The sequence below is a fragment of the Agathobaculum hominis genome, from assembly GCF_014288055.1.
Lineage (GTDB): Bacteria > Bacillota > Clostridia > Oscillospirales > Butyricicoccaceae > Agathobaculum > Agathobaculum hominis.
Genome location: NZ_JACOPK010000003.1, coordinates 170,403 through 227,113 on the forward strand (window position 1 = coordinate 170,403; position 56,711 = coordinate 227,113).

At 60.1% G+C, this 56,711-nt stretch carries 55 protein-coding genes, 2 tRNA genes and 2 other RNA genes (2 of these 59 cut by a window edge); 42 read left to right on the top strand and 17 right to left on the bottom strand.

What is annotated here, in order from left to right:
- Nucleotides 1–194, bottom strand: partial view of a hypothetical protein gene (locus H8S02_RS04300; protein ID WP_186969459.1) — the 5' portion only. 49 nt of this gene lie to the left of the window's left edge; the window shows 194 of its 243 coding nt (coding positions 1–194); the start codon lies at nt 192–194; the stop codon falls past the left edge of the window.
- 34 nt (nt 195–228) lie between these two features.
- Nucleotides 229–1,263 (bottom strand): nucleoside recognition domain-containing protein, encoded by a 1,035-nt coding sequence (locus tag H8S02_RS04305; RefSeq protein ID WP_186969460.1) that lies wholly within the window; start codon nt 1,261–1,263, stop codon nt 229–231.
- Nucleotides 1,264–1,566: 303 nt separating this feature from the next.
- Between H8S02_RS04305 and H8S02_RS04310 the strand changes: the two genes are divergently transcribed.
- The 26 genes from H8S02_RS04310 (at nt 1,567) to H8S02_RS04435 (ending at nt 31,116) form a co-directional block, all read left to right on the top strand.
- Nucleotides 1,567–1,815 carry a YabP/YqfC family sporulation protein gene (locus H8S02_RS04310; RefSeq protein ID WP_186969461.1) on the top strand — a complete coding sequence of 83 codons (249 nt, stop codon included), beginning with the start codon at nt 1,567–1,569 and terminating at the stop codon, nt 1,813–1,815.
- Nucleotides 1,812–3,017 (top strand): sporulation protein YqfD, encoded by a 1,206-nt coding sequence (locus H8S02_RS04315; RefSeq protein WP_186969462.1) that lies wholly within the window; start codon nt 1,812–1,814, stop codon nt 3,015–3,017. Before H8S02_RS04310 ends, H8S02_RS04315 begins: the two co-directional genes overlap by 4 nt.
- A 775-nt stretch (nt 3,018–3,792) precedes the next feature.
- Nucleotides 3,793–4,764 (top strand): PhoH family protein, encoded by a 972-nt coding sequence (locus H8S02_RS04320; protein WP_186969572.1) that lies wholly within the window; start codon nt 3,793–3,795, stop codon nt 4,762–4,764.
- Between the two features lie 2 nt (nt 4,765–4,766).
- Nucleotides 4,767–5,300, top strand: a complete 534-nt coding sequence (gene ybeY, locus H8S02_RS04325; protein ID WP_243166410.1) for an rRNA maturation RNase YbeY — start codon at nt 4,767–4,769, stop codon at nt 5,298–5,300.
- On the top strand, nt 5,293–5,763 hold the full coding sequence (locus H8S02_RS04330) for a diacylglycerol kinase family protein (protein WP_186969463.1): 471 nt from the start codon (nt 5,293–5,295) through the stop codon (nt 5,761–5,763). Before ybeY ends, H8S02_RS04330 begins: the two co-directional genes overlap by 8 nt.
- A 660-nt stretch (nt 5,764–6,423) precedes the next feature.
- Entirely contained in the window at nt 6,424–7,317 is an 894-nt protein-coding gene (gene era / locus H8S02_RS04335; protein ID WP_118685909.1) for a GTPase Era, read from the top strand.
- Nucleotides 7,318–7,320: 3 nt separating this feature from the next.
- Entirely contained in the window at nt 7,321–8,076 is a 756-nt protein-coding gene (recO, locus tag H8S02_RS04340) for a DNA repair protein RecO (RefSeq protein ID WP_186969464.1), read from the top strand.
- A 147-nt stretch (nt 8,077–8,223) separates the two neighbouring features.
- The gene (locus tag H8S02_RS04345) at nt 8,224–8,610 is read left to right on the top strand and encodes a hypothetical protein (RefSeq protein ID WP_186969465.1); all 387 of its coding nucleotides are present in this window, start codon (nt 8,224–8,226) and stop codon (nt 8,608–8,610) included.
- A gap of 116 nt (nt 8,611–8,726) precedes the next feature.
- The gene (locus tag H8S02_RS04350) at nt 8,727–11,120 is read left to right on the top strand and encodes an endonuclease MutS2 (protein WP_186969466.1); all 2,394 of its coding nucleotides are present in this window, start codon (nt 8,727–8,729) and stop codon (nt 11,118–11,120) included.
- 378 nt (nt 11,121–11,498) lie between these two features.
- Nucleotides 11,499–11,762, top strand: coding sequence for an HPr family phosphocarrier protein (locus H8S02_RS04355; protein ID WP_118685905.1), 264 nt, complete (start codon nt 11,499–11,501; stop codon nt 11,760–11,762).
- A gap of 94 nt (nt 11,763–11,856) precedes the next feature.
- On the top strand, nt 11,857–13,680 hold the full coding sequence (gene uvrC, locus H8S02_RS04360; RefSeq protein WP_186969467.1) for an excinuclease ABC subunit UvrC: 1,824 nt from the start codon (nt 11,857–11,859) through the stop codon (nt 13,678–13,680).
- 632 nt (nt 13,681–14,312) lie between these two features.
- Entirely contained in the window at nt 14,313–14,867 is a 555-nt protein-coding gene (gene rsmD, locus H8S02_RS04365; protein ID WP_186969468.1) for a 16S rRNA (guanine(966)-N(2))-methyltransferase RsmD, read from the top strand.
- A 7-nt stretch (nt 14,868–14,874) separates the two neighbouring features.
- Entirely contained in the window at nt 14,875–15,360 is a 486-nt protein-coding gene (gene coaD, locus H8S02_RS04370) for a pantetheine-phosphate adenylyltransferase (RefSeq protein WP_186969574.1), read from the top strand.
- A 2-nt stretch (nt 15,361–15,362) separates the two neighbouring features.
- Entirely contained in the window at nt 15,363–15,818 is a 456-nt protein-coding gene (locus H8S02_RS04375) for a hypothetical protein (protein WP_118685900.1), read from the top strand.
- A gap of 288 nt (nt 15,819–16,106) precedes the next feature.
- A complete protein-coding gene (gene mraZ / locus H8S02_RS04380; protein ID WP_243023694.1) occupies nt 16,107–16,526 on the top strand; it encodes a division/cell wall cluster transcriptional repressor MraZ in 420 nt (139 codons plus the stop codon).
- Nucleotides 16,527–16,542: 16 nt separating this feature from the next.
- On the top strand, nt 16,543–17,478 hold the full coding sequence (rsmH, locus tag H8S02_RS04385; protein ID WP_186969469.1) for a 16S rRNA (cytosine(1402)-N(4))-methyltransferase RsmH: 936 nt from the start codon (nt 16,543–16,545) through the stop codon (nt 17,476–17,478).
- Between the two features lie 44 nt (nt 17,479–17,522).
- Entirely contained in the window at nt 17,523–18,014 is a 492-nt protein-coding gene (locus tag H8S02_RS04390; RefSeq protein WP_186969470.1) for a hypothetical protein, read from the top strand.
- A 318-nt stretch (nt 18,015–18,332) separates the two neighbouring features.
- Nucleotides 18,333–20,741 carry a penicillin-binding transpeptidase domain-containing protein gene (locus H8S02_RS04395; protein ID WP_186969471.1) on the top strand — a complete coding sequence of 803 codons (2,409 nt, stop codon included), beginning with the start codon at nt 18,333–18,335 and terminating at the stop codon, nt 20,739–20,741.
- 11 nt (nt 20,742–20,752) lie between these two features.
- Nucleotides 20,753–22,189 carry a UDP-N-acetylmuramoyl-L-alanyl-D-glutamate--2,6-diaminopimelate ligase gene (locus H8S02_RS04400; protein ID WP_186969472.1) on the top strand — a complete coding sequence of 479 codons (1,437 nt, stop codon included), beginning with the start codon at nt 20,753–20,755 and terminating at the stop codon, nt 22,187–22,189.
- A gap of 263 nt (nt 22,190–22,452) precedes the next feature.
- Nucleotides 22,453–23,832: a UDP-N-acetylmuramoyl-tripeptide--D-alanyl-D-alanine ligase gene (locus H8S02_RS04405; protein ID WP_186969473.1), complete on the top strand. Its 1,380-nt coding sequence runs from the start codon at nt 22,453–22,455 to the stop codon at nt 23,830–23,832.
- A complete protein-coding gene (gene mraY / locus H8S02_RS04410) occupies nt 23,833–24,807 on the top strand; it encodes a phospho-N-acetylmuramoyl-pentapeptide-transferase (protein WP_186969474.1) in 975 nt (324 codons plus the stop codon). It abuts the gene before it with no gap.
- Between the two features lie 24 nt (nt 24,808–24,831).
- Complete coding sequence (locus tag H8S02_RS04415) at nt 24,832–26,100, top strand: FtsW/RodA/SpoVE family cell cycle protein (protein ID WP_186969475.1); 1,269 nt, start codon at nt 24,832–24,834, stop codon at nt 26,098–26,100.
- Between the two features lie 172 nt (nt 26,101–26,272).
- Nucleotides 26,273–27,409, top strand: coding sequence for an undecaprenyldiphospho-muramoylpentapeptide beta-N-acetylglucosaminyltransferase (gene murG, locus H8S02_RS04420; RefSeq protein WP_186969476.1), 1,137 nt, complete (start codon nt 26,273–26,275; stop codon nt 27,407–27,409).
- A gap of 96 nt (nt 27,410–27,505) precedes the next feature.
- The gene (locus H8S02_RS04425) at nt 27,506–28,543 is read left to right on the top strand and encodes a cell division protein FtsQ/DivIB (protein WP_186969477.1); all 1,038 of its coding nucleotides are present in this window, start codon (nt 27,506–27,508) and stop codon (nt 28,541–28,543) included.
- Nucleotides 28,544–28,802: 259 nt separating this feature from the next.
- A complete protein-coding gene (gene ftsZ / locus H8S02_RS04430; protein WP_118723308.1) occupies nt 28,803–29,963 on the top strand; it encodes a cell division protein FtsZ in 1,161 nt (386 codons plus the stop codon).
- A 211-nt stretch (nt 29,964–30,174) separates the two neighbouring features.
- Entirely contained in the window at nt 30,175–31,116 is a 942-nt protein-coding gene (locus H8S02_RS04435) for a magnesium transporter CorA family protein (protein WP_186969478.1), read from the top strand.
- 103 nt (nt 31,117–31,219) lie between these two features.
- On the opposite strand, the gene H8S02_RS04440 is transcribed toward H8S02_RS04435, so the two are convergent.
- Nucleotides 31,220–31,600: a hypothetical protein gene (locus H8S02_RS04440; protein ID WP_186969479.1), complete on the bottom strand. Its 381-nt coding sequence runs from the start codon at nt 31,598–31,600 to the stop codon at nt 31,220–31,222.
- A gap of 62 nt (nt 31,601–31,662) precedes the next feature.
- Here H8S02_RS04440 and H8S02_RS04445 point away from each other — a divergent pair, with 62 nt between their 5' ends.
- The 4 genes from H8S02_RS04445 to H8S02_RS04460 all read left to right on the top strand — a co-directional run bounded on the left by H8S02_RS04445 (nt 31,663) and on the right by H8S02_RS04460 (nt 34,533).
- Complete coding sequence (locus tag H8S02_RS04445; protein ID WP_186969480.1) at nt 31,663–32,652, top strand: O-acetyl-ADP-ribose deacetylase; 990 nt, start codon at nt 31,663–31,665, stop codon at nt 32,650–32,652.
- A 37-nt stretch (nt 32,653–32,689) separates the two neighbouring features.
- The gene (locus tag H8S02_RS04450; protein WP_186969481.1) at nt 32,690–33,007 is read left to right on the top strand and encodes a hypothetical protein; all 318 of its coding nucleotides are present in this window, start codon (nt 32,690–32,692) and stop codon (nt 33,005–33,007) included.
- 91 nt (nt 33,008–33,098) lie between these two features.
- Nucleotides 33,099–33,734 carry a vWA domain-containing protein gene (locus H8S02_RS04455; RefSeq protein ID WP_186969482.1) on the top strand — a complete coding sequence of 212 codons (636 nt, stop codon included), beginning with the start codon at nt 33,099–33,101 and terminating at the stop codon, nt 33,732–33,734.
- Between the two features lie 4 nt (nt 33,735–33,738).
- A complete protein-coding gene (locus H8S02_RS04460) occupies nt 33,739–34,533 on the top strand; it encodes an ADP-ribosylglycohydrolase family protein (protein ID WP_186969483.1) in 795 nt (264 codons plus the stop codon).
- Nucleotides 34,534–34,726: 193 nt separating this feature from the next.
- Here the strand turns inward: H8S02_RS04460 and H8S02_RS04465 are convergent, their stop codons facing one another.
- The 4 genes from H8S02_RS04465 to H8S02_RS04480 are packed head-to-tail and all read right to left on the bottom strand — an operon-like array spanning nt 34,727 to nt 37,515.
- Complete coding sequence (locus tag H8S02_RS04465; RefSeq protein WP_186969484.1) at nt 34,727–35,176, bottom strand: HEPN domain-containing protein; 450 nt, start codon at nt 35,174–35,176, stop codon at nt 34,727–34,729.
- Nucleotides 35,160–35,471 (bottom strand): hypothetical protein, encoded by a 312-nt coding sequence (locus tag H8S02_RS04470; protein ID WP_186969485.1) that lies wholly within the window; start codon nt 35,469–35,471, stop codon nt 35,160–35,162. The genes H8S02_RS04465 and H8S02_RS04470 overlap by 17 nt, the downstream gene beginning before the upstream one ends.
- Entirely contained in the window at nt 35,472–36,206 is a 735-nt protein-coding gene (locus tag H8S02_RS04475) for an acyl-ACP thioesterase domain-containing protein (RefSeq protein ID WP_186969486.1), read from the bottom strand. It abuts the gene before it with no gap.
- 19 nt (nt 36,207–36,225) lie between these two features.
- On the bottom strand, nt 36,226–37,515 hold the full coding sequence (locus H8S02_RS04480; RefSeq protein ID WP_186969487.1) for a glycoside hydrolase family 10 protein: 1,290 nt from the start codon (nt 37,513–37,515) through the stop codon (nt 36,226–36,228).
- A gap of 435 nt (nt 37,516–37,950) precedes the next feature.
- Between H8S02_RS04480 and H8S02_RS04485 the strand changes: the two genes are divergently transcribed.
- Together H8S02_RS04485 and H8S02_RS04490 are read left to right on the top strand one after the other, a co-directional pair.
- Complete coding sequence (locus H8S02_RS04485) at nt 37,951–39,228, top strand: glycosyltransferase family 2 protein (RefSeq protein WP_186969488.1); 1,278 nt, start codon at nt 37,951–37,953, stop codon at nt 39,226–39,228.
- 340 nt (nt 39,229–39,568) lie between these two features.
- The gene (locus H8S02_RS04490; protein WP_186969489.1) at nt 39,569–40,393 is read left to right on the top strand and encodes a pyridoxamine kinase; all 825 of its coding nucleotides are present in this window, start codon (nt 39,569–39,571) and stop codon (nt 40,391–40,393) included.
- Between the two features lie 47 nt (nt 40,394–40,440).
- On the opposite strand, the gene trmB is transcribed toward H8S02_RS04490, so the two are convergent.
- Nucleotides 40,441–41,094, bottom strand: coding sequence for a tRNA (guanosine(46)-N7)-methyltransferase TrmB (trmB, locus tag H8S02_RS04495; RefSeq protein ID WP_279221030.1), 654 nt, complete (start codon nt 41,092–41,094; stop codon nt 40,441–40,443).
- A gap of 301 nt (nt 41,095–41,395) precedes the next feature.
- On the opposite strand from trmB, the gene malQ reads away from it, so the two are divergent.
- From malQ to H8S02_RS04515, 4 genes are all read left to right on the top strand, one after another.
- Nucleotides 41,396–42,889 carry a 4-alpha-glucanotransferase gene (malQ, locus tag H8S02_RS04500; RefSeq protein WP_186969490.1) on the top strand — a complete coding sequence of 498 codons (1,494 nt, stop codon included), beginning with the start codon at nt 41,396–41,398 and terminating at the stop codon, nt 42,887–42,889.
- A 42-nt stretch (nt 42,890–42,931) separates the two neighbouring features.
- A complete protein-coding gene (locus H8S02_RS12510; RefSeq protein ID WP_243166411.1) occupies nt 42,932–44,170 on the top strand; it encodes an HAD-IA family hydrolase in 1,239 nt (412 codons plus the stop codon).
- A 155-nt stretch (nt 44,171–44,325) separates the two neighbouring features.
- A tRNA-Gly gene (locus H8S02_RS04510) sits at nt 44,326–44,401 on the top strand.
- Nucleotides 44,402–44,427: 26 nt separating this feature from the next.
- Nucleotides 44,428–44,503 (top strand) — tRNA-Gly (locus tag H8S02_RS04515).
- A gap of 648 nt (nt 44,504–45,151) precedes the next feature.
- Here H8S02_RS04515 and H8S02_RS04520 read toward each other — a convergent pair.
- The 4 genes from H8S02_RS04520 to infC all read right to left on the bottom strand — a co-directional run bounded on the left by H8S02_RS04520 (nt 45,152) and on the right by infC (nt 47,267).
- Complete coding sequence (locus H8S02_RS04520; RefSeq protein ID WP_186969491.1) at nt 45,152–46,033, bottom strand: hypothetical protein; 882 nt, start codon at nt 46,031–46,033, stop codon at nt 45,152–45,154.
- A gap of 76 nt (nt 46,034–46,109) precedes the next feature.
- Nucleotides 46,110–46,463, bottom strand: coding sequence for a 50S ribosomal protein L20 (gene rplT / locus H8S02_RS04525; protein ID WP_118685874.1), 354 nt, complete (start codon nt 46,461–46,463; stop codon nt 46,110–46,112).
- 38 nt (nt 46,464–46,501) lie between these two features.
- On the bottom strand, nt 46,502–46,705 hold the full coding sequence (gene rpmI / locus H8S02_RS04530) for a 50S ribosomal protein L35 (RefSeq protein WP_118685873.1): 204 nt from the start codon (nt 46,703–46,705) through the stop codon (nt 46,502–46,504).
- A 52-nt stretch (nt 46,706–46,757) separates the two neighbouring features.
- Nucleotides 46,758–47,267: a translation initiation factor IF-3 gene (gene infC / locus H8S02_RS04535; protein WP_186969492.1), complete on the bottom strand. Its 510-nt coding sequence runs from the start codon at nt 47,265–47,267 to the stop codon at nt 46,758–46,760.
- A gap of 387 nt (nt 47,268–47,654) precedes the next feature.
- Here infC and H8S02_RS04540 point away from each other — a divergent pair, with 387 nt between their 5' ends.
- Nucleotides 47,655–47,933 carry a DUF1292 domain-containing protein gene (locus tag H8S02_RS04540; RefSeq protein WP_118685872.1) on the top strand — a complete coding sequence of 93 codons (279 nt, stop codon included), beginning with the start codon at nt 47,655–47,657 and terminating at the stop codon, nt 47,931–47,933.
- 58 nt (nt 47,934–47,991) lie between these two features.
- A non-coding RNA gene (ssrS, locus tag H8S02_RS04545) (6S RNA) lies at nt 47,992–48,186 on the top strand.
- Between the two features lie 816 nt (nt 48,187–49,002).
- On the opposite strand, the gene murD is transcribed toward ssrS, so the two are convergent.
- The 4 genes from murD to H8S02_RS04565 all read right to left on the bottom strand — a co-directional run bounded on the left by murD (nt 49,003) and on the right by H8S02_RS04565 (nt 53,028).
- Nucleotides 49,003–50,364, bottom strand: coding sequence for a UDP-N-acetylmuramoyl-L-alanine--D-glutamate ligase (murD, locus tag H8S02_RS04550; protein WP_118723297.1), 1,362 nt, complete (start codon nt 50,362–50,364; stop codon nt 49,003–49,005).
- Between the two features lie 202 nt (nt 50,365–50,566).
- Nucleotides 50,567–50,906: RNase P RNA component class A (rnpB, locus tag H8S02_RS04555), an RNA gene on the bottom strand.
- Nucleotides 50,907–50,955: 49 nt separating this feature from the next.
- On the bottom strand, nt 50,956–52,248 hold the full coding sequence (locus tag H8S02_RS04560) for an MATE family efflux transporter (protein WP_186969493.1): 1,293 nt from the start codon (nt 52,246–52,248) through the stop codon (nt 50,956–50,958).
- A 174-nt stretch (nt 52,249–52,422) separates the two neighbouring features.
- On the bottom strand, nt 52,423–53,028 hold the full coding sequence (locus H8S02_RS04565; RefSeq protein ID WP_186969494.1) for a TetR/AcrR family transcriptional regulator: 606 nt from the start codon (nt 53,026–53,028) through the stop codon (nt 52,423–52,425).
- Between the two features lie 249 nt (nt 53,029–53,277).
- Between H8S02_RS04565 and H8S02_RS04570 the strand changes: the two genes are divergently transcribed.
- From H8S02_RS04570 to H8S02_RS04580, 3 genes are all read left to right on the top strand, one after another.
- Entirely contained in the window at nt 53,278–53,889 is a 612-nt protein-coding gene (locus tag H8S02_RS04570; protein ID WP_186969495.1) for a cytidylate kinase-like family protein, read from the top strand.
- A 634-nt stretch (nt 53,890–54,523) separates the two neighbouring features.
- Nucleotides 54,524–55,225, top strand: coding sequence for a 3D domain-containing protein (locus H8S02_RS04575; protein WP_186969496.1), 702 nt, complete (start codon nt 54,524–54,526; stop codon nt 55,223–55,225).
- Between the two features lie 112 nt (nt 55,226–55,337).
- Nucleotides 55,338–55,865 (top strand): transcription repressor NadR, encoded by a 528-nt coding sequence (locus H8S02_RS04580; protein ID WP_186969497.1) that lies wholly within the window; start codon nt 55,338–55,340, stop codon nt 55,863–55,865.
- 51 nt (nt 55,866–55,916) lie between these two features.
- On the opposite strand, the gene H8S02_RS12770 is transcribed toward H8S02_RS04580, so the two are convergent.
- Nucleotides 55,917–56,294: a metallopeptidase family protein gene (locus tag H8S02_RS12770; protein WP_186969498.1), complete on the bottom strand. Its 378-nt coding sequence runs from the start codon at nt 56,292–56,294 to the stop codon at nt 55,917–55,919.
- Nucleotides 56,295–56,486: 192 nt separating this feature from the next.
- Here H8S02_RS12770 and H8S02_RS04590 point away from each other — a divergent pair, with 192 nt between their 5' ends.
- On the top strand, nt 56,487–56,711 hold the start of the coding sequence (locus H8S02_RS04590; RefSeq protein ID WP_186969499.1) for a hypothetical protein. It continues 330 nt past the right edge of the window; the window shows 225 of its 555 coding nt (coding positions 1–225); the start codon lies at nt 56,487–56,489; the stop codon falls past the right edge of the window.

A 56,711-nucleotide genomic window follows, 5' to 3' on the forward strand; every position in this document is an offset into this window, starting at 1 on the left:
TTTTCGCGCAGAACGGCCGGCTTTGCCGGAACGCGGCGCAGCGGGTCATAGCGGAACGAACGGCAGTGGTCGGCGGCGTCCATCACGCCGCGCTTGCGGCACGCGATCCGCTTTCCGTCCGAGAGGGGGCTGCCGTGGGCACAGTAGGTGCAGCGCGGCTCAATATCTTTACGCAGCAGCTTGCTCAGCTTCATGCGAGAGTCAACTCCTTAAACACTAATAATCTAATTATAGCGTATCGTCTCGCTTTTTGCCAGAGTAAAATATGTACAAAACGGTAACAGCCGCGAGCACGCCTGCGGAGACGGCGGAGGGCGAGGAGACCGGTCTCGCAGGGGCGAAGGCCGGAACGCAGGACGGGAATGCACGGCAGAGCGCGGCGCTGAGGGCGGCGGCGAGAGCGCCGTGCAGGAGCTTGGCGCGGACAAGGCCGGGCAGGTCGAGACCGTCCGCAGCCGCGACAGCCTGCATCTGCATCAGGACGGACGCGCCGCCGAAGGCGAGCAGGAACGAAACGAGCACGAAAAGTGTGTTTTTGGGGAGAAATGACCCGGAAAGCGCAGCCAGACCGCTCGTCAGCTCAAGCAGGCCGGACAGCAGCCGCAGCGCCGGAGCGCGGGAAAAGACCGGCTCCATGAGCGTGAGCACGGCTGAGAAGGTCACGAGAAAGGCCGTGACGTCGAGCGAGACCGCCGCCGCATGACGCACGGCCGAGCAGAATACGACGGAGAACGGTCTGCTGTCGGAAGGTTCGGGAGATACCGGTATCGTTTGTCCGTTCTCCGTTCCACGGGAAACAAAAATACCGGTCAGCAGGGCGGAGACGACCTGTATGCCGTAGAGCAGCGCGCCGGTTTTCGCCGAACCGAACAGCGTGACGCCGGCAAGCGCGATGCAGAAGCCGGGACTTGCGCACGAGCAGAACAGCGCCTCGCGCCGGGCGTCCGAGGCGGACAGCCGTCCCTCGCGCAGCAGCGAGGCGCATGCCGCCGCGCCGACCGGGTAGCCGCCTGTCAGACCGAGCACAACGGGCGCGGCTCCGGCCTGCGGCAGGGCGAAAACACGGCGCAGCAGGGGCGCGAGAAGGCGCGAGAGCGCCCGGTCGGCATGAGAGGCGGTCAGCAGCTCTCCGGCCACGAAGAACGGGAACAGCGCCGGGAGAGCCGAGCCTGCCGCGAGGGCAAGGCCGCGCCGAACCCCCTCGGCGCACGGCCACGGGAACAGCAGCGGCAGCACGAGCAGCAGCACACAGAGAATGCGCAAGGCTTTTCACCTCCGGCAAGAATAAAACACGTTGACGCGCAGCAGCGCGCATGAAATAGAATTTGCGCAGCAAATTCATGAAAACCGGGAGCATGTATCTCGGTTTTCATACTGTGAGAGGGAGAAAGTTTCCGCATGGGAACTTTCGGACGTCTGTGTCCGGCGAAGTCCGGACACAGGTTGTCGGCGGAACTGTAGTTCCGCGACAGGCTTTATCCACCTCCTGTGGAAAAGTTATGTGTGGAAAAGTTATGCGCAAATCGGAACGCATATGCGCATACAGTTAGCGAAGGGGGAATGCTTATGGCGTTTGACGGATTTGAACTGTTCGAGCCGCAGGTCGAGCTGCTCGGGCGGCATCTGGCGACGATAGAGAACCACTGCGGCATAGTAGAGTATGACGAGACCGTGCTGCGGGTGAAATGCCGCCGGTGCGAGGTGCGCATCGAGGGCGAGGGACTGCATCTGACCGCGCTGACGCTTGGAGAGCTGGCGGTCGAGGGAGACATCCGCTCGGTCGCGTTCCTGCCGGGAGGGGAGGGAGCGGAATGATCGAGCGGCTGCTGCGGCGGACGGCGGGGGAGGTGCGCGTGCGCGTGACGGGCGCGAGCTTGCCGCGGTTCCTCAATGCCTGCACGCAGGGCGGCGTGCGGCTGCGGCGCATGGAGCGTGTCTCATGGGACAGGATGGACGCGACGCTGTCGCTCGGGGATTTCCGAAAACTGCGCTCGTGTATGGGCCGTACCGGCTGCCGGGTGCACATTCTCGAGCGGCGCGGCGTGCCCTTCGTGCTCGCGCATCTGCTGCCGCGGACGGCGCTGCTGGCGGGGCTGGCGGCGTTCTGCGTCATGGCGTACCTTGTCGGCACGCGGGTGTGGGAGATCCGCACGGACATCTCGCCGTCGCTGAGTGAAAGCGCGGTCATGGGCAGGCTCGCTTCGCTCGGCGTCGACATCGGCACGCCGCTGCGCAGCATCGACACGCCGTCCATCCGGCGGCAGATGATGGTGTGGGACCCGGACATTACGTTTTTCGCGCTGAATCTGCGCGGGAACAGCCTGACGGTGACGGCGCACGCCGGGGCGGCCGCGCCCGAGGTCGCGGATGAAGCGCGCCCGATGCGCATCGTCGCGTCGCACGGGGGCGTGGTGCAGCAGGTGCGCGCGCTGCGCGGCGAGGCGCTCGTGCGTGCCGGGGACGCGGTGGAGACGGGGGATGTGCTGATCGACAGTCTCGTGCCGCCGACGAGGGAGAACGGTCTCCCGCACACGGTTCGGGCGGAGGGGACGGTCGAGGCATATACCGTGCGCCGGGCGCGGTCGGTGCGGCCGCTGAGAAAGGCAAAAAAATCCTATTACAGGAAAACGTGTCGACTTATGTCGATTAACATTGGAAAAATGACGAAAAAATTGTATTTTGGTACTGGTATTGCAGGGGGGACCTGTGATAAAATGATAGAAGCGAAAACGTGGCGGCTGAGCGAGAGCGTTTGTCTGCCGGTGACGGTTTTCGTGCAGACCTATCGGTACTATGACGCAGAGCCGGAGACCGTGACGGCGGCGCAGGAGCGCACGGAGATGGTGCGCCGGGCGCTGGGGGCGGTCATTCGCGAAACGGACGGAGGGCGCGTGCTTTCGCTGCGCAGTGCGCTCGAGGAGAAGGACGGCGCGGCCGTGCTCGACCTGACCGTTCACGCGGTGGAACAGATCGGCAGCCCTGCCGAGGGGGACGCTTCCGAGGGCAGCGGCCCTTGACTGCTTTACCGTCAGCAGACGGCTGACCTTCCGCCGATACAGCGGCTCGCCGGTGGAGGCGACTTTACGCTCGAAGTGAGCGTGCACAGTGGCCGCCTTCGGCGGCAGGGGGATGCCGTGCCCACGGCGGGGGCAAAAGGGGACGTAGGACACCTGCGGTTTCCTATGTCCCCTCTTGACACCCCTTTGACCTTCCGCTGGCCGCTCAGCAAAGCATTCGCGGCTAAACGGGGGTTACGGGGGCTCGGTTCCGTGCGTCTTTCAGCTTGTGGGACGCTTTATTGCCCTGAATTTACTTTGCGTAAACCGCCGCGCATAACAGTGCGCGGCCATCCTGTGCAGAACGCTCACCCCGTCGCTGCGAAAAGCTCCGCTTCAATCAAGAGCATACCCTTGGAGCACCAGACGCCCCTGTGGGCCCCTCGCATTTAGACGCGCGACCGGAGGGAGTCGCGTCCAAAGGAGGGTCTGGGGTGTCAAGAGGGGAAAGGGAACCATCGGTGCCCTGTCCCCTCTTGTCTCCGCCGGGAGACCCCGGCACTCTCCGCCGCCAGACGGCGGCAATGCCACGCCATGTCATGGCGAACATCCCCCCGCCCGGGAGGGCCAGTCTCGCCTCCAGCGGCGCACCGCTGTATCGGCGGAGATAAACCCTCTGCTGAGGGTAAAGAAAAAAGGCCGCATTGCCTGCGGCAACAAAACTGTAATTATATCCCTTTTAAGGAAGGTGTTTCTCATAGATACGTTAATCCCTGTTGAACAGACCGAGCTGCTGATGGCAGTGTTCGGCGCGTTCGACGAAAACATCAAGCTGCTCGAGCATGAGCTCGAGATCTCCGTCATCAGCCGCGGACAGGAGCTCAAGATCTCCGGCGAGCCGGAAAACGTGGGCGTGGCGACGCGCACCATCGGCGCACTGCTCGCCATGGCAGGCCGCGGCGAGGCCATCGGCACGCAGACTGTGCAGTACGTCATCGGTCTTGCGCGCGAAAACCGCGAGAGCGAGGTTCACACGATGAGCCGCGATGTGCTGTGCATCACGGCCAAGGGCAAGCCGGTCAAGGCCAAGACCCTCGGACAGAAGCGCTACATGGAGGCCATCCGCAAGAACACCATCGTCATGGGCGTCGGCCCGGCCGGTACGGGCAAGACCTACCTTGCCGTAGCGGCGGCGGTCGCGGCGTTCCGCGACAAGCAGGTCTCGCGCATCATCCTCACGCGCCCGGCGGTCGAGGCGGGCGAAAAGCTCGGCTTCCTGCCCGGCGACCTTCAGAGCAAGGTAGACCCCTATCTGCGTCCGCTGTATGACGGCCTGTTCGATATGCTCGGCGCGGACAACTTCACCAAGTACCAGGAGCGCGGCTCGATCGAGGTTGCGCCGCTCGCGTACATGCGCGGCCGAACTCTCGACGACAGCTTCATCATCCTCGACGAGGCGCAGAACACGACCCCCGAGCAGATGAAGATGTTCCTGACCCGTCTCGGATTCGGCTCCAAGGCGGTCATCACGGGCGACATCACCCAGATCGATCTGCCGGGCGGCAAGCAGAGCGGTCTGCGCGAGGCGCTGCGCGTGCTCGACCACGTCGAGGGCATCGCCCAGTGCTATCTCACCGAAAAGGACGTAGTACGTCATGAGCTGGTGCAGCGCATCGTCAAGGCGTATGCGGAATATGAAAGCAAGAAACCGAAAGACAGACCGGAGGCAAAGCCGCACCGCTTCGTCCGCCGCAGGGAGGAAAAATAAACATGAAGATCATCAAGGAACCGTTTATGCAGCTCCAGCCGGAGCACTTCATCAGCGTCACGTTCGAGACCGAGGTCAAGGACGCGGACAGCGTGCGCGAGCTGATCGAAAAATGCGCGAAGAACGTGCTCGAGCGCGAGAACATCCCGTTCGACGCGGAGATCGACGCGCGCGTGGTAGACGCAGAGGAGATCCGCCGCCTGAACGCTGAGTTCCGCGACAAGGACGTGGTGACCGACGTTCTGAGCTTTCCGATGTTCGACTATTACAACGGCGCGCCGCGCGAGGATCTCGAGCCCGATCCGGAGAGCGGCCGCGTCATGCTCGGCGACATGGTGCTGTGCTACACGCGCGCCTGCGAGCAGGCCGAGGAATACGGACACTCCGCCGCGCGCGAGTGCGGCTTTCTGACCACGCATTCCGTGCTGCATCTGCTCGGCTATGACCACGAGCGGGGCGAGGATGACACGGCACGCATGCGCCGCCGCGAGAAGGAATACCTCGAGGCGATCGGCCTGACGCGCGACGATGGCTAAAAGCCGTATCCGTAAATTCCGCGAGAGCTTCCTCTACGCCGGGCGGGGGCTCCGGCTGTGCATCACGGGCGAGCGCAACTTCCGCGTGCACATGACCGCGGCGTTCTATGTGACGGCGGCGGCCGTCATGGGACATGTAACGAGCACGGAGGCGGCGGTGCTGTGCCTGTGCTTCGGCCTGACGATGGGCGCGGAGCTGATGAACACGGCGGTCGAGCGGCTGTGCGACAAGACCGCGCGCGGCTACGACCGGATGGTGCGCGACGCGAAGGACATCGCGGCGGCAGCCGTGTTTGTGTGCGCGGCCGCCTGCGTGGCGGTGGGCGTGTGCATCTTCCTCATGCACGGCGTGCTGGCGGCCGCTCTGCGGTTTTTAGCCGCGCGGCTCTGGCTCGCGATGGTCTTTCTTGTCACCGTTCCGGCGGCCGTGTGGTTCGTTTTCTTCTTCGGAAGGAAGCAGTAATTGCCCCAAACGGGGACAGGCGTCCTTTCTTCCTTCCCCTCAGCAGAGGGGAGACCTTCCGCCGTTCCGGCGGCTTGCCGCCGCAGGCGAGGAGTGGCTGCCGATGGGCAGGCCGGACATTGCCGCCGTGCCCACGGCGGGGGGGGCAAAAGGGGAAAAGGGCACCGTATGGTTCCCTTTCCCCCTCTTGACTCCCCCAAACCCTCCTTCGAGCCGCGACGCCCTTCGGTTGCGCGGCTAAACGGGGGTTACGAGAGCTCGGTTCCGTGCATCGTTTCGCTTATGGGACGCTGTAAGGCCCTGAATTTACTTTGCGTAAACCGCCGCGCATAACAGTGCGCGGCCATCCGGTGCAGAGCGTTTGCTTTGCGCTGCGAAAAGCTCCGCTTCGATCAAGAATGAACCCTTGGAGCACCAGACGCCCCTGTGGGCCCCTCGCTTTTAGACGCGCGACCGGAGGGAGTCGCGTCCGAGGGAAGATGTGGGGGTGTCAAGAGGGGGATAAGAAACCCGGAGGGTGTCATGGCCCCCTCTTGTCTCCGCCGCCAGACGGCGGCGCACCGCTGTATCGGCGGAGATAAACTCTCTGCTGAGAGTAAAAGAGAAAAGGACGCACATCTGTGCAGAAGATAAAAGTTTAATTCTTTAGGAGATATTTTCATGAAAATAACCAAGACTGCGGTCGTCTCTGTCGTCGGCCGCCCGAACGTGGGCAAGAGCACGCTCACCAACAAGCTCGTCGGCCAGAAGGTGGCCATCGTTTCGAGCAAGCCGCAGACCACGCGCACGCGCATCACGGGTCTTTTGAACAAAAACGGCACGCAGTACGTCTTTCTGGACACGCCGGGTTTGCACAAGCCGCGCACACAGCTGGGCGACTATATGTGCAAGGTCGTGACCGACACGGTCTCCGAGGTGGACGCGGCGATGCTGGTGGTCGAGCCGATCGCGAACATCGGTCCGGCCGAGGAGAGCCTGATCGCGCAGATCAAGGCGCATCATATGCCCGCTGTCCTCGTCATCAACAAGATCGACACGGTCAAGAAGGAGGAGCTGCTGAACGTCATCGCGACCTACGCCGCAGCGCACGAGTTCGAGGCGGTCGTGCCCATCTCTGCGCGCACGGGCGAGGGTCTGGACGACCTGCTGGGCGAGCTTTCGAAGTACGCCATCGAGGGCCCGCAGCTGTTCCCGGAGGATATGGTCTCCGACCAGCCGGAGCGACAGCTCGTCGCGGAGATCATTCGCGAGAAGATGCTCCGTCTGCTCGACCGCGAGGTACCGCACGGCGTCGCCGTCGGCATTGAGCGCTGGCACGAGCGCGAGGACGGTCTCGTCGAGATCAACGCGGTCATTTACTGCGAAAAGGCGAGCCACAAGGGCATCATCATCGGCAAGCAGGGCGCGATGCTGCGCGAGATCGGCAAGCAGGCGCGCGGCGACATCGAGCGCATGCTCGACGCGAAGGTCTATCTCGAGCTGTGGGTCAAGGTCAAGGAGGGCTGGCGCAACAACCAGTACCAGATGCGCAACTTCGGCTACGAGGAGCAGTAACCCGTGGCCGAGGTGAAGCTGCGCGCGCTCGTGCTGCGCGAGGTAGACTTCGGAGACTGGGACAGGTATCTGACCGTGCTCGCGGAGGACGGCCGCAAGGTGGAAATCCTCTGTAAGAACGCGCGGCGCGGCAAAAAGACAAACCCGGCGGCGCGGCAGCTGTGCTTTTCTGAGTTTATCCTCGCGGAGAGAGGAGAGAAGTACGCCCTGCGCGAGGCCGACCTCGTGCACTCGTTCTTTGTCCTTGCCGAGGACATCGAGCGCTACGCGCTTGCCTGCTACCTGTGCGAACTGACTTCGGCGCTGAGCGACCCGGGGCTTGAGAGCCCGGCACTGTGCAGGCTTCTGCTGACGGCGCTGCTCGCCCTCGAGCGGAAAAAGCGCGACCCGGCACTCGTCAAGGCGGCCTTCGAGCTGCGCGTGATGGCGGAGAGCGGCTACGCGCCGGATTTAACCTCGTGCGGCGTGTGCGGCGAGGTGATAGAGAACCCGCCGGTGTGCTTTTCCGTTCGGGCGGGCACAGCCGCGGACGCAAAGTGCGCGGGGAGAGTCGGCGGTTATGCACAGCTTGTGGACAGTACCCTGCGGGCGATGCTTCATGCGCTGACAGCCGAGCCGAACAAGGTGTATGCGTTCGCACTCAGCGGACCCGCCAGAGAGCAGTTCTGCGGCATGGCCGAGGAGTATGTAAAGTACCACCTTGGACGAGAATTCGAAAGCCTGCGGTTTTATCGGTCATTGCAGATGCCGATGAAGTGATGGTATATAAACGCGTAGAGAGTCGTAGAAATACGTAGAGAAATATACAATATTTAGAATAATAGTGTATTCTTCTACGACATTCTACGCATTTCTACACTAATACTCATCTATCCCAATAAACGGGTGACAGAAAGGAGCAGCAGTATGGATCGCAAAGCAGCCTCCATGTGGAAGGTAACGAGAAATCTGATTCTTACAGACGTTTGTGCAATCGCCTTGTACTGGCTCATACCGAGCGCAAAGATGCTCGTGCTGCCGCTTGGTGTACTGTGCGCCATCGGATATATGCTGTGGCTGGGACGGTGCTTCCTGAACGACTGCAAGGCCAATCTGCCGAATGAGGACTATCAGCGCATTGCCGCCGAGTTCGGCTTTATCTGGTTCTGGAACCCCGGTCGGAGAGAGCAGTGGCAGTACACCGCCGAGGAAAGCGGCGAGACCGGTGCGGCGCTGCTGCGCATCTGGCGCGGGAATATGGTGCTTGTCATCGTGTCGCTGGCGGTCATGGCGGTACTGGTTTGGATGGGGTAAACGTATAGAAATGTCGTAGGGTTGCGTGGGTATGTAAATGTATATTGGTAATCCATCAACGAAACCCTGCGCAATAGGTTGAAATAATTTCCAAATCATAATTGAGAGGATTTGAAATGAACAGATTAGGCGAAAAGTCCCTTAAAACACTGGAATATTACGAAATACTCGAGCGGCTGGCCGCGCAGGCGGCCTCGGAGGCGGCCAAGGAAAAATGCCGCGCGCTGCGGCCGCTGGACGACCGCGAGCAGGCGGAGCTGTGGATGCGCCAGACCACGGACGCGAAGGACCGCATGGTGCGGCAGGGCAGCCCGTCCTTCGGCGGCATCCGTGAGGTAGGCGCGATCCTCATCCGCGCCGACCGCGGCGGCACGCTCAATCCGCGCGAGCTGCTGAGCGTGGCGAGCCTTTTGCAGACCGCGCGCCGCGCGCTCGCCTACGAGGCGGAGAGCGAGGAAAAGAGCGCGCTCTCGCCAATCTTCGGCCTGCTCTCGGGCAACCGCAGCCTCGAGGAGGCCATCACCACCGCCATTGTCTCCGAGGAGGAGATCGCGGACGGCGCGTCCCCCGAGCTGCTCTCCATCCGCCGCGAGCTGCGCCGCATCTCCGGCAGGGTCCGCGAGACGCTCAACCGCATGATCTCGGGCGAGCGCTCCAAGTACCTCCAGGAGACCATCATCACCCAGCGAAACGGCCGCTTCGTCGTGCCGGTCAAGGCTGAGCACCGCGGCGACGTGCCGGGTCTGGTGCACGACACCTCGTCCACCGGCGCTACCGTGTTCGTCGAGCCGCAGCAGGTCGTTGAGATCAACAACCAGATCAAGGTGCTCGAGGGCCGCGAGGAGGCCGAGATCGAGCGTATCCTCGCCTCGCTTTCTGCTGAGGTATCCATGTACAAGGGCGCCATCGAGCAGGACTACGACGCGCTCACGACACTCGATTTTATCTTCGCGCGAGCCAAGCTCTCCTTTGAGATGAATGCAGCAGCGCCCTCGCTCCTCGAGAGCGGCAGCCGCGTGCGTCTGCTGCGCGCCCGTCATCCGCTGCTCGACAAGGACAAGGCGGTCGCTATCGACATCGCCATCGGCGACGACTACGACACCCTCGTCATCACCGGCCCGAACACCGGCGGCAAGACGGTATCCCTCAAGACGCTCGGCCTGCTCTCGCTCATGGCGGCGAGCGGTCTGCACATCCCGGCGAGCGAGGAGTCCGAGATTGGACTGTTCGAGCATGTTTACGCCGACATCGGCGACGAGCAGAGCATCGAGCAGAGCCTGTCCACCTTCTCCGCCCACATGAAGACCATCGTCTCCATCATGGACTGCTGCGGTCAGGGCGACCTTGTGCTGTTCGACGAGCTGGGCGCCGGTACCGACCCGGTCGAGGGCGCGGCGCTCGCCGTCGCGGTCATCGGCTATGCCCGTCAGATGGGCGCGTGCGTCGCCGCGACCACGCACTACGCCGAGCTCAAGACCTTCGCTCTCACGACCGACGGGGTGGAGAACGCCTCGTGCGAGTTCGACGTACAGTCGCTCCAGCCGACCTACCGCCTGCTCACCGGCATCCCCGGCAAGTCCAACGCCTTCGCCATCGCGGCGCGCCTCGGCCTTCAGCCGACCATCATCGACCGCGCGAAGGAGCAGGTTTCGACCGAGGATGCACGCTTTGAGGACGTTCTGGCTGAGCTTGAGCGCGAGCGCCGCCGCATCGAGAAGATGAAGGAGGAGGCGCAGCGCATGAGGAGCGCCGCCCAGTCCGAGCGCGACAAGATGCGTGCGGAGCGCGATGCCGCCGAGGAACGGGCGGATAAGATGATGGAGGGTGCGCGCAGCCAGGCGGACAACATCCTCAAGAATGCGCGCATGACGGCGGAGACTGTGTTCGACGAGCTGGAAACGCTCAAGAAGCAGTCGCAGAAGAAGGCGAGCGAACAGAATCTTGCCGCCGCAAAGGCGGCTCTGCGCGGCGTCATCACCCAGACCGAGAACGAGCAGCGCCGGGGCATCCAGAAGCGCGTCGTGGACGCGGAGGAAGTCCGTCCGCTGGCCAAGGGCGACCGTGTTCGCCTGTTGAACGTCGGCGGCGTCATCGCGACTGTGCTCGCCGCGCCCGACAGGGACGGCAGCGTGCAGGTGCAGGCAGGGCCGATGAAGATGACGGTCAAGGTCAACGAGGTACGTCTCGTCGAGGAGAAAAAGGCGGCGCCCAAGCCGAAGATGCAGCCGCGCCGCGACGCACCGCGCCGGGAGCTCAATCTGCGGAGTGCCGAGAGCGAGGTGGATGTGCGCGGCATGAGCGCGGAGGAAGCACTGTTCGAGGTGGACAACTTCCTGTCGCGCGCGATCATGGCCGGACTTCCGGCCGTCACTGTCATTCACGGCAAGGGCACGGGCGTGCTGAGAAATGCGGTGCAGCAGCACCTGCGGAAGAACAAGCGCGTCAAGTCGGTTCGCAGCGGCGTCTATGGCGAGGGCGAGCAGGGCGTTACTATCGTAGAATTGAAATAATTCCCCGTCGGGGACAGGCGGTTTTTGTTCTTTACCCTCAGCAGAGGGGAGACCTTCCGCCGATACAGCGGTGCGCCGCTGTATCGGCGAGGGGGAAAGCACTCGGCTGGGTAGAGCCTGCAATAAAGTAAAGATGCTTTAATTCATGGGAAAATCTCCTTGGTTTTCTATGAAAAATGCTGAACAAAACCGCGGCCTTTACTGCGTTTTGGTAAACTATTTTAAGCAATCACAGCAATATGACCGATAAAACCGGGTTTTGCAGGAAAAAATTCATTCAAAAAACAAACATGCCGGAGAGAAATTCTCCTTGACGAACTCCGGAAAAAGAGATAGACTATATATAACGGATTTGAAGAAATAGGAGCGATGCAGATTATGTATTCAAAAGAGGTACAGGTTACCAATCAGGTAGGCTTATATGCCCGTCCGGCAACTTTTTTTATTCAGAAAGCTAACGAGTTCAAGTCGACGATCCTCGTAGAGAAGGAAGAGCGTCGTGTCAACGCGAAGAGCCTGCTCGGCATTCTCTCCCTTGGCATCACCAAGGGCACGACCATCAACCTGATCGCAGACGGCCCGGATGAAGAAGAGGCTGTTGCTGCACTGGTCGAGCTGATCACGTCCAATTTTACTGACTAAGTTATCGCATCCTGAATGAGCACCGATCTTTTGTTTTAGGTCGGTGCTTTTTTATCGAAACAGGACGAAAACCGCGAGGGAGGAACGGCCTGCCATGACAAGAGAACAGCTGAAAGAGCGCGTGCGCCGGCTCCCCATGCAGCCGGGCGTATATATGCACAAGGACAAGACCGGCCGGGTCATCTACGTCGGCAAGGCCAAGCTGCTGCGCAACCGTGTGGCGAACTATTTTCAGCCGCCCGAGCGCCTGAATGCCAAAACGCGCCAGCTCGTCAGCCATATCGACACCTTCGACATCATCGTCACCGAGAGCGAGTTCGAGGCGCTCGTGCTCGAAAATTCGATGATAAAAAAATATCAGCCCAAGTACAACATCCTGCTGAAGGACGACAAGGGCTATCCTTATATCCGGCTGGACACGACGCAGGACTATCCGCGCTTTACGGTCGTTTCGCGGCCTGCGGAGGACGGCGCGCGGTATTTCGGCCCGTACATGGGCAGAAAGGCTGCCTTCAGCGCCATCGACACGATCAGCGAGGCGCTGCATCTCGCGACCTGCTCGCGCGTCTTTCCGCGTGACATCGGAAAGGACAGGCCATGCCTGAACCAGCATCTCGGCCGGTGCTGCGCGCCCTGCACGGGCAGGGTCAGCGCCGAGGAGTACCGCGCACTCATTTTACAGGCGGCGTCCATCTTCGAGGGCGGCGCGAAGCAGCTCGAGCGCGAGCTGACCGAGAAGATGAACGAGGCGGCGGAGGAATTGCAGTTCGAGCGAGCGGCCGATCTTCGCGACCGTCTGCGCGCCATCCAGAAGCTCGGCACGCGGCAGCATGTGGTCGCCGGGGCGTTCGCCGAGCTGGACGCGATCGCGTTCGTGCAGGGACAGACCCGTGCGTGCGTGTGTGTGCTGCATTACGGCGGCGGCTCGCTGCAAAGCAAGGAGTACACGCTGTTCCACCTGACCGGGGGCGACCCGGCCGAGGTGCTGTCCGCCTTCGTCAAGCAGTATTACGCCCAGCGCGGCGCCGCGCCGAAGACCGTCCTGCTCTCGCATGAGATCGAGGACGCGGCAGCGGCAGGGGAGTACCTGTCCTCGCTCGCCGGACGAAAGGCAGAGCTGGCCGTACCGCAGAGAGGCGAGCGGCGCGTGCTGACCCGGCTCGCGGAGAAGAACGCCTATGAGGAGATCGAGCGGCGCGAAAAGCAGTCCGAACGCCGTCATAAGTCGCTCGAGCTGCTCCAGAGCGTGACCGGCATGGCGGCGCTGCCGCTGCGGCTCGAGGCCTACGATATTTCCAACTTCGCCGGACAGGACACGGTCGGCTCGATGATCGTTTTCGTCGAGGGACAGCCGAAGAAGTCCGACTACCGCAAGTTCAGGATCGCCTGCGCCGCGAACGGACAGGACGACTATGCGTCCATGCGCGAGATGCTGACGCGCCGCGTGCAGCGCTATGCGGACGGGGACGAGAAATTCGCGCCGCTGCCGAACGCCTTCATGATCGACGGCGGTCTGGGTCATGTGCGCATCTGCAAGGAGGTGCTCGACTCGTTCGGGCTGTCGGTGCCGTGCTTCGGCATGGTCAAGGACGACCATCACCGCACCCGTGCGCTCATCGCCCCGGACGGGCGCGAGTTCGGCATTTCGGCAACGCCTGCGCTGTTCGCGCTTGTCGGCCGGATGCAGGAGGAGGTGCACCGCTTCGCCATCGAGTACAACCGAAAGCTCGGCGGAAAGCGTGTGCGCGGCTCGACGCTCGACCGGATACCCGGAGTGGGCGACAAGCGCCGCACAGAGCTGCTGAAGCACTTCGGCAGCGTGGAGAATATCCGCCATGCGGAGGAGAACGAGCTTGCCAGAATCGTCCCGCGGAACACGGCCAAAGAAATCTACGATTTCTTCCATAAGGAAGGCTGAGAGACTTCACGGGTTTACCGTCTGCTGACGGCGGAGCTTTCGCCGATACAGCGGCGTACCGCTGGAGGCGAGATTTACGCTCAGGGTGAGCGTGCACATTGGCCGCCGCCCGGCGGCGGGGGATTGTCGGCGCCCGCCGACAGGGAACGCCGTGCCCACGGCGAGGGGCAAAAGGGGACGTAGGACACCTGCGGTTTCCTATGTCCCCTCTTGACACCCCTTTGACCTTCCGCTGGCCGCTCAGCAAAGCATTCGCGGCTAAACGGGGGGGACGGGGGCTCGGTTCCGTGCGTCGTTTCGCTTATGGGACGCTTGTCCGCCCTGAATTTACCTGCACCGGCTCCGCTTCCATCAAGAATGAAGCCTTGGAACACCAAACACATCTGTGGGCACCTCGCTTTTAGACGCGCAACCGAAGGGCGTCGCGTCCGAGGGAAAATGTGGGGGGTGTCAAGAGGGGGATAAGAAACCCGGAGGGTGTCTTGGCCCCCTCTTGCCCCTGCCGCCGGGCGGCGGCAATGCCCGGCTGGCCCATCGGCAGCCATTCTTCGCCTGCGGCGGCAAGCCGCCGGAACGGCGAGAGATTTACATTTAGGATAGTTGTTTACTTCTTTTTAAGAAAGGAAAATATTATGCGCGTTGTTTCCGGTTCCGCCCGGGGCTGCAGGCTCCAGCCCGTCCCCGGCATGAACACCCGTCCCACCACCGACCGGGTCAAAGAAAACGTCTTTAATCTCATTCAGGACCATGTCCGCGACGCCGACGTCCTCGACCTGTTCGCCGGAACCGGCCAGCTCGGCATCGAAGCCCTCTCGCGCGGCGCCGCGCACTGCGACTTCATCGAGCACAACGGCACGGCGTACAGCGTCGTCTCGAAGAACGTTCAGACCGCCCGGGTGCAGGACCGCGCCTCGCTCCACCGCGTCGAGGCACGCGATTTTCTGGCGAAAGCCGCCGCGAAAAAGTATTCCCTTATCTTCCTCGACCCACCCTACGGCGGAACTATTCTGGAAAATGCGCTTTCCGGCATAGAAAGGTTTGACATTCTCTCTGCAAATGGTATAATAATTTGTGAAAGTGCAGTAGAGGACAGGTTCGCCCACGGCTTCGAGGTCGTCAGGGAACGCCGCTACGGCGCGACCATGATTACCGTTCTGCGTCGGCAGGACGGCGGAACGGATGAGTAAAAGAAATATGAGAATTGCGATCTATCCCGGCTCCTTCGACCCCGTGACGCTGGGACATCTGGACATCATCCGCCGCGCTTCCGGTCTGTTTGACCGGCTGATCGTCGCGGTGATGCACAACCAGAACAAAAAGCCGATGTTCTCCGTCGAGGAGCGCATGGAAATGCTCCGGCGCACGACGGCCGGCCTCCCGAACGTGGAGATCGAGAGCTTCGGCGGCCTGCTGGCGGACTACGCCCGCAGAAAAAACGCCTGCGTGCTCGTAAAGGGTCTGCGCGCAGTATCGGACTTCGAGTACGAGTTCCAAATGGCTCTGGCAAACCGGAAATTAAACGCCGATCTTGATACGGTATTCCTTATGACCAGTTCGGAGTATATGTACCTGTCATCCTCGGTGGTTAAGGACATAGCAGTACATGGCGGCAGCGTGGCCGGTTTCGTACCGGATGAGATCGTGCAGGATATCGTGCGCCGCACACGAAAGGAAGACTAAATATGGCAACTTTAGACGAACTGATTAACCGTATGTACGACATGGTGCAGGATGCGAAGGGCATTCCGCTGGCTGGCGAGAAGTGCATCCTCGAGCGCGACCAGATGCTCGACCTGCTTGACGAGCTGCGCTCCACTCTGCCGAACGACCTGCAGGCTGCGCAGGACATCGTAGCCAAGCGCAACGACCTGCTCGCCTCCGGCAAGCGCGAGGCTGAGGCCATCCGCCGCAAGGCCGAGGAGGACGCGCGCCAGATGGTCTCCGAGACCGAGATCGTTGTCGCCGCCCGCAAAAAGGCCAAGGAAGTGCAGGGCAACGCCGAAATCCAGGCGCGCGAGCTGCGCAGAGTTGCCAATGAGTACTGCGAGGACACCCTCAAGCGCACCGAGGAGGCTGTCGCCCTCTCGCTCGACGAGGTCCGCAAGGCCCGTCAGCGCTTCAAGAGCATCGCAAAGTAAACATGAAGATCACGGGGGACTGTTTCGCGGCGGTCCCTCTTTTTCTGTTTCGTGGGAAAAGTGTGCAGGACGGAAAAAGCACGCGGCAAACTTCGAACAAGTGTTCGGAGCTGCAAAATCTGCTCAAAATCGCGAATACAGAGCGGTAAACTTCTGCAAAATATAACAAATTAAATCTTGCATTCAAGGCGCTGTGCCGTTATAATGTTAATAAGAGTGGTGAGATGTGGGGCAAAGTGTCACGCATTCCATCGAGGCGGCAGGAAAGCGAGTGTGAGGTGAGACAGGGTGAAGGGCGAATACAGGCATACCATCGACGCAAAAGGGCGCCTTGCCATGCCTGCCAAGCTGCGCGACGAGCTCGGCGAGCACTTCACGGTCACAAAGGGCCTCGACGGCTGTCTTTTTGTCTACCCCGACGCAGAGTGGGCTTCGCTCGAAGCACGCATCCGCAGTCTCGGCAACGGCGAAAAGGCGCGCCGCATCAAGCGCTATTACTGCGCCAACGCCTTCGATGCACAGCTCGACGCGCAGGGACGTATCCTTATTCCGGGTAATCTGCGCGAATTTGCATGTCTGGAAAAAGATGTAACTGTTGTCGGCCTGCTCGACCATGCCGAGATCTGGGACACCGAAAAGTGGAACGAGTACAACGGCTCGATCGACGCGGAAAGCATCTCTGCGGACATGGAAGGAATCGATTTTTAACCGGGAGGCTGTGAATATGGAATTTCATCATGTTTCCATTCTGCTCCAGCCTTGTCTGGACGCACTGAATATCAAGCCGGACGGCATTTATGTGGATGCCACGACCGGCGGCGCAGGCCATTCGCTGCACATCGCGCAGGAGCTCGGTGAGGGCGGCAGACTGATCTGCATCGACCGCGACGACGAGGCGCTTGAAAACGCGAAGACCCGTCTCGCGTCGGTCTGGGACCGCGTGACCACTGTCAAGAGCGACTTCCGCGAGATCGACCGCGTGCTCGAGGGGCAGGGCCTTTCGGGCGCGGACGGCATCCTGTTCGACCTCGGCGTTTCCTCGCCGCAGCTCGACCATGCGGAGCGCGGCTTCTCCTATATGAAGGACGCGCCGCTCGATATGCGCATGGACCGTCAGCAGGCGCTCTCTGCGTGGGATGTGGTCAACACGTGGAGCCGGGAGGACATCCGGCACATCCTGTTCGAATACGGCGAGGAGCGCTATGCTCCGCTGATCGCAGCCGCCATCGAGCGCGAGCGCGGAAAAAAGCCGATCGAGACCACGCTGGAGCTCGTGGACATCATTCGCGGCGCCATGCCGGCCAAGGCGCTGCGCGAAAAACAGCATCCGGCCAAGCGCAGCTTTCAGGCCATCCGTATTGCGGTAAACGATGAGCTGGGCGCGGTGCGCGAGGCGATGGAAAAGGCGATCGACTGCCTGAATCCGGGCGGCCGTCTCGCTGTCATCACGTTCCACAGCCTTGAGGACCGCATCGTCAAGGCCGCGTTCAATCAGGCAGCCCAGGGCTGCACCTGCCCGAAGGATTTTCCGGTATGCGTCTGCGGCAAAAAGCCGAAGGTGCGTCTGACGCCGCGCAAGCCCATCCTTCCGAGCGATGAAGAGATCGAGGAGAACCCGCGTGCACGCAGCGCAAAGCTGCGCGTGTGCGAAAAAATATAAGCACGGCGTGCCGTGCACGGACTTAGCAGAAAGGGTAATGCTTTATGGCAGCAATAGCAACGAGAGACAGTGCCGCCTATAAACGATATAACGAAAAGCTGCCGGAGGTCAAGGCGGAGGGCAAGAGCAGCCTTCAGCTGGCGAAGCCGCCGAGGAAGCGCCGCAGAAAAAGCCTGCGCAGGAGCGTCATTCTGAGCATTCTGGCGGCGGTAGGCGCATCGGCGTACATTCTCTACTGCCAGATGCAGCTGACGCAGCTGACCGCCGAGGTGAGCAAGCAGAGCGACAACCTCAGCGAGATGCAGGCGGAGAACGTTTCGCTGACGACCAAGAAGATGAACAGCATGGACATGACCGAGGTAGAGCAGCACGCTGTGGACGATCTCGGCATGGTCAAGATGGATAATTCGCAGATCGAGTATGTTGAGCTGACCCGTCCGGACGTTGTGACGGTCGCGCACAGCGAGCACTCGCTTGAAAACGTGGTTTCCGGTCTGACGGAGTGGTTTTCCTCGATCGTGGAATATATCCGCTGACGGAAGGAATAGGATATATACAGGGGAGTGAGAAGGGGATGCTTCTGACTTCCCTTTATTTTTCCAGGGGGGACCGGTCCCCCCTGGATACCCCGTCGGTTCCGGAGAAACCGCCGGGGATACCCCCCTCTCGTCCGCACGGCGGACGAGGCCGCGCCGCCCCGGCGCGGGCAGAGGTAAGAAAGTCAGGTACACGCCCTGACTTTCTTGGAGATTTTAACGCGGCCTGCTGCGGCAGGCCTGTCCTGCCTGTTCCGGCTTTGCCGGAATGCGGCAGGAGGAGATAGGCTTTTGTTTATTTCGGAGGATATTTTTTCTATGGGAGAGAAGAAAAAGCCCAGAGTTAATATGACGATGCGTCTGCGCGTGCTCACGGCGCTGTTTCTGGTCATCGGCTTCGGTCTGGTCGGCGTGCGCCTGCTCTATATGCAGGTGTTCCACCACGACTTCTATATCCAGAAGGCCACCTCGCTCCAGACGCGCGATACCTTCATCACCCCGAACCGCGGCAAGATCTACGACGCGAACATGCAGGTGCTCGCCGAGTCCGCCGAGGTCGAGCGCATCACGGTATCGCCCAAGGCGGTCGTGTCCGAGACCAAGGAGAAGAACGGCGTGACCGCCGACGTCCAGCGTCAGACGCTCGCGACCATCCTTTCCGAGACGCTCGACGTCAGCTATGACAGCGTCATGGAGAAGCTGAACAAGACCGACTCGGAATACGAGATCATCGCGCAGAAGGTCGACAAGGACGTCACCAAGGAGCTCAACGCCAAGCTCGAGGCCGCCGGCTGCACCGGCGTGTACTCCGAGCCGGACACCAAGCGCTATTATCAGCACGGCTCGTTCCTGTCCGCCGTGCTCGGCTACGTCGGCAGCGACAACAACGGCGCCTACGGCATCGAGTCGCAGTACAACGACGAGCTTTCCGGCACGGCCGGCCGCATCGTGCGCGTGCAGAACGCCCAGAACGAGGACATCGTTCCGGACACGCAGCAGTATATCCCGGCCAAGGACGGCAACTCGCTCGTCCTGACCATCGACAGCGATATTCAGAACTACCTCGAGAAGCATCTCGAGACCGCGTTCGCGGACAATCCGGAGGCGCGCGACGGTGTTTCCGGCATCGTCATGAACATCAAGACCGGCGAGGTGCTCGCGATGGCGAATCTGCCGGACTTCGACCCGAACGACGCCTACCATCTGACCAGCGAGGTCTATATCAACGAGCTCAAGACCGACGTGCAGAAGATCCTGACTGACGCGAAGATCGCCGCGGTCATCCCGGATAAATGGTATGAGGAGGGCGGCCTTGCGAATCTGCCCGAGGAGCTTCAGAAGAACGACGACATCGTCAGCAAGCTCGGCTCGGCGCGCGTCAACATCCTCATGAAGACCTGGCGCAACCCGGTCGTTTCCGACAACTACGAGCCGGGCTCCACCTTCAAGCTCATGACCGTCGCTACGGCCTATGAGCTGGGCGAGGTGAACGAGGACAGCTCGTTCTACTGCGGCGGCTCGCTGATGGTAGGCGACTGGAAGGAGCCGATCAACTGCGCGAACACGAGCGGCCACGGCATGCAGACGCTGACCGAGGCGCTGATGAATTCGTGCAACGTCGCGATGATGCAGATCGTCCAGAAGGTCGGCATGGCGCGGTTTTATGAGTTTTACAAAGCCTTCGGCCTGCTCGATCAGACCGGCATCGACCTGCCGGGCGAGAGCCGCGGCCAGTTCCACAACACCAGTGAGACGAGCGACTGGAACGAGGTCGCGCTCGCGACCGCGTCCTTCGGTCAGCGCTTTACCGTCACCCCGATGCAGATGATCACCATGGTCAGCGCGATCGTGGACGACGGCAAACTCAAAAAGCCATACGTTGTCAAAAACGTGCTGAATGCCGACGGTACGATCAAGTCCACGACCGATCCCGAGGTGCTGCGGCAGGTCATCTCCGAGGACACCTCCGCCTATATGCGCGAGGCGATGGAGCAGGTCGTCGCAGCCGGCACCGGCAAGAACGCCTACGTCACCGGCTACCGCATCGGCGGCAAGACCGCGACCTCCGAGATCGAGAAGGAGCGCGACGAGACCGGCAAGATCACCGACACCGAGGACCGCTACACCGCCTCCTTCATCGGCGTTGCGCCGATGGACGATCCGCAGATCGCGGTGCTCGTTGCCATCAACGACCTGCCCGAATCCGCGCCTCACGGCGGCGGCGCGATCGCCGCTCCGGTCGTCGGCCGCATCATGGAGGACGTCCTGCCGTACATCGGCGTGACCGCATCCTATGATGAGGACGAGAGCGACCGCCGCGAGCAGACCGTGCCGAATGTGATCGGCATGACGCGCGACGCAGCGGACGAGGCGCTGACGAACAGCGGCTTTGAGTACATCATCCACGGCGAGGGCGAGACCGTTACCGATCAGGTGCCGTCGAGCGGCATCCGCATCCCGGCGAGCGGCCGAGTCATCCTCTACATGGGTGAAGAGAAGCCGACCGAGCAGATCGAGGTGCCTGATGTGAGCGGCATGGACCCGGATACCTGCCGGGATACGCTCGAGGAGTATGGCCTGTATCTCAAGCAGCGCGGCGTCGCCACTTCGCAGATCACGGGCGACACCACCGCGAGCAGCCAGTCGCCTGCGGCAGGTACAAAGGTGAGCATAGGCTCGGTCATCACAGTAGAATTTTCCGATACAACCACGGTCAACGACCGATAGGAGGACGTTTTATGAAATTGCAGGAACTTTTGAAGGGCGTCGCCGTGCTTTCGAGCACGGCGGACGGCGAAGCCGAGATCGGTGAAGTGCGCTACGACTCGCGTGCGGTCGGCAAGGGCGATCTGTTCGTCGCCATCCGCGGCTACGCGACCGACGGCCACAAATATATCGAAAAGGCGCTCGAGCAGGGCGCGGCGGCAGTCGTGTGCGAGGAGGCGCCCGAGGGCGCACCGGCGGTCGTCGTCGAGAACTCGCGTAAGGCGCTCGCGGAGATCGCGGCGAACCGCTTCGGCCATCCGGCGGACAGCATGGTCATGCTCGGCGTGACCGGTACGAACGGCAAGACCACCACGACCTATCTCGTCAAGCACATGCTCGAGGACGCTGGCCACAAGGTCGGCCTCATCGGCACTAACCAGAACCTCATCGGCAGCGAGGTCATCGAGACCGAGCGCACCACGCCCGAGTCCTACGAGCTGCACGCGCTGTTCGCGCGCATGCGCGACGCAGGCTGCACCCATGTCATCATGGAGGTTTCCTCGCACTCGCTCGTGCTCGACCGCGTGCACGGCATCCGCTTTGCGGTCGGCGCGTTCACCAATCTGACGCAGGACCATCTGGACTTCCACAAGACCATGGAGAATTACCGTCAGGCCAAGGCTATCCTGTTCACCGTCAGCGACAGAGGCGTCATCAACCTCGACGACGCGGCGGCAGACAAGATGCTCGCGGACGCGAAGTGCCCGTGCCTGACCTATTCCTGTGGTAATGAAAAGGCGGGTCTGTGCGCGACGAATCTTCAGCTGCACGCGGACGGCGTGGAGTTCGACGCACGGTATAACGGCGAGACCGCGCACGTCAGACTGCCCATTCCGGGTCACTTCTCGGTCGAGAACGCGCTCAACGCCCTCGGCATGGTGCTCTCGCTCGGCATGCCGCTCGCAGACGCGGCGAAGTCCATGGCGACCGCGACCGGCGTCAAGGGCCGCGTGGAAGTCGTTCCGACCGACACGGACTACACCGTGCTCATCGACTACGCCCACTCGCCGGACGGCGTGGAGAACGTGCTGAAGGCCGTCCGCGGCTTCGCAAAGGGCCGCGTTGTCGCGCTGTTCGGCTGCGGCGGCGACCGCGACAGGACCAAGCGCCCGAAGATGGGCAGGATCGCCGCTGACCTTGCGGACTTCTGCATCGTCACGAGCGACAATCCGCGCACCGAGGAGCCGAAGGCCATCATCGACGACATCCTCGAGGGCATGAAGGACAGCAAGACCCCGATGCAGGTCATCGTTGACCGCCCGGCGGCCATCCACTGGGCGCTCGAGCATGCACAGAAGGACGACATCATCGTCCTCATGGGCAAGGGTCACGAGACCTATCAGGAGGTCAACCATGTGAAGCATCACATGGACGAACGTGAAATCGTCGCAGAATATTTCAAAAACTGATAGGGGACTTCAAAAGTCCATCAGCTTTTGACTGGGCACTTCGTGCGACAGCACGCATTTAATAGAATTTGCGAAGCAAATTCATAATTTCCGGGAGCATGTATCACGGAAATTATACAAGGGAAGAAAAAATGTGCCCGTAGGGCGCGGTTTTTCTTCAATCTTCGCTCGAAAGCGTGGTTTCGGGCGAGAGGCTGTCAATGACAGCCTCAGATCGCTGCAAGCAGCGGCGGAATTTTGATATTTACACTGGGGGAAACGGCATGGAACGATTTACACTGGCGCAGGCGGCGGAGTGGACGAAGGGCGAGACGGCGGGAGACGCTGTGCTCACCGCAGTCTCGACCGACTCGCGTCGCATTCCACAGGAGGCACTGTTCCTGCCGCTCGCGGGCGAGCGCTTCGACGGCCATGATTTCATCGGAAAGGCGCTCGAAAACGGCGCGGCGGCGGTCATGAGCCATCGGGCGTGCGAGGAGTATCCGGTCCCGGCGCTCTACGTCGGGAACACCTCGCAGGCGCTGCTCGATCTGGCGGGCGGCTACCGCATGATGTGCGGCGGCTCGGTCGTCGGCGTGACCGGTTCGGTCGGCAAGACCACGACCAAGGAGCTGCTTTACGCCGTGCTCGCGCAGCAGTTCCGCGCGGAAAAGACCGAGGGCAATCTCAACAACGAGATCGGCCTGCCGCTGACGCTCATGCGCATGACGAAGGACACCGAGGTCATGGTCGCGGAGATGGGCATGAACCACTTCGGCGAGCTGTCGCGCATGACGGCGAGTGCGCAGCCGGATTATGCCGTCATCACCAACATCGGCACCTCGCACATCGAGTTCCTCGGCTCGCGCGAGGGCATCTGCAGGGCCAAGCTCGAGATCCTCGAGGGTCTGCGGCAGGGCGGCGCTGCCGTTCTGTGCGGCGACGAGCCGCTGCTCTGGGACAAGCGTGACAGCCTCGGCTGCACGGTCTATACCTACGGCATGGAGAACCAGGCGTGCGACCTCGTCGCGCACCTGCATCCGGACGGCAGCTTTACCGTCATAAACAACGGTCTGCCGTCGGAGATGCTGCCGGTCGGCGGCAGCTTCACCGCAAAGCTGTCCATCCCGGGCGCGCACAATGTACTGAACGCTCTCGCGGCGGCGTCCGTCGGCCTGTTGATGGGCGAGACGGTCGAGAACATCCGAACGGGTCTCGTGTCCTACACCGCGAGCGGCATGCGCCAGAACATCTATGAGCAGAACGGCTTCCGCATCTACGCCGACTGCTACAACGCAAGCCCGGACGCGATGGAGGCCACGCTCGGCGTGCTCGGCACGATGGGCGATACTGGCCGCCGCATAGCGGTGCTCGGCTCGATGCTCGAGCTCGGAGACTATACCGAGGAGGGGCACCGCCGTGCAGGCAGAGCTGCCGCGGAGCACGCGGATGTGCTCTACGCCTACGGCCCTTCGGCGGACGCCATCGCGCGCGGCGCGGAGGAAAAGGGGATGACAGCGGTCCACGCCTTCACCGACCAGAATGAGCTGGTCGAAAAGCTGCGTGCGGACGCAAAGCCGGGCGACGCGCTGCTGTTCAAGGGCAGCCGCGGCATGCGCATGGAGCGCGCACTCGCACTGTTTTTAGGGGAGGAAGTTGAATAAATGAAGCAGGCACTTATCTGCTGCGCGATCGCGTTTGTGATCACGGCCGCCATCGGCCCGTCGGTCATCCGCTATCTGCGCAAGATGAAATTCGGTCAGAAAATTCTTGAGATCGGACCGAAGTGGCATATGAACAAACAGAACATCCCGACGATGGGCGGTTTCATGTTCATCATCGGCATCGCGCTCGCCGTCATCCTCGGCGGCCTCATTACCGGCACGCTGTCGGTTCACGCGCTGGCCATCCTCGGCCTGTCGGTGGCCTACGGCGCGGTCGGTCTGGTGGACGACTACGCAAAGATCAAGAAGAAGGAGAACGCAGGCCTGACGCCCAGACAGAAGCTCGTGCTTCAGATTCTGGTCGCGGCGGTGTTCATCCTCGTGCTGTTCCTCGAGTCGGACGGCCTGCCGTCGCTCATGATCCCGTTCACCGGCATCTCGATCGATCTGCCGTGGCCGGTCTACATCATCTTCGCGGCCTTCGTCATCGTCGGCGCGGATAATGCAGTCAACCTCACCGACGGCATCGACGGCCTCGCCGCGAGCGTCACGGTGCCGGTCGCGGTATTCTTCGCGGCGGTCGGCGCGCGCATCGGCAACACCGGCGTGACCATCTTCGCCGGCGCGCTGGCGGGCGGCCTGCTCGGCTTTCTGATCTATAACTTCAACCCTGCGAAGGTGTTCATGGGCGACACCGGCTCGCTGTTCCTCGGCGGCGCGGTCGCAGGCATGGCCTTCGCGTGCGATATGCCGCTCATCCTACTGCTCGTCGGTCTCATCTACATCATCGAGACCTTGTCGGTCATCCTGCAGGTCACTTACTTCAAGGCAACGCACGGCAAGCGCCTGTTCAAGATGGCGCCTATCCATCATCACTTTGAAATGTGCGGCTGGGGCGAAAAGCGCATCGTGCTCACGTTTACTGCGGTCACGATCGTGCTGTGCCTCGCGGCGTATTTTGTCGCGCTGCCGTAACGCATCCCCCTCGGAGGTGGCACAATGACATCGTCAACAAGACAGCCGCGCGGCTCGGGCAGCCGCCGGAGAGCGGGACGGCCCGCACCGGGCGGCGCAGCCTATCCGGCGCCGCGTCCCTCGCGCCAGCCGATGCCGCGGCAGTCCTACCGCCCGGCGTCCGCGAAGCGTCCGGCAAAGCCGCAGCGACGCGCGCGAAAGCCGCACACGATCGATATGCCGACCATGTGCGCAACGCTGCTGCTGCTGCTCGTCGGCCTGATCGCGCTGTTCTCCGCGAGCTACTCGAACGCGCTGTACACGCAGGGCAGCGCGACCTACTTCATCGCAAGACAGCTCAGGTGGGCGGCAGGCGGCCTTATTGCCATGTTCCTGCTGAGCAAGTGGGACTATCACGACTATAAATATCTGACCATCCCGGCGATCGCGCTCAGCGTTTTCCTGCTGATCCTGGTGCTTATTCCGGGCGTCGGCACGACGACCAAGGGCGCGACGCGCTGGCTGTTCGGCTTTCAGCCGTCCGAGCTCGCGAAGGACGCGGTCATCATCTGCTTCGCGGCGTGGGCGTCCACGAAGTACCGCGACGTGCAGCACTGGAAAAAGCTGCTCTACCCGTACGGCGCGCTGCTCGCGGTCTATGTTTTCCTGCTCGCGAAGGAGCCGCATAACTCCGCAATCATCATCACCTGCGGCATCGGTCTCATCATGCTGATCGCCGCCGGTCTGCGCATCTGGTTCCTCATTCCGGCAGGCATCCTCGCCGCTCTCGGCGCGTTCGCCTCGTATCTGACGTTCGAGCATGTACGCAACCGCGTGAATATCTGGCTCGACCCGTTCTCGGATATGCGCGACACCGGCTTTCAGGCCGCCATGGGTCAGATCGCCATCGGCTCGGGCGGACTGTTCGGCCGCGGCCTCGGCAACGGCATGCAGAAGCAGCTGTACCTGCCCGAGCCGCACAACGACTTCATCTTCGCGACCTGGTGCGAGGAGATGGGCCTCATCGGTGCGCTCGCCGTCATCGCGGTCTTCGCCTATCTGATCTGGCGCGGCCTGCGCATCGCGCGCTCCTCGCCCGACCGCATGGGCATGCTGCTCGCGACCGGCATCACCGCGAAGCTCGCCATCCAGACCATCATGAACCTGTTCGTCGTCACGGGCCTCATGCCCGTCACCGGCGCGTCCCTGCCGTTCTTCAGCTACGGCGGCACCGCGCTCATGCTCCAGCTCGCGGAAATGGGCATCCTGCTCAATGTCTCGCGGTATATGCGCATAGAGGCGCGAACAGAATAGCAAAAGCAGTTACAGACCGCTGCGGCGGGGGGAGAGATCCCGTTCCGCCGCGCGGAGGGCTGTGAAGGGGAGACAGAAACGCGCTGTCTGCCGTTCAAAGCATTCCGCACATTCAGTTTTATATTCAGAATAAATTTCGCCTGCCGCGCAGGCGAGAGGGGGAAAATTTACGATGAGACTTTATATTACCGGAGGCGGAACGGGCGGTCATGTCACGCCCGGCCTCGCTATCGCACGATATTTTGAAAAGCGCCAGCCGGAGACGGTCATCCGCTTCGCCGGCTCGGCCCGCGGCATCGAGAACAAGCTCGTTCCGCGCGAGGGCTATCCGCTCGACGCCATCGAGATCATCGGCCTGTCGCGCTCGATGAGCCCGAAGGGCATCCTGCACAACATCAAGGCCGCAAAGCTCGCGGTCTCTGCGGTCGCGAAGGCGAAAAAGCTGCTGAAGGCGGCGCGTCCGGACTGCGTCATCGGCTGCGGCGGCTATGCGTCCTTCGCGGTTGTCAAGGCCGCGCAGGAGCTCGGCATCCCGACCGTCCTGCTCGAGGTCAACGCTCTGCCCGGCAAGGTCACGCAGATGCTCGCGAAAAAGGCAGACCGCGTGCTCGTCTGCTTCGAGCAGGCGAAAAAGCTGCTCGGCGGCGACGAAAAGATCATCCTGACCGGCGCGCCGGTGCGCGGTGAGATCCTCGCGGCAAGCCGGGAAAAGGCGCGCGCGAAGTTCGGCCTCGGCGAGAACGACCAGCTTGTCGTCTCGTTCTGGGGCTCGATGGGCGCGAAGTACATGAACGAGCACATGGCCGGAACCCTCGCGCTCGAGTGCAAAAACGGCGTTTCCTACCACCATGTCCACGCCACCGGCGCGGCGGCGCGCGAATGGCTGCCGAAAATGGCGCGCGAGCAGGGCGCGGACTTCGAGAACCACCCGAATATCCAGTACACCGAATACATCTACGACATGGCGGACCGCATGGCGGCGGCCGACCTTATCGTGTGCCGCGCAGGTGCGGCGACGCTCGGCGAGCTGTGCATGCTCGGCCGTCCGGCGCTGCTCGTGCCGTCCCCCTTCGTCGCGGAGAACCATCAGGAGAAGAACGCGCGCGCGCTCGAGTCGGCAGGCGGCTGCCGCGTGCTGCTCGAAAAGGATGCCACGCCGCAGAAGCTGTATGACGAGATCGGCGATATGCTGTCCGACCCGCTGCGGCTGCACGCGATGGGCGAGAACGCGACCGTGCTGGCGGCGCACGACGCGAGCGAAAAGATCTACCGTGAGATCCTCCGGGCGATCGAAAACCACGGCAAGTAAGGCGGAACACGCATGAATGAGAACAGAAAAGCGCCGGCGCCTCCGCGCAGAAAGCGACGGCGCCGGCCCGGAAAATTCAGACGCGCACTGCACGCCTTGAGCCGTGCGGTGCTGCTCCTGCTGCTGACGGCGGCGGCGATCGTGATGATGACCATCTTTTTCAAGGTGAACACGATCTCGGTCGAGGGCGCGGAAAAATACTCCGCCGAGGAGATCACGAACGCGCTCGACATCAGCAAGGGCGACAATCTCTATCTCTGGAACAAGATGAAGGTGCAGGAGCATCTGCTCGAAAAGCTGCCCTATCTCGACTCTGTGCGCATCCGCAGGCATCTGCCTGACGCGCTCGTGCTGACCGTGACCGAGTGCCGCGCGGCGGCGGCGGTCAAGGCGGAGGACGGCTCGTACTACTACATCAGCAGCACGGGTAAGATCCTCGAGCAGAGCACCTCGGACGGCGGCCTTGCGGTCGTGACCGGCCTCGAGGGCGCACAGATGCAGACCGGCAAGGAGATCGCGCCGCAGACCGACGCGGCGGTGAGCGCCTATCTCGAGATCATGCAGGCGCTCAGTGAGCAGCAGATGGCCGACGATCTTCAGTTCATCAATTTGCAGGAGCTGACCGATGTGCGCATCGGCTGCGGCGGACGCTTTGACCTGCGCATCGGCGCGGTGGACAGCGACCTGTCCTACCGCATCCGCTTCGCGCAGACGGTCATGTCCGAGCGGCTTTCTCCTTCGGATATCGGCAGGCTGTACTGGGACGATGAGGGCAGGATGCACTTTGTGCCCGAGACGGCCGAGGAGGTCGCGCGTTCGGGCAGCGTTTCGGGTGCGGCGGATGCGATGAACACCATCGCACAGAACCCGGACGGCGAAAACGGGCTGACCGATTCGCAGAAGAACAATGCGCAGACCTCGACGGACAGCTCGACCACGGACAGCAGCGATACCTCGGACAGCGCCGATACCTCGGACAGCACGGATACCTCGTCGGACGATACGACGTACTACGATGACAGCAGCTACGATGACAGCAGCTACGATGACAGCGGCGATGACTCGTATGACGACAGCTATGACGATTCGTATGACGACTCGGACTATTCCGACGAGTCGGATTACAGCGAATAACGTATTTGTGCAAAAAAAGTCCGCCAGCGCGCAAAAATGTGTGCAAACCGCCCTTGTCCGCCGCGAAAGGCGGCGAGGGACGGAAAACCGCAAGTTTTTTTTCACAGGTTCGCTATTTTCTGTTGCAAAATCGGGAAAATAGAGGTAGAATTATAACAATAGGGGCAGACTGTCCGCGCGGAGCGGCAGGGGCTGTCCGTCAAAGGCACGTTAAAAATTATCTGTACGATCTTTAACTATAAAACGGAGGATGTCAACAATGGGTTTTGAGTTTGAACAGGGCTTGGATAATGTAGTTAGTATCAAAGTCATCGGCGTCGGCGGCGGCGGCGGCAATGCGGTAAACCGCATGGTCGAGAGCGGCGTGCAGGGCGTTGAATTTATTTCGGTAAACACGGATATGCAGGCGCTGAACTTCTCTCAGGCCGGTACCAAGATCCAGATCGGCGAGAAGCTGACCAAGGGTCAGGGCGCAGGCGCGAACCCGGAGATCGGCCGCAAGGCTGCCGAGGAGAGCAAGGAGCAGATCGCAGCAGCGCTCGCAGGCACCAACATGGTATTCATCACCGCCGGCATGGGCGGCGGCACCGGCACCGGCGCAGCTCCGGTCGTTGCACAGATCGCCCGCGAGATGGGCATCCTGACCGTCGGCGTTGTTACCCGTCCGTTCGCATTCGAGGGCAAGAAGCGCCTCGAGCAGGCTCTGGCCGGCATCGACGAGCTCAACAAGAACGTTGACTCTCTCGTTATCATTCCGAACGAGCGTCTGAAGTACGTCTCCGAGCAGAAGATCACCTTCAAGAACGCCTTCGAGATCGCAGACGGCGTTCTGCGTCAGGCAGTAGCCAACATCTCCGAGCTGATCACCGTTCCGGGCTTCATCAACCTGGACTTCGCGGACGTTACCTCGGTCATGAAGGACGCAGGCTACGCGCACATCGGCACCGGCCGCGCTGCTGGGAAAGACAAGGCAGCTGAGGCTGCACGTATGGCGATCTCCAGCCCGCTGCTCGAGACCTCGATCGACATGGCGCACGGCGTGATCGTTTCCGTCATCGGCTCGGACGACATCGGTCTGGACGAGGTCGAGACCGCAGCTACCATGGTTCAGCAGGCGGCTCATCCGGATGCACACATCATCTTCGGTGCGTTCATCGATGACACCATGGATGACGAGATCCGCGTCGTCGTTATCGCGACCGGCTTCGACAACATCCCGAACTCCGCAAAGATGGACATGGACGGCGCCGGCCTTCAGCGCAAGGCGGCTCCGGCACAGACCGGCTCCGGCCTGTTCTCGAATGCTTCCGCTGAGGCTGAGCAGAAGCCGGCAGCAAAGCCGCAGTCCTCGAGCGACGTCGGCTCGGACGATGCAGCCTTCGATGTTCTGATGCGCATCTTCGACAAAGACCACCGCTAAAAACTGAATGGATTCAAAACAGCCCCTCGGGGCTGTTTTGGTCTGATGATACAGGTTAAATCTCTGTAAAATGAGAGATGGCTGAATTCCTGTAAACCTGAGAGAGAAAGGAGAGTGATCGCTGTGAGTACGGACCCTGGAAGTAGGGAGAACAATCTAACTCGCGGCGGCGCTTTCCGATAAGACCGCCGAAGAAAGGCGGTTTTATTATATGGTTGAATTTTTCAAGACGATCGACGGCAGGATCACGGAGATAAACGAATTCTCTGAGGGTTGCTGGGTAAATATGGTACATCCATCCTCGGACGAGCTGGCGCAGATCGCGAAGGCGGCCGAGGTCGAGGAGGAGTTCGTCCGTGCGGCGCTCGACCCGGAGGAAAGCTCGCGTGTCGACATGGAGGACGAGCAGCTGCTCATGATCGTCGACATCCCGATGGTCGAGAAAAGCTCGGTCGAGGACGGCGGTCAGCTGTTCAGCACCATTCCTATGGGCATCGTCGTGGCCAAGAGTGCGGTCATCACGGTCTGCCTCGAGGACAGCATCATCCTCCGCTCGATCGCGGAGGGCGCGGTCAAGGGCGTTCATACCGCGCTGCGCACGCGCTTTGTGTTCCAGATCCTGCTGCGCATCGCAGGCCGCTTCCTGAAAAATCTGCGCATGATCGAGCGCGACTTCACGCGCATCGAGAAGCGCCTGTACGACTCGCTCAAGAACGAGGAGCTGATTCAGCTGCTCGGCCTGAGCAAATCGCTCGTTTACTTCTCCTCCTCGCTCAAGGGCAACGAGGTCACGATGGAGAAGGTGCTCCGCGGCCGCGTGCTCAAGCTGTACGAGGATGACCGCGACATTCTGGAGGACGCGCTGATCGAGGTGCGTCAGGCGATCGAGATGGCGAGCATCTACTCGAACATCATGGCAGGCACGATGGATGCCTATGCATCGGTCGTTTCGAACAACCTCAACATCATCATGAAGGTCCTCACCATCCTGACCATCATCATGACCATTCCGAATATCGTGTTCGGCTTCTTCGGCATGAACATCGGCGAGGGACGGATACCGGGCGACTGGGTCTGGTGGATGCCGCTCGCGATCACCGTGGTCGGCTGCTTCTTCGCGTGGTATATGCTCAAGAAAAAGAACCTCGACTGAGTTTTCCCAGAAATAAAAGCACCCCCGGCGCAGAAAAAGACTGCGTGCGGGTAGTGGCGCATAAGACAGGTTTATAGCTTTAGAGAGAACAGCGTGGCGGAAGTCACGCTGTTCTGCTTTTTGATGCATGAGTGAGCATTTCGGCAATGATGCTCTCCGGTAGTTCTGCCTGCTCATTTTCATAATCGACAAACAGCTTTTCAAATCGGCTATCATTGATTTTGCCGGAGATGTTGTTCTCATAGAGCCGTTTGAACAGACGGTCAATCTCTTCCATGCAATTCTTAGAAGAAGAGTAAGCACAGCTGCACTTGCGAAAAAACAGCGTGGGTTGACCGGGATTTGCTTGCAGAGCAGCAAGCAAATCCGGTGAGTACCCACACCGAAAAAACAGAGCGTTCCTGCTGACCGCCGAAACGCCCTGTTTTGTATTTTGGGATAGTCCCAAGCTCTTAGAGAAGATTATTTGAAATGATTTACCCATTGTAAAACCGGTTTTGTTTTGCTACAATGAATTTAAATAATGATTGCGCAGAGGTGAGTATCATGCCCCTTATCATCGTTCGAAACGATATCACGAAAATGAGCGTGGACGCTATCGTCAACGCGGCGAAGGAGTCTCTGCTGGGTGGAGGCGGCGTGGATGGCTGCATCCACCGTGCGGCGGGGCCGGAGCTGCTCCAAGAGTGCCGGACGCTGGGCGGCTGCCGAACCGGCGAGGCCAAGATCACCGGCGCTTACCGCCTGCCGTGCCGCTACATTATCCACACCGTCGGCCCTGTGTGGAACGGCGGTAAGTGCGGTGAGCGGGAGCAGCTCGCCTCCTGCTACCGGACGAGCCTTGCGCTGGCGAAGGAGCACAGCTGTGAGACGGTGGCATTTCCACTGATCTCCTCCGGCATTTTCGGCTACCCCAAGGCTCAGGCACTCCGGGTGGCAGTGGACACCATCAGCGAATTCCTCGCAGAGAACGACATGACGGTGTACATCGTCATTTTCGATCGCGCGGCGTACCAGATCGGCAATAAGCTCTTCGCGGACATCGCCGCCTACATCGACGATCACTATGTGGATGCCCACACCGATTCCCGCCGGGAGCGGATGCGCCGGATGGGCGTCGTAGAAAGCCGGATGCTGACCGCCTGCGAGGATGCGCCCATGGTGGCCTCCGGGCTGGACGAGGCGCTTGCGCATCTGGACGCCGGATTTTCGGAGACGCTGTTGAAGCTCATCGACCGCAGCGGCAAAAAGGACGCCGAGGTTTACAAGAAGGCCAACGTGGATCGCAAGCTGTTCTCGAAAATCCGCAACAACCCAGACTACAAGCCCTCCAAGCCCACGGCGGTGGCCTTCGCCATCGCGCTGGAGTTGAGCCTGCCGGAGACCCGCGACTTCATCGCCCGCGCGGGCTACGCACTCAGCCCCAGCAGCAAGTTTGATGTCATCATCGAGTATTTTATCATGCAGCGGGACTACGATATTTTCAGAATCAACGAGGCGCTGTTCGCGTTTGACCAGAGTCTGCTGGGAGCGTGAGGAAAAATATGCTTTTATAACGAAGGAGCGTAACACCATGGATGTACATCGAGCAAAAGAACTGTTGACGATTTTGGCGGACGGCGTTGATCCCTTGACGGGGGAGGTGCTGCCGGATAACCACGTGTGCAACAAAGGAGAGATCGTGCGGGCGCTGCACTGCGCCGTAGAGGAACTATCCCGCAGACGGAAAAAACCGCTGCCCGAAAACAACGGAAAACCTTGGACGGAGGAACTGGACGACGAGCTATGCCGCTTGTTCGACGGCGGTATGAAAAAGAAAGACCTCTGTACGCACTTTGGCCGCACCTCCGGCGCGATCGAGTCCCGATTGGAGCGGCTGGGAAGGCTGTAAAAATGCAACATAAATGTCGCCCCACAGGCGACCAAACCCTCCTTCGGATGCGCTACAATGTGAGCGTAATCAAACGAAGGAGGGCTTTTTTATGACGGAATTGGTTTTTATTTTGGATCGCAGCGGCTCTATGTCTGGTTTGGAATCGGACACCATCGGCGGCTTCAACTCCATGCTCGCCAAGCAGAAGAAGGAGGCGGGGGAGGCGCTGGTCTCCACGGTGCTTTTCGCCAACGACAGCACGGTCATCCATGACCGCCTGCCGCTGAGCGAGGTGCCGCCTCTGACGGAGGAGGAGTACTTCACCCGCGGCTGCACGGCGCTGCTGGATGCCGTGGGCGGCGCCATCCATCACATCGGCAACATTCACAAGTACGCCCGCCGGGAGGACGTTCCGGAGAAGACGATGTTCATCATCACCACCGACGGTTACGAAAACGCCAGCCGCCGCTACGATTACGAGCGTGTGCGCCGCATGATCGAACGGCAAAAGGAGAGATACGGCTGGGAATTCCTGTTCCTCGGCGCAAACATCGACGCAGCGAAGGAAGCAGCACGCTTTGGCATTGGCGCTGATCGTGCAGTGGACTACAAATGCGACGAGGCAGGCACGGCGCTGAATTACGAGGTCATCAGCGAGGCGGTGTGCAGCGTCCGCGCCGCCCGGCCGCTCAGCGCCGACTGGAAGCGACGCATCGACGAGGATGTGCAGAAAAGAGGGAGGTAAGCATATGTACGGAGCGATTTTGGGCGACATCGTGGGCAGCCCCTACGAGTTCGACTGCAACAACTATAAGGCAAAGGATTTTCCCCTGTTCAGCCGCCGTTCCGACTTCACCGATGACACAGTGATGACGCTGGCGGTGGTGAAGGCGCTGCTCAGCACCCGAGGGCAGGATGATGCTGCCATCAAAGCGGCACTGGTGCATGAGATGCAGCAGCTGGGCCGCGCCTACCCCGACCGGGGCTATGGCACCCATTTTGTCGGCTGGCTCTATGAGGATGCCCCGCAGCCCTACCGGAGCTACGGCAACGGCAGCGCCATGCGGGTGTCGTCTGCCGCATGGCTGGCGAAAAATATGGTGGAAACGCTGCGTCTGGCGCGGCTCACCGCCGAGGTGACCCACGACCATCCGGAGGGTATCAAGGGCGCACAGGCCACTGCCGCGGCCATCTTTCTCGCCCGCACAGGTCACGGAAAAGAGGAAATCAAGGCGTATGTGGAGCGCGAGTTTGGCTACGACCTCAGCCGAACCTGCGATGAGATTCGCCCCACCTACCATCATGTAGAGAGCTGCCAGGAAACCGTGCCGCAGGCTATTATGGCATTTCTGGAAAGCACAGATTTTGAGGACGCACTGCGCACAGCGGTGTCCCTCGGCGGCGACAGCGACACCCTCGCCGCCATCACCGGCAGCATCGCTGAGGCGTTCTACGGCGTGCCGGAGGAACTGCGGCAGGAGTGCCGCAAGCGGCTGACGCCGGAGCTGGCGGAGATTTTGCACCGGTGGGAAAGTGCGCATTGACCCGCTGAAGGAATACGAAGGCAGACTCTTGATCGAATGCGGTCTACCTCATTTAAAACGGCAAAAAAAGCAAAGGGGTATGTGTCTTAACGGCACATACCTCTTTTGTCAGCAACCCTTGTCCGGCAACTGCCATATTATTTGTTTCGTGAAACCTGTTTTATGGACAGCTGCCTCCGGGGGTGCTTTTTGTTTATGCTTCCTCGCCCTCGACGGGGTGGGGGCGGCCGGCGGCGTAGAGCTGGCGGCGGATCGCCGCGAACATGCGCTCGGCCATGTCGAGATAGCGCCGGATCTCGACCTCGTTGATCTCAAACGGCAGGTCGGTGGGATAGCGCGTTTCGATGTACAGATCGTTGAGCGCCGCGCTCTCATCGAGGTACTCCGAGAAGCCGTCCGGGTCGAGCCGGATGGCCTGACGGCACAGATAGGTGAGGTTGTGGCCGTCGAAGTGCCTGCCCGTGCGGTAGAGCAGATAACCCTTGAGAGCCTTTTCGATGGCCTGCTGACAGTGGAAGGCGATATTGTAGGCGTCGCCTCCGTAGGTCAGCAGCAGGCGCGCGCATTGCAGGTCGCACAGCGCCTTGTCGAGCCATTTGTAGTAAAAATGGCTGTCTGAGCCGCCCTTACGCCGTCTGGTCATAGATTACCCTGCCTTTCCGGGCGATCCATGCGGCATACGAGGTCTTGTCCGAAATCAGATCGTCCCATTCACCGATCGTGTAAACGCTCAGGCTGACCGGCACATCGACCGTGATCGCCAGATGCAGGTGGGTGCGCACCGCGCGGGCGTCCGCATCATCGGGAAGGATGACGCAAAGGCTGAACGCCTTGAGCTTGTCGGTCGCCATGGTGCGCTTTTCCGCATAGAGAATGACTTTCCGGGGCGTGCACGCCGTGAGGATGTCGCGCACAGCCTGTTCGATGATCTCTGTCATTTAGGCTTCCTCCTTTTGCGGCAGGGGGGAGAGCGAGGCGAGCGCCTCGAAGTGAGGCTTGCCCTCTGCTTCGCCGCGGATATAGCGCGCGCCGTCCACGGTGCCGCAGAGCAGCGACACCTGCTCGCCGAAGGCGGTCTCGGCGGTGTAATTGACCTGAAGCGAGGACACGAAGCCCGGCTGCTTCTGGAGGTCAAGCGCATCTGAGATCAGCTCGACGACACGCACATTGTTGACATGGTTGTTGATGTCGAGGTCGGAATACTGAACGGGGTGGATATGATGCAGCCGCACGTTGTCGCACGACAGCCTGGGCAGCGGGGCGAACAGCTCGCCGCTCGTGCACGACAGGCAGCCCTGCGCGGCCGGGAGCGCGGTCGGACGCAGAATGCGGTGGGTCGACGGCTCGAGCGTGACCCACATGGACTGCGCCTCGCCCACCTGTACGTCGTCGATATAGAATGCGAAGCAGCGGTACCAGCTCGGCCCCTTGAAGCCGGGACACCAGGTCTCGCAGCGCACGCGCTCATACGGCAGCAGCGGCCGCGTGAGCGTGGCCTTGATGCGCGAGAGCACCCAGACCACGCCGAGCGCCGCAGGGCCGAGACCGAGCGCCTCCGCGTGCACGGTGGCGGCGTCCTGCATCATGCTCCAGAGAAAGGACGGTTTTGCGATGCCACGGTTGTCGATGTGGCTGTAGCTGATCTCATATTCACGGGAAAGAAGCTCGACCATGGGAAACACCTCCGAAAAATCAGGCGAAAAGACTTGCGATGAGCGTCGAGAGCATGTTCAGCAGCGTGACCTGCTGCTGGGTGCAGCCGTCCGGCTCGTTCGTGCTCGGGGGCGCGGGATGCCCGGCATCCTTTGCCTTGTAGTGCGCGGTCAGCATGGCCGGGCAGCCGGCCACGCGCTCGAGCGAGGCATAGCTGAAATAGACCTCGCCCTGAATGTCGATGCTGTCGTCGAGCAGCGCGAGCTGACGCTCGAGCTCGGCCGTGCCGTACCAGACATCGCCCTCCTGCGCTTCAGCCGAGCGGTACGCGCCGAGACCGATATAGAGCGCAACGTCGCTCGTCGAGACCGCCTTCTGCCACCAGCGCACGAGCGTTTCGAAGTCGGCGGCCTTGTAGCCGATCGCCCAGTAAAGCTGCGGACAGATGTAATCGACCGTGCCGCGGCGGATCCATTCGAGCGAGTCGCAGTACAGCTCGCTGTAGGAGGACTGGCCGTGGGTGTCGCTGCCGCGGGAGTTCTCGGACTTGTTCGCCCAGATACCGGCCGGGCTGACGCCGAAGGACAGCTCGGGGTCGAGCGTATGCAGCGTCTCGTCGAGCGAAGCGATGAGCGTGTTCACGTTGTCGCGGCGCCAGTCGTCGATGCTGTTGAAGTCCGCGCCGTAGCGTGCAAAGGTCTCTGCATCATTGAAATCCGTGCCGGGATAGAAGTAGTCGTCGAGATGGATGCCGTCCACATCATAATTGCGGACGATCTCGGCCGCGCCGTCCACGACGAGCTGCTGCACCGCCGGGAGACCGGGGTTAAAGTAGTAGTTGCCGTCGTATTCGACCACCCATTCAGGATGCTGGCGCGCCGGGCTGCTCTCGGGCAGGGCGTCAAGCTCCTCCTTGCCGTTTCGCGTGATGCGGTAGGGATTGATCCAGGCGTGCAGCTGAAGGCCGCGCTCGTGCGCGCCCTCGACCCAGTACGCGAGCACATCAAAGTCCCCGTCGGGCGAAGCGCCGCAGTTGCCGCTGACGTAGCGGCTCTGGGGGAAAAGACCGGACCGGTAGAGCGCATCCGCCGAGGGACGCACCTGCAGAAAGACCGTGTTCAGGCCCATCGCCGCGATGTTGTCGAGCATGGTGTCCGCCTCGGCGGCGAGCGCCTGCGCGGTCATGCCGGCAGAGGACGGATAGTCGATGTTCGCTACGCTTGCGACCCAGACGCCGCGCATATTGTCCTGTGCGGTCTGCGCCGCGCCGGCAAACGGCACGAGCATGGCGAGCACAAGTAAAATCGAAAGTATACGTCGCTTGAGCATATTGTTCTCCTTTATATTTATCTGTATAGCATGCTTCTCTGGCTACATTATAGCACAGGGCGGACAAAAAAGCGAGGGGAAGAGAGAAATGGAAAAGCGTGTTTCCGCCCCGGCGCATGCGACGGAAAACCGTGCGTTTCGGAAAGAAAATGACCGCGTTCATGCAAACAGAAAGCACAGTGCACAAAAATCTCGATTATTCAGGAAGATTTCAGGAAAAACAAAGAAAAGTTAGGTAAAAGGTAAACAATGTATTGAAATACGCGCATGAAAACTCTGATAAAAATAAACAGGATTTTGGCGGAGTTTTTGTGCGAAGAGTGAAAAATGTTTAGTTCGTACAAAAATATGTTGCATAATACGGCAATAGTGCTATGATAATACGAGGGAAAAACCAGAGGGTTTATATTCAGAGAGAAGGAGACGTGGCCTGCCATGTTACGATTTTTGGAAAGTATGCAGTTTATGCTGTTTGTTTTCTTCACCGCAGCATATGCGTATCAGATCGTCTACCTGTTCGTCGGTCTCATCGGCAAGGGCAGGGGCGGCAGAGAGAACGCGAAGCTGCATCGCTATGCGGCGGTCGTTGCGGCTCGAAACGAGTCGGCGGTCATCGCAAACCTTATCCGCACATTAAAGGAGCAGAACTATCCGTCAGAGCTGCTCGATATATACGTCATCGCGGACAACTGTACGGATAATACCGCCCAGATCTCGCGGCAGGCGGGCGCTTATGTCTACGAGCGCTTTAACAAGGTGCAGGTCGGCAAGGGCTACGCGCTCGAGTACCTGTTCCACCATATCTTCGAGGATAAGGGCGAGACGGCCTACGACGGCTTTTTCGTGTTCGACGCGGACAACATCGTAGACAGGGACTTCGTCCGCGAGATGAACAAAATGTTCGACACCGGTGAGTACACCGCACTGACGAGCTACCGCAACTCGCAGAATTTCTGTGCGAACTGGATCAGCGCAGGCTATGCGCTGTGGTTCCTGCGCGAGTCGCGCTTCCTCAACCGTCCGCGCACGCAGCTCGGCGTGAACTGCGCGGTCTCGGGCACCGGTTTTCTGGTCTCGGCGCAGGCTGTCCGCGAGGATGCCGGCTGGCCGTACCATCTGCTGACCGAGGACATCGAATTCTCCATCGCCTGTGCAACGCGCGGCCGCCGTATCGGCTACTGCGGCAAGGCAGTCATCTACGACGAGCAGCCGGAGAAGTTCAAGCAGTCCTGGGACCAGCGTCTGCGCTGGAGCAAGGGCTTCTATCAGGTCGACGCGAAGTATACCGGCTCTCTGCTGCGCGGCTGCACGCGCGGCGGCCGCGAGGGCATGTCCTGCTACGACATGCTGATGACGGTCGCGCCCTGCAACCTGTTCACCATCGCGGTGCTCGCGCTGTCGATCATCGTATGCGTGACGAGCCTGACGCAGCCGGCGTTTATTACATACCGCGCGATGCGCGTTCTGGGCCGCATTTTCTGGCTGACCCTGCGCGGCATCACGGCAAGCCTGTTCCTGTTCGGCGCGGTCACGATGGCGGCCGAATGGAAGCGCATCGCAGGCCCGGTGCACAAGAAGATCCTCTATACCTTCACGTTCCCGCTCTTCATGCTGACCTACGTTCCGATCTCGGTCGCAGCGCTCGTCGGCAAGGTCGAGTGGCGTCCGATCCGTCACGGCATCGCCTCCTCCAACTCCTCCATCGAGAGCTGAGAACAGCAATGAAACTCAAAAACCGCCTGATACAGTTCTATCAGGCGGTTTAGTCTGTCGATAAAGTCCATTTTTACGCAGAAAGTGAAGCCGCGCGGACGCGCGCATTAAAAAGCGTTTGCTATGCAAACGCATAAAAACCGGGGACATGTGCCTCGGTTTTTTTACTTTAGGAGGGAGAAAGTTTCCGTATGGGAACTTTCGGACGACTCGTGTTCTGCGCAGTCAGAACACAGATTGTCGGAAAAACGAAGTTTTTCGACAGTCTCGTTTTTCTGTTGACAGAGGGCGAAAAACTCTGTATAGTGGATGTTACATGGACAGAATGGATGTGTTTTGAATGCAGAAAAAGGTACTTGCGCTGCATGATCTATCCGGCTTCGGGCGCTCGTCGCTCGTGCCGATCATATCGGTGCTGTCGGCGTTCGGCCATCAGTGCGTCCCGCTGCCGACGGCGGTCTTTTCCACGCACATGGCGATACCGGGCTGGGTCAAGAGCGACCTGACCGGGGAGATGCACCCGACCATCGACCAGTACGACCGTCTCGGTCTGCGGTTCGAGGCGGTGTATGCCGGCTTTCTCGGCTCGGCCTCTCAGATCGACAGCGTGCGCGAGGCGGCCGAGCGCCTCAAGGCGGAGAACGGTCTGACACTCATCGACCCGGTCATGGGCGACAACGGCGAGGTGTACAGCAGCTATACGCCCGAAATGTGCACGCGGATGCGCGAGCTCTGCGCGATCGCGGACCTCATCACCCCGAATACCACCGAGGCCGCGATCCTGCTCGGCCGCGATCCGGCGTCTGCGCCGCAGTCCGAGCGTGAGGCGGAGGAGTGGATGCGCGCGCTCTATGAGGAGTACGGCGCGTCGGTCGTGCTGACCGGTCTGGACTACGAGCCGGGACGGGTCGGCTCGGGCTGTCTGGAAAACGGAGAGCTGACCATCAGCCTGCATGAGCGCATCGACTGCTATTATCCGGGAACGGGCGACGTGTTCGCCGCGGTCATGCTCGGCGCGCTGCTGGGCGGTGCAAAGCTGCGCGATGCCTGCGTCAAGGCTGGTGAGTTCGTGCGCGACACCATCGCCTACACCGCGCAGCAGGGGACTGACCCGAACTTCGGCGTGCAGTTCGAAAAGCTGTTACCATACCTTTGGCAGAAATAAAAGGAGAGCCTGTGAAACCCTTTGCGGTACACAGGCTCTTTTTTCGTTTACTTTCGCAGAAATTCCGGCAGGCGGCGGCGCGCCTCGACGCGGTAGATGCGCGAACCCTCCGAGGAGAATTTCTCCTCATACTCGGTCATGACGTTGCCCTCGAAGTCCGAGTTGTGCAGGTCGAGCGAGATGTTCTGGAGCAGCCAGCCGAACTGGCAGATCTCCTGAAGGCTCCACTCGAAAAAGCGCTGATTGTCGGTCTTGAAGCACAGATCGCCCTGCTGCCGCAGGATCTCATCATAGACCTCCAGATACGCGCGCCAGGTCAGACGGCGCTTGCGCTGGCGGTTGGGCGGCCACGGATCGGAGAAGTTCAGGTAGATGCGGTCGACCTCGGCCGGAGCGAATACCTCGCGCAGCTCGGCCGCGTCGAAGGAGACGAAGCGCAGATTGGGGAGCGGATGCTCCTCGCAGCGCTCGGCCGCCATGATGAGCGCGCCCTCTTCGCGCTCGACCGCGATGAAGTTTACGTCCGGGTGAAGCTCTGCCATGCCGATGGCGAAGCGGCCCTTGCCGCAGCCGATCTCGAGGTGCAGCGGATTGTCGTTGCCGAACAGCGCACGCCACTTGCCGCGCAGCTGCTTGGGCTCAAAGACCATGACGTCCGCGCAGGCCGCGAAACGCACGTCCAGATTTTTCTTCTTGCGCATTCTCATGCGTGATATATTCCCCTTTATACAGCGTATTTTGGTTCAGTGATTCCAACACTTTATTATAGCACAGACAGACGGCAGAGCACAATATAAAATGCGGAATTTGTTCGAAAACTGTATAAATCTGAGTAAAATGCACTTTGGTGTTGGGAAACTCGTGCAGCTGTGCTATAATGATAGTAATTCGGTGCACAGTATATACGGCAACACCGCAGAATGAAATCGCTTTTGTTCAACTATGCGGCATTGCCCTGAAAGCGGCGCACGGAATTGCTTCTGAGACAAAGGGGAGATAAATATGTTCAAACGTTCCAGCGGCGTGCTCGCGCACGTGACCTCGCTGCCCTCGCCGCACGGCGTAGGCACGATGGGCAGGACGGCCTGCGAATTCATCGACTTCCTCGCGGACGCGCACCAGACCTACTGGCAGGTGCTGCCGCTCGGTCATACCGGCTTCGGCGACTCGCCGTACCAGTGCTTCTCTGCGGCGGCGGGCAATCCGTATCTGATCGACATGGATCTGCTCGTCGAGTACGGCCTGCTGACGGCGGACGAGGTGCGCTCCGGCGATTTCAACGCCTCGCCCGATGTGGCGGACTTCGAGCAGCTCGCCGATACGCGCTGGCCGCTGTTCCGCAAGGCGTATTCGCGCGTCACGCCCGAGATGAAGGCGGCTATCGCGGACTTCACCGAGGAGAACCGCGAATGGCTGCCCGATTACGCGCTGTTCATGGCGCTCAAGGAGGAGAAATATCACCACGCGCCGGTCTATATGTGGCCGGAGAAGGACGTCCGCGACCGCAGGCCGGAGGCGCTCGCACGAGTGACCGAGGAGCTGCGCGGCGAGATCGACTTCCGTATTTTCCTCCAGTATATCTTCTTCAAGCAGTGGAACGCCCTGCGTGCGCACGCAAAGGAGAAGGGCATCCAGATCATCGGCGACATCCCAATCTATGTTTCCGCCGACTCGTCCGACGTCTGGACGCATCCCGAGCTGTTCAAGCTGAAGTCTGACCTCAGCCCCAAGCTCGTCGCCGGCGTGCCGCCCGACTACTATTCCGCGATCGGCCAGCTCTGGGGCAATCCGGTCTATAACTGGGCGGCGCACAAAAAGACCGGCTACGCCTGGTGGATCTGGCGCATGAAGAGCAATATGGCGCTGTTCGATGTCGTCCGTCTCGACCATTTCCGCGGCTTCGCGGCCTACTGGGAGGTCGACGCGGCCGAGGACACCGCAGTCAACGGAAAGTGGCGCAAGGGCCCCGGCATGGAGCTGTTCCGCGCCATCGAGAAGGCGCTCGGCCCCATTCCGCTCATCGCAGAGGATCTGGGCGTGCAGACCGATGAGGTGCGCGAGCTGTTGCGCGCGAGCGGCTTCCCGGGCATGCGCGTGCTCATCTTCGGCTTCACCCCGGACTATGACAACGAGCACCTGCCGCATAACTACCTGCCGAACAGCATCGTCTACACCTCGACCCACGACTCGCAGACCGTCTGCGAGCAGATCATGGACATCTGCTCCGAGCCGGAGAAGCAGTTCGCCTACCGCTATCTGCGCACCTCGCACGCGGAGGCAATGGGCTGGAGCGCGATCAAGTGCGTCTGGGCATCCCCGGCGCATATCGCCATGACGACGCTTCAGGATCTGCTGTCGCTCGGCGCGGACGCGCGCATGAACACCCCGGCGACCATCGGCGGCAAGAACTGGCGCTGGCGCGTGCGTGCAGAGGCGCTCAACCCGACCGTAGCCGCGCTTCTCGGCGACATCACGAAAACCTATATGCGCGGATAACGCATACCCCCGGACACAGACAGGAAGAGGACAGCAAAGACAATGAAGATGAAAACTGCGATTTTTGATTTGGACGGCACGCTGCTCAACACGCTGGGCGACCTGTGCGACAGCGTCAACTGCGCTATCGTTCCGCGCGGCTTTCCGGCCGTAGACGAGGAGCTGACGCGGCAGCGCGTCGGCAACGGCGTGCGCCGTCTGGTGGAGCGCTGCATCCCCGAGGAAAAGCGCACCGAAGCGATGATTGACGAATGCCTCGACGATTTCCGCACGGCGTACAACGAGCGCATGATGAACCGCACGCAGCCGTACGACGGCATCGTCGATACGCTGAAAAAGCTGCACGAGCAGGGTGTCTCGATCGGCGTCATGTCGAACAAGTACGACCACGCCGCAAAGGCGCTCGTGCGCCACTATTTCGGTGATCTCGTGCAGCTGACGCTGGGCGAGCGGCCGGGCATTCCGCGCAAGCCGGACCCGGCGAGCACGCTCGAGCTGATGCACGAGCTGGGCGGCGTGCCGGAGACCACGCTCTATATCGGAGACAGCTCGACCGATATGCAGACCGCCTGCAACGCCGGTCTGACGGCGGTCGGCGTCATGTGGGGCTTCCGCAGTCCGGAGGAGCTGGAGGAGACCGGTGCATCCGCGCTCGTCGCGGAGCCTGCGGAGCTGCTCCCGCTCTTCGAGCGCGGCCTGCTGAACGTAGATGCACTCACGCGGGCGTTCACCTCGCGCGGCTTCGCGTTCTCGTACTTCCCGACGGCGAATGAGGCAGCGCGTTACATCGTGTCTGCGTGCGCCGGGAAAAGCGTGGCGCTCGGCGGCTCGATGACCTTTAAGGAGATGGGCTTCCAGGAGGCGTTCGCGGACAGCACGGAGGTACACTGGCACTGGGTCACGAAGGGCGAATATTACCAGACGCCGGATATTTATCTCACGAGCGCGAATGCGCTGAGCGAGAGCGGTGAGGCCGTCAATATTGACGGCACCTGCAACCGCGTGGCAGGGACGCTGTACGGCCCGAAACAGTGCATGTTCGTGTGCGGCATCAACAAGCTGTGTCCGGATCTCGCGAGTGCGGTCGAGCGGGCGCGCAATGTCGCCGCGCCGAAGAACGCGCAGCGTCTTGGCACGAGAACGCCCTGCGCGGCGGACGGCAAATGTCACGACTGCAAGAGCCCGGCGCGCATCTGCCGTGCGCTGGTGGTGCATATGGGTGCGCCGAAGGGGTTCGAGAAATGCGAGATCGTCCTGGTGGGCGAGCCGCTCGGCTATTAAGACAGCATAACGGAACGGGGGCAGGGAAGAGCCTGCCCCCGGCCTGCCGAAAAAAGTTTTGGAGAAACTGAAAAAATATGTTGACAACAGGCGGAATGGTTGATATAATAAATATCGTTCTGATGCGGTGAGTATCGAACGGGAAAGCGAAATATGCGGCTGTAGCTCATCTGGTAGAGCGCCACCTTGCCAAGGTGGAGGTAGCGAGTTCGAGCCTCGTCAGCCGCTCCACTTTCTCAAAAATCACATATCGGCATGCGGCTGTAGCTCATCTGGTAGAGCGCCACCTTGCCAAGGTGGAGGTAGCGAGTTCGAGCCTCGTCAGCCGCTCCAGAAGTAAAAGCATCGACTTTGAGTCGGTGCTTTTGTTTTATCCGAAGGGATAATTGCTGCCGACCGGCAGGAGAACGCCGTACCCACGGCGGGGGGATGCCGCCGTCTGGTGGCGGAGACAAGAGGGGACAGGGCACCGATGGTTCCCTTTCCCCTCTTGACACCCCAGACCCTCCTTTAAGCCGCTCAGCGAAGCATTCGCGGCTAAACGGGGGGTACGGGGGCTCGGTTCCGGGCGTTTTTCAGCTTATATGTGACTGTAATGCCCTGAATTTCCCTTGCGTAAACCGCCGCGCATAACAGTGCGCGGCCATCCGGTGCAGGACGTTTGCTTTCCAGTGCGAAAAGCTCCGCTTCCATCAAGGGTGTGCCCTTGGAGCAGCAAACGCCCCTGTGAGCCCCTCGTTTTTAGACGCGCGACCGAAGGGAGTCGCGTCCAAAGGAAAGGTTGGGGAGTCAAGAGGGGCAGGGAAACCTTGGTGTCCCTGCCCCTTTTGCCCCCGCCGCCGGGCGGCGGCAATGCGCACGCCATGTCATGGCGAATACCCCCGTCCCGGGAGGGTCATTCTCGCCTCCGGCGGCAGGCCGCTGTATCGGCGGAAGTTCTCCCCTCTGTTGAGGGGAAAGAGAAGGGGCTGCTGCCTGCCGTCAGCCGAACAGCTTTTGCAAAACCTGACCGGCGGTCATGCTCCGAATACCCTCGGGATCGCGCAGGGCGCTCCAGCGGAACAGGCCGCTGTTCGAGTTCGTGCCCGGCACGGTATAGAGAGTACGCGGCCTGCTCACAGCCTCGTAGCGCCGGCTCCAGACGGGAAACTGCGACATATAGCGCCTTGCGAGGCCGAGCGCTTCGCAGCGCGGTCTGCTGTCGCACGCCGGAATGGCGCTCAGCTGCACGCCGCCGCCCGGACAGTCTGTTCTGCGGCTCGGCGTCGGGCTGGAATGCGCGATGACAAGGCTTTCGTCGCGGCACACGCCGACGCACAGCCAGACGTGCCCCTCCATGCTGAACAGGTCGCCGGGGAGAAAGCGGCAGGGCGGACGGACGAGCTGTCCGAGACCGCGTGCGGCGAGCGCGCCTGCCATTTCGGTCGAGGGATAGACATAGCCATCGAGGCCGCTTTTGCGGTGCAGCGCGGCGTAAATCACCCAGCCGAGGTATCCCGAGCAGTCCAGACCGGCGCTGTGCCACGGATTGCATCCGCTGCCGCGGAAACGGCGGTAATCATAGCCTTCGTCCTGCGAGAGGAAAAAGGTTTTCCATGCAGGAGAGGGGAACGGCGTGACGGCTTCGCGCCCGGCGCCGGTGTCGTCGAGGTTCCAGCCGCCGCCGTAGACGTACAGCGTTGTCCCGAGCGGCTGCATGGCGGCGCACAGCAGGCTGAACAGAGTGCGCTCGCCCGGCGGTGTGCAGTGCGGCCGTATAGAGCCGCCACAGCGGCTTTGCGAACGGTCGACGGAAACGGACAGGGGAGAACGGACGGAGGCCGTCTGCGGCGTCTCAGACGGAAAACGGGGGACTGCGGACACGGGTCATCACCTCGTATCAGCATATGTGAGGGCAAAAAGAAAAAGCTCTGTAAAATACAGAGCTTTTTGTTGTCTCTTAGAGAGCTGCCTTAGCCTTCTCAGCCAGTGCAGTGAAAGCAGCCATGTCGTTAACTGCGAGGTCAGCGAGCATCTTGCGGTTCAGGTCGATGCCAGCCTTCTTCAGACCGTTCATGAAACGGCTGTAGTTGATGTCGCAGGACTTGCATGCTGCGGAGATGCGGGTGATCCACAGACGGCGGAAGTCACGCTTCTTGTGCTTACGGCCGATGTAAGCGTACTTCAGGCTCTTCATTACAGCCTGGTTAGCTACGCGGAAGTGGGTGGACTTAGAACCCCAGTAGCCCTTGGCACGCTTCAGGATCTTTTTTCTTCTCTTGCGCGTCATCATTGCGCCCTTAACTCTTGCCATTGTGTTTGCCTCCTATATGAAAGATGTTGTGTTCGAAATTACTTGTACGGCAGCAGACGCTTGAGCTGTGCTACGTTGGTAGCGTCAGCGAAGCCTTCCTTGCGCAGGTGGCGCTTCAGCTTCGTGGTCTTGCCGTGGCCGTTGAGCAGGTGACGCTTGCCAACATGGCCGCGCTTGAACTTACCGTTCTTGGTAACGGAAAATCTCTTTTTTGCACCGCTGTGCGTTTTGATCTTAGGCATTAGGGTTGCTCCTCTCTGAATTGGCGCGGATGATATTCACGCGCTTTTGGGTTTACTTGTCTTTTGCCGGGGCCAGAAACATAAGCATCTGGCGGCCTTCGAGCTTGGGCTGCTTTTCCACCGTGCTGCATTCCGAGCACAGCTCCGCAAAGCGATGGAGCAGGTCCTGACCAAGCGACGAATGTGTGACCTCACGGCCGCGGAAACGGACCGAAACCTTGACCTTGTCTCCGTCCTTGAGGAAACGGCAGGCGTTCTTGACCTTGGTATTCAGGTCGCCAATGTCGATATTGGGCGTCAGGCGAATCTCTTTGATTTCCACGACACGCTGATTCTTACGGGCTTCCTTCTCGCGCTTGGCCTGCTCGAAACGGAATTTGCCGTAATCCATGATCTTGCATACCGGCGGCTTTGCCTGCGGTGCGATCTTGACCAGATCCATGCCCTTTTCTACGGCGATGTCCTGTGCCTTCTGGATGGTTACGATGCCGAGCTGTTCGCCGTCGTTGCTGATCAGACGGACTTCCTTGTCGCGGATCTCTTCATTGATCTGATGTTCCATGCTGCTGATTGGTGAGCACCTCCAAACGATTAACAGGTTTTTTTAGATAAAGAAAAAGGACCGGCGCACAGGCCGTCCCTCATCATAATGCGCGAAACCGGGGTTTCGTGAATTATTGACCCGTTTGCGTAGCTGCGGGTGAGGACTGTGCCTTCTTCCTTGTTACCTGAGATATAATAACAGATAGAAAAGAAAAAGTCAAGGCTTTAATTCCTTTTTTTTCGTGGTATCATATAAATATATCAGGAGCATAGGATAACAGTAGCCGAAATGAATAAAAGGACTTTACAAATCGGGCAATGTTTGGTATGCTATTGACAAAGGAAAAGCGAACCTCGGAACAAGGGCGCGTTTCCGTTAATTTGAAGCACAGGAGGTGCCGCATCCATGAGTGAGGAATACGGCAACGATTTTGTAACGCTCATCGACGAGGACGGCAACGAGGTCGAGTTTGAGCATATTGACACGGTAGAGTACGAAGGCGTTACCTATCTGGCGTTTATCCCGGCGGAGCTGTCCGTTGAGGAGGACGCGGAGGTCGTCATCATGCAGGTCGTCACCGACGAGAACGGCGAAGAGCTGCTTGAGGGCGTAGAGGACGATGACATTGCAGACGCAGTGTTCAACATCGTCATGGAGCGCGCAGAGGCAGAGGACGAGGAGTAATCCCCGCCCGGCACAATCTGTACGCGGCAGTATCGCGATAAACCGGCTTGCCGGTTAATCGGTCCTGCCCTGTTCGACAGCGGCCCTTTTTTAACCCACATTTTTAGTACGGGATTTCGGAAAGTTTTGATGCTGAGCAGCAGGCCTCCCGGGTATACACGGATGTTGGAAGCGCAGAGGTATCAAACAGAAAACCCACCTGCATGAGTCGTGCAGGTTACTAATTGGGACGCATCGGCAGGGCGGGGCTATTTTTATATCCTGTCGCAAAACCTGCGGTTTTGCCGACAAGATGTGTTCTGACTTCGCAGAACACGGACGGAAAAAAGTTCCGGGGAAACTTTTTTCTCTCTCAAAGTAAAAAAACCGAGATACATGCTCCCGGTTTTTTTGAACCTGCTTCGCAGGTTCTATTTTATGCGCGCCTTCGGCGCGCGGCTTGGGATGCACGGGAGTGTGTCCTTTTTTGTTGTGATTAGCATAAGTTTACAGAAATTTAATTTGCATTCTGTGCAGTTTGTGCTATAATAATAGATAGATTAGGAAAAAGGAGGCGAAAACAGAATGAGAATGCTGATGATTCCCCAGCAGCCCGACCGTCCCGATATCGATGATCTGATCTTCGGTGATGAGCGTGAGACGAGAAGCGATAAGTAAATCTGCTTACCGATCTGATACCACGGGCCTGCTGAACAAACAGAGGTCGCGTGGATTTTTTATATTTTATCCCGGAAAAATACAGAGGGAGTTCCATTCAGAATATGAAAACACGTCTCAACAGGGCATGACATCCGAAACGGCAAAACGTTTCGGATGTCTATTTTTATGTAAGAAAAACGCACCCGAAGGTGCGCAGCCTAATGGATAAAGCTTGATTGGACGTCGAAGCACGCGCGATAGCGCGCATTAAATAGCGTTTGCGTGCAAACGCAAAAAAACCGGGGACATGCGCCTCGGTTTTTTTACTCTAAGAGGGAGAAAGTTTCCGCATGGGAACTTTCGTACGACTCGTGTTCTGCGTCAGTCAGAACACAGATTGTCGGCGAAACGTTAGTTTCGCGACAGTCTTTTACAGGTTGTTGACAAGCGTTTTGAACAGCTTTCCGCGCTCCATGAAATTCTTGAAGCGGTCGAAGGAAGCGCTGGCCGGGGACATGATAACGATGTCGCCCGCCTCAGCGCGGGCCGCCGCCTCGCAGACCGCGACCTCGAGGTTCTCCACCTCGCAGATCGGGGGATGCTCGCCGTCGACGGCGAGCACGCAGTCGCGGATCTTGGGAGCCGTTGCGCCGGTGAGCAGGAGCAGCTTGACGTGGTCGCAGATCGGCTGACCGAGCACATCGTAGGGGATATGCTTGTCGTAGCCGCCGGCGATGAGGATCACCTTCTGACGGAAGGAATTCAGGCCGGCAATGGTGCGCGTCGGGCTGGACGCAATGGAGTCGTTGTAATACTTGACGCCGTCCTTTTCGCGAACGAACTCGATGCGGTGCTCAACGCCGCCGAAGGTGGTCGCGACTGCGCGGATGTCGTCGTCGGAGGCGTAGCCCTGCACGATCGCCGCCGCCATCATCATATTATAGACGTTGTGAGCGCCGGGAATGCGGATGTCGTTCTGGTTCATCAGCTCGCGCCGCGCGCCGCCCTCTGCGATATAGATGATGTCATCCTTGAGGAAAACGCCGTTTGCGAGCTCCTGATTCTTGCTCGTGCAGAACAGATTGCCCGAGGCGTGGAGCGTGCGCGTCACCTCGTCATCGAGGTTGAGGATGAGACGGTCGCCGTCCTTCTGGCTGCGGTAAATGGCCGTCTTTGCCTGCACATACTCGTCGAAGTCCTTGTGATAGTCCAGATGGTTGGGCGTGAGGTTGGTGATCGCCGCGACGTGCGGAGAATGCTTCATGCCCATGAGCTGGAACGAGGAGAGCTCGACGACCGCGAGGTCCTCGGGCTTCATTTCGCTGACGCGCGGGAGCAGGGGCGTGCCGATATTGCCGCCGAGATGCACGGTATAGCCTGCGTGTCTGAGGATCTCGCTGACGAGCGTGGTCGTTGTGGTCTTGCCGTCCGAACCGGTGATGCCGATGATCGGGCACGGGCAGACCGCGAAGAAAAGCTCCATCTCGCTCGTGATCTCCGAGCCGCCGGCCTGCGCTTTTTCGAGGAAGCGCGGATGCACACCCGGCGTGCGGAAGATAACGTCCTCGTCGAGTGCGTCGAGATAGTGCTCGCCGAGCACAAAATCCACACCGAGGGTCGCGAGGGTCGCGTAGCCGTCGCCGAGCTCGGTCGGTTCCTTTTTGTCATGTACGGTCACGCGCACGCCGGAGGCGCGCAGCATGCGGATGAGCGGCATATTGCTTACGCCTGCGCCGATGACGCCGACGCGCTTATCCGAAAGACCGCCAAGGTATTGTTCTAATGCTGTCATAAATGCGTAACACCGCCTTTTTCGTTTATCAGTATACAGGATTTTCGCAGATTTTGCAAGTGCCAAAAGGGTAACAGGCTTCGTGCGCTATACCTTATTATATATAGCGACAGGACGCAGCATCCGCGGGACACGGTCTGCCGGAGGGACGAGGTCGTTCCGACAGCAAAAAACCGCCCGTGAAGGCGGTTCTTGAATCGTATATATGACTGGTGCGTAAGCCGGGTTCTGTCGTGGACGGTCATCTATCTCGAATGCACGTTACCGTGCATCTCAAGCCGCCAGTCGGGACGGTCGGGCAAACCATGGTCCCGGTCGGCGTTGCTGCGGATAGAGTTTACAGGCCCCCCATGTTACCATGGGGCGCGGTGAGCTCTTACCTCGCCTTTCCACCCTTACTGCTTTATGCGAACATAAAACAGCGGTATATCTCTGTTGCACTATTCCTGAGGTCACCCTCGGCGGACGTTATCCGTTATCCTTGCCCTGTGCAGCCCGGACTTTCCTCATACCCGAAGGTACGCGACCGTCAGCACCAGTCACGGTGAGTATTATAACACAAAAAACGGACGGACGCAAATTTTTTTCGTGTTATTTTGGACTGCGCAGGATAAAGAGCAGACTGAGTACGCAGGCGAGCGTCTCGACCGCCGGGAAGGTCAGCCATACGCCGGTGACGCCGAGCAGCGCGCTCAGCGCGAACAGCACGGGCGGGATGGCAATGATGCTGCGAACGAGCGAGATGATAAAGCCGCGCGCGGCCTGTCCGGCGGCGCTGAAGTAGGCGGCCGCGATGATGTTGATGCAGGCGGCGAGAAAGCCGGCGAAGTAGATGCGCAGGCCGGGGACCGCACAGGCCGCGAGCGCCGGGTCGTGCTCGCTGTTGAACACGGCGGTGATGGGGGAGGCGAACACGAAAACAAGGACGTACATCAGTGCCGAGATGACGAGCGCGGTGGTGACGGTCCAGCGCAGCAGACGGCGGCGGTCGGCTTCGGCGCTTCGGCTGATGAGCGGCTGCACGCCGGTGGACAGGCCGGTGAAGATGGCCGACTCGACGAGGGCAAGGTTCGCGATGACGCCGTAGGCCGCGACGGCCGTGTTTCCGGCGATGCGCAGCAGCACGAGGTTGATGAGCAGCAGCGTGATGCCCGAGGCAAGCTCGGAGACGAGCGAGGACAGGCCGGGGGCGCAGATGCGCGGCAGCAGACGCGGCCTCAGGCGTTCACGGCGCAGATGAAAGCCGCGCGACGGCCGGCGCAGGTGGCCGGAGAGCACGAGCAGGCTGACGAGCGGCGATGCGCCGGTCGCGAGCGCCGCGCCGAACATGCCGAGACCGCACGGAAAGATGAATACCCAGTCGAACACGATGTTGAACAGGCTTCCGGCGATCATGCCGGCCATCGCGCGGCCGGGTTCGCCGTCGTTGCGGACGAAGGCGATCATGATATTGTTCGTCACGAAAAAGGGCGCGAAGCACAGCAGCAGCCGCAGATAGACGGCCGTCATATCGAGCGTTTCGGCGTTCGCGCCGAGCAGCCTCGACAGGGGAACGACGCCGAACGTCCCCGTGAGCACGAACACCAGCGCGATGCACAGACCGAGGAGCAGGGTGTGCGTGAATGTACGGTCGGCCTCGGCGGCATCGCCCTGCGCGCGGCAGAGCGAATAATGTGTCGCGCCGCCCACGCCGACCATCAGTCCGAGACCGTTCATCAGATTGTAGGCCGGGATGGCGATGTTGAGCGCGGCAAGACCGAGCGAGCCGGTGCCCTTGGCGACGAAAAAGGTGTCCGCGAGAATGTAGCATGAAATGCCGATCATGCCGAGGACACCCGGCGCAGCGTAGCGGCGAAATTCGCCCGGGGATACTGCGGTTTGCATAGGAACAGACCTCCTTCATATAAAAAGGCATCCGCGCTCCATCTTCAAAGGCCTACGATGGAGGGCAGACGCCAAATGCTTTTATCCGGCGATAAAAGCGGTGTATATATAATGTATATTATTTCATATAAGAAATCGAACTGCACCCTATGATAGCAGATGCAGCGGGCAAAGTCAAGCCCGGCTGTTGCCGAACGGGAACAGATCCTCGCCGAGACCGGTCATGCCGTGCAGTATGAGCTTCTGGAGCAGACAGACCAGCTGCTCCGCCGACATGTTCGGCATTTTGTCGGTCAGCCAGGAATAAAAGACCGAGACGATACCCGGCTGCACGTAGGAATAGACAAGCGTTTTCTCGTCATCCAGACCGCTGCTCGGCAGGTGCTCAAGCCACCTGCGCTCAAAGGTTTGAAAGGTGAGCTCCTGAAGACGGCGCGTAAAACGCGGGTCGCCGCGTTCACCGGCCAGCGCGAAAAACAGATTGCGCAGGCGCGGCGTGTTCTTCATATAGGTAAGAAAATCGACAAGCTCATCAAAAGCATTACCCAGCCCCTTGAAGTGGGACTGGATATACTCGATCGCGTAGTCCTCGACCGCGACGAGCAGCGAGTCCACATCCTTGTAGTGCAGGTAGAATGTGCTGCGGTTGATGTCCGCGCGCGCGCAGACGTCCTTGACCGTGATCGAGGTGAGCGGTTTTTCGCAGATCAGCTCGATCATGGCATCGCGCAGCGCGGTTTTGGTGAATTGTACACGACGGTTGACGGTCTCTTTGGGCATGGCGCAGCCTCCTGCCGGATTGGATGCCTTCATTTTATCAGCATTGTGTTTTGAAGTCAACAGCGTGTCGATGGAAAACGTACAATGTTCACAGAAAATTAACGGCATTCCGGCAGGAGAGGAGAGCGGCGGATTTCGCAGCATGAAAAATTTTTGCAAAGACTATTGACATTTATACTGAAATGATGTATGGTAATAGTACAAAGAATTATGCAATATGTATAATTCGTCCGGTAAGGAGGATGCGTTATGAATAACAACCTGATTATTACTATCGGCCGTGAATACGGCACAGGCGGTCGTGAAATCGGCCAGAAACTCGCGCTCCGTCTTGGTATTCCGTTTTATGACCGCGAGCTGATCACGCGCGCGGCAAAAAAGACTGGTTTTGATGAAAAGCTGTTCGAGCAGCTCGACAAGCGCGCGACCAACAGCTTCCTTTACTCGCTGACCATGTTCGGCTCTGTCGGCCTTAACGGCATGAGCCTGACCGATCAGCTCTACCTTGCACAGTCCAACGTCATCCGCGAGATGGCAGAGGAGTCCTCCTGCGTCATCGTCGGCCGCTGCGCTGACCATGTACTGCGTGATTTTTCGAACCGGTTCGACTTCTTCATCCACGGCTCGATCGAGGACCGCGTAAAGCGCATTCAGTCCTGCGGCGACTATGAGATCGAGGGCAAGACCCCGCAGGCCGCGCTCGAAAAGATGGATAAGCAGCGCTCTACTTATTACAACTACTATACCGGCAAGGTATGGGGCAAGTGCGACCATTACGACCTGTGCATCAACGCCGGTCGTCTGGGAGTCGAGTATTCGACCGACATCATTCTGGAGTATATCAACCGTCTGAAGAAATAAAACTGCCAGCTGCGTAAAGGGAAAAAGAGAGAGAGGGAGCCGCACCGAAGGGTGCGGCTCCCGTCGCTTTTGTCGGCGAAACTGTGTTTCGCCGACAAGGTGTGTTCTGACTTCGCAGAACACGAGTCGTCCGAAAGTTCCCATGCGGAAACTTTCTCCCTCCAGAGGTAAAAAAACCGAGGCGCATGTCCCCGGTTTTTTTGCAGTCACAACGTGACTGCTGTTTTATGCGCGCTGCCGCGCGGCTGCCTTTAACGCATGGAAACAGAAGGCTTTAGAGAGGCAGAAAAGCGCTGCGAAGTAAGCAATGCACAGCCTGTGGATAACCTGTGCAGCGCTGTTTTTGTTCGGAAAAACAGGCAGAATGTGCAAAAAAGGCATTCGACAGGGAATTACAGTTTTTTATGAACGAATGCATACAGATTTCACGAAAGTGCAGAATAAGCTTTGTGCGCAATCCACAAAATTCGGTCAAAGTATTTGACAAATGGGGAAACGTGAAGTATAGTAAGTTACAGTTCGGAAACAGAACACTGACAGAACGGTAACAAACCCGAAAACAGAACGGCATTTTGCCGTCACCGGGCCTCGGCGGTCCGGCACGTTTTCACCAGAAATCAGGAGTGTAACACAAATGTCTATTTCTTTGCGAAAGCTTGCTGCCAGGCTGATCGCGGCGGTCATGACCGTCAGCGCAGTGACTGCGGCGAACGCTGCGGCACTGGAGCAGCCGGTTGCGGTACTCTCTTCCAGTCTGAATGCTTCGGTCGGAACGGTACTCACATCGGATGAGGTCACGACCGCAGCAAAGGCATATTCCCGTGCGAAGGCGGATGCGGAAGCACAGGCCAGGGCAGCGGCGGCGGTCAAGGCTGCGGCCGATGCGAAGGCAGCGGCACAGGCCAGAGCAGACGCTGAGGCGAAAAAGAAGGCCGAGGAAGAAGCGAAAGCGCTGGCGACTCTGATCACCGCGCCGGTCGCAGCGCGCTCGGTCAGCTATTCGACCGACTACCTCGCGACCGATGCGATCAAGGCGAACGCCACGGCGCTCGGCAATTACAAGCTGACGTTCTACTGCCCGTGCGAGCGCTGCAACGGCGCACTCGGCGTGAGCAAGACGGCCTCCGGCGCGACCCCGGCCGAGGGACGCACGATCGCTGTTGACTCGTCCATCATCCCGCTCGGCAGCCGCGTCTATATCGAGGGCTACGGCACCTTCATCGCGGAGGACACCGGCAGCGCGATCAAGAACAGCAAGATCGACATCTTCGTATCCACGCACGAGCGTGCCGAAGAGCTGGGCGTCCAGTACGCAAACGTCTACCTTCTCGGCTGAGAGAAAATCGAAGAGACCGCGAAAAACGCGGTCTCTTTTCGTTTGTCCGGATTTTCACTTGCAACGGCGGCGCAAGTTTGCTATCATAGAGAGACAAGGATGGTGAGAGACCATGAATGCTGCCGAACGGCGCACAAAAATCATAGAATTACTCGCGGCCTCAGACCGGCCGATGTCCGCGACGGCGCTCGCGGCCCGGTGCGGCGTCAGCCGCCAGATCATCGTCGGCGATGTCGCGCTGCTGCGCGCGGGCGGCGTGGCGGTCATGGCGACGCCGCGCGGCTATATCCTCGAAAACGCCGCCTCCGCTCCGGCGTATGCGGAACGGCGCATCGTCGCGCATCACGATGACGACCGGCTGCGCGAGGAGCTGTACACGATCGTCGATCTGGGCGGCGCGGCGATCGATGTGACGGTCGAGCATTCGATCTACGGCCAGATCACGGCGCCGCTGCATATCTTTTCGCGCTACGACGCGGATGCCTTCTGCAACAAGCTGGAGCACTCGAAGGCGCGGCCGCTGTGCGACCTCACGGGCGGCATCCATCTGCATACCGTGCGCGCGCCGGACGAAAAGACGCTCGACCGCGTGATCGCCGGACTGAAGGAGAAGGGCTTCCTTCTCGAAGAGGAAAACTGAAAAAAAGAGCACTGCTGCAAGGGATGAACCTGTGCGGCAGTGCTTTTCTGTTTATTCGGCGTCCTTCCGTGCACGGTAGGCGCGGATCTGATCCGCGTCCCATTCCTCCAGATCGCGCACACCGGCGCGGCCCTCGACATGGTGGCGGAACTCATGGCGGAGCACCTTGCGCATCTCGGTACGGAGCTCGTCCTCGTCCAGATGACGGAACACGCGGCGGAACGAGCCGTAGTAGAGCACGATGCAGCGCCCGGTGGACGGGTCGTTCCGGTATTCACCCATGATATACAGGTCGCCGTTCCGGTCGGCCGGATGGAGGGGATGGCGGTCCTCGATGAGGATGCCGCCGTTCAGACCGGTATAGAATTCGGCAGGCAGCTCCTCGGCCAGCTCGCCCAGTATCTCTTCAAAACGATCAATGGAAATCACAGCATTCTTTCCTTTCGCATTTGCTGTTTTCAATATACCACAGGCCGGATAGAAAGTCATGACAAAACCGTGAATTTCTGCCGCGCATAAAAATATTTACATTGCATTAACAAGTGTCTTGACAGGTGCATGGTTTTGCGGTATACTCATACCCAGTAGAAAGATTACAGAATTTGAAAGGGAGTTTTTCCAATGATGAAAAGCAGTCGCCTGTACCACATGGTGCTCGCCGGTGTGCTCTGCGCGGTAGGCATCGTTGTTCCGATGTTCATGCCCCGCATCGTGCTCGGCCCGATGTCGTTCACGCTCGCAAGCCATGTTGCCGTATTCCTCGGCATGTTCATTTCCCCGGCGGTCGCTGTCGCGGTCTGCATCGGCACGACGCTCGGCTTTTTCCTGACCACTCCGGCGATCATC

Bases quoted from the DNA above. Each gene is read 5' to 3' on its own strand.
- H8S02_RS04310 (WP_186969461.1), top strand. From the start codon at position 1,567: ATGGCGTTTGACGGATTTGAACTGTTCGAGCCGCAGGTCGAGCTGCTC.
- H8S02_RS04315 (WP_186969462.1), top strand. From the start codon at position 1,812: ATGATCGAGCGGCTGCTGCGGCGGACGGCGGGGGAGGTGCGCGTGCGC.
- H8S02_RS04320 (WP_186969572.1), top strand. From the start codon at position 3,793: ATGGCAGTGTTCGGCGCGTTCGACGAAAACATCAAGCTGCTCGAGCAT.
- ybeY (WP_243166410.1), top strand. From the start codon at position 4,767: ATGAAGATCATCAAGGAACCGTTTATGCAGCTCCAGCCGGAGCACTTC.
- H8S02_RS04330 (WP_186969463.1), top strand. From the start codon at position 5,293: ATGGCTAAAAGCCGTATCCGTAAATTCCGCGAGAGCTTCCTCTACGCC.
- era (WP_118685909.1), top strand. From the start codon at position 6,424: ATGAAAATAACCAAGACTGCGGTCGTCTCTGTCGTCGGCCGCCCGAAC.
- H8S02_RS04345 (WP_186969465.1), top strand. From the start codon at position 8,224: ATGGATCGCAAAGCAGCCTCCATGTGGAAGGTAACGAGAAATCTGATT.
- H8S02_RS04350 (WP_186969466.1), top strand. From the start codon at position 8,727: ATGAACAGATTAGGCGAAAAGTCCCTTAAAACACTGGAATATTACGAA.
- H8S02_RS04355 (WP_118685905.1), top strand. From the start codon at position 11,499: ATGTATTCAAAAGAGGTACAGGTTACCAATCAGGTAGGCTTATATGCC.
- uvrC (WP_186969467.1), top strand. From the start codon at position 11,857: ATGACAAGAGAACAGCTGAAAGAGCGCGTGCGCCGGCTCCCCATGCAG.
- rsmD (WP_186969468.1), top strand. From the start codon at position 14,313: ATGCGCGTTGTTTCCGGTTCCGCCCGGGGCTGCAGGCTCCAGCCCGTC.
- coaD (WP_186969574.1), top strand. From the start codon at position 14,875: ATGAGAATTGCGATCTATCCCGGCTCCTTCGACCCCGTGACGCTGGGA.
- H8S02_RS04375 (WP_118685900.1), top strand. From the start codon at position 15,363: ATGGCAACTTTAGACGAACTGATTAACCGTATGTACGACATGGTGCAG.
- rsmH (WP_186969469.1), top strand. From the start codon at position 16,543: ATGGAATTTCATCATGTTTCCATTCTGCTCCAGCCTTGTCTGGACGCA.
- H8S02_RS04390 (WP_186969470.1), top strand. From the start codon at position 17,523: ATGGCAGCAATAGCAACGAGAGACAGTGCCGCCTATAAACGATATAAC.
- H8S02_RS04395 (WP_186969471.1), top strand. From the start codon at position 18,333: ATGGGAGAGAAGAAAAAGCCCAGAGTTAATATGACGATGCGTCTGCGC.
- H8S02_RS04400 (WP_186969472.1), top strand. From the start codon at position 20,753: ATGAAATTGCAGGAACTTTTGAAGGGCGTCGCCGTGCTTTCGAGCACG.
- H8S02_RS04405 (WP_186969473.1), top strand. From the start codon at position 22,453: ATGGAACGATTTACACTGGCGCAGGCGGCGGAGTGGACGAAGGGCGAG.
- mraY (WP_186969474.1), top strand. From the start codon at position 23,833: ATGAAGCAGGCACTTATCTGCTGCGCGATCGCGTTTGTGATCACGGCC.
- H8S02_RS04415 (WP_186969475.1), top strand. From the start codon at position 24,832: ATGACATCGTCAACAAGACAGCCGCGCGGCTCGGGCAGCCGCCGGAGA.
- murG (WP_186969476.1), top strand. From the start codon at position 26,273: ATGAGACTTTATATTACCGGAGGCGGAACGGGCGGTCATGTCACGCCC.
- ftsZ (WP_118723308.1), top strand. From the start codon at position 28,803: ATGGGTTTTGAGTTTGAACAGGGCTTGGATAATGTAGTTAGTATCAAA.
- H8S02_RS04435 (WP_186969478.1), top strand. From the start codon at position 30,175: ATGGTTGAATTTTTCAAGACGATCGACGGCAGGATCACGGAGATAAAC.
- H8S02_RS04440 (WP_186969479.1), bottom strand. From the start codon at position 31,600: ATGGGTAAATCATTTCAAATAATCTTCTCTAAGAGCTTGGGACTATCC.
- H8S02_RS04445 (WP_186969480.1), top strand. From the start codon at position 31,663: ATGCCCCTTATCATCGTTCGAAACGATATCACGAAAATGAGCGTGGAC.
- H8S02_RS04450 (WP_186969481.1), top strand. From the start codon at position 32,690: ATGGATGTACATCGAGCAAAAGAACTGTTGACGATTTTGGCGGACGGC.
- H8S02_RS04455 (WP_186969482.1), top strand. From the start codon at position 33,099: ATGACGGAATTGGTTTTTATTTTGGATCGCAGCGGCTCTATGTCTGGT.
- H8S02_RS04460 (WP_186969483.1), top strand. From the start codon at position 33,739: ATGTACGGAGCGATTTTGGGCGACATCGTGGGCAGCCCCTACGAGTTC.
- H8S02_RS04465 (WP_186969484.1), bottom strand. From the start codon at position 35,176: ATGACCAGACGGCGTAAGGGCGGCTCAGACAGCCATTTTTACTACAAA.
- H8S02_RS04470 (WP_186969485.1), bottom strand. From the start codon at position 35,471: ATGACAGAGATCATCGAACAGGCTGTGCGCGACATCCTCACGGCGTGC.
- H8S02_RS04475 (WP_186969486.1), bottom strand. From the start codon at position 36,206: ATGGTCGAGCTTCTTTCCCGTGAATATGAGATCAGCTACAGCCACATC.
- H8S02_RS04480 (WP_186969487.1), bottom strand. From the start codon at position 37,515: ATGCTCAAGCGACGTATACTTTCGATTTTACTTGTGCTCGCCATGCTC.
- H8S02_RS04485 (WP_186969488.1), top strand. From the start codon at position 37,951: ATGTTACGATTTTTGGAAAGTATGCAGTTTATGCTGTTTGTTTTCTTC.
- H8S02_RS04490 (WP_186969489.1), top strand. From the start codon at position 39,569: ATGCAGAAAAAGGTACTTGCGCTGCATGATCTATCCGGCTTCGGGCGC.
- trmB (WP_279221030.1), bottom strand. From the start codon at position 41,094: ATGCGCAAGAAGAAAAATCTGGACGTGCGTTTCGCGGCCTGCGCGGAC.
- malQ (WP_186969490.1), top strand. From the start codon at position 41,396: ATGTTCAAACGTTCCAGCGGCGTGCTCGCGCACGTGACCTCGCTGCCC.
- H8S02_RS12510 (WP_243166411.1), top strand. From the start codon at position 42,932: ATGAAGATGAAAACTGCGATTTTTGATTTGGACGGCACGCTGCTCAAC.
- rplT (WP_118685874.1), bottom strand. From the start codon at position 46,463: ATGGCAAGAGTTAAGGGCGCAATGATGACGCGCAAGAGAAGAAAAAAG.
- rpmI (WP_118685873.1), bottom strand. From the start codon at position 46,705: ATGCCTAAGATCAAAACGCACAGCGGTGCAAAAAAGAGATTTTCCGTT.
- infC (WP_186969492.1), bottom strand. From the start codon at position 47,267: ATGGAACATCAGATCAATGAAGAGATCCGCGACAAGGAAGTCCGTCTG.
- H8S02_RS04540 (WP_118685872.1), top strand. From the start codon at position 47,655: ATGAGTGAGGAATACGGCAACGATTTTGTAACGCTCATCGACGAGGAC.
- murD (WP_118723297.1), bottom strand. From the start codon at position 50,364: ATGACAGCATTAGAACAATACCTTGGCGGTCTTTCGGATAAGCGCGTC.
- H8S02_RS04560 (WP_186969493.1), bottom strand. From the start codon at position 52,248: ATGCAAACCGCAGTATCCCCGGGCGAATTTCGCCGCTACGCTGCGCCG.
- H8S02_RS04565 (WP_186969494.1), bottom strand. From the start codon at position 53,028: ATGCCCAAAGAGACCGTCAACCGTCGTGTACAATTCACCAAAACCGCG.
- H8S02_RS04570 (WP_186969495.1), top strand. From the start codon at position 53,278: ATGAATAACAACCTGATTATTACTATCGGCCGTGAATACGGCACAGGC.
- H8S02_RS04575 (WP_186969496.1), top strand. From the start codon at position 54,524: ATGTCTATTTCTTTGCGAAAGCTTGCTGCCAGGCTGATCGCGGCGGTC.
- H8S02_RS04580 (WP_186969497.1), top strand. From the start codon at position 55,338: ATGAATGCTGCCGAACGGCGCACAAAAATCATAGAATTACTCGCGGCC.